This is a genomic window from Morganella sp. BCCO 40_0007, assembly GCF_032989665.1.
GTDB lineage: Bacteria > Pseudomonadota > Gammaproteobacteria > Enterobacterales > Enterobacteriaceae > Morganella > Morganella sibonii.
In genome coordinates, this window is sequence record NZ_JAVBIN010000005.1 from 173015 (window position 1) to 230046 (window position 57032).

The window sequence follows — 57032 nt, forward strand, 5'->3', positions numbered from 1 at the left end:
GTTCTGATGCGTTCATTCTGATTTTGAGTTAAAAAGGAAATTATCATGCGTTTCAGTACTAATTTAATGTTCAGTCAGCGTGTGACCGATATGAACAATGTCACTGCCCGCTGGATGGAAGCAGGCAGTAAACTGGCATCCGGTAAAAGAGTCAGTAAACCTTCGGATGATCCTCAGGCATCGGCACAGGCAGTACGGGTCAGTCAGTCAGAAACCCGCAACCAGCAGTATGCGTCCACCCGCAGTTATGCCAAAACCGGGATGACATTGCAGATGAGTATTCTGTCGCAGATGAATGAAGTCTCCACGCAGATAGATACGACGGTGATTCAGGCATCCAACCAGGGATCACTCAGTGACAGTGACCGGGCATCATTGGCTGAGCAGTTACAGGGGCTGAAAGATCAGCTGGTATCTCTGGGGAATACGACGGACGGTAACGGACGTTATATTTTTGGCGGTTATGAATCAGGCACCCCTCCGTTTGAGGTGGATGCAACGACCGGTGATGTGCTTTACAAAGGCGGCGATAAATCCATTACCCAGAACGTGGGCAGTGACCGCGAAATGATCAGTTATTTTGCCGGTTCGGAAGTGTTTGCCACCACCACTAACGCGAAAGGCGAAAAAGTCGCTGATATGTTCACCGCGATTAACAAAGGTCTGGATGCCCTGAAGATCCCTCAGCAAAATGCCTCACAGGCCGACCTGGACAAAGCAAAAGCCGGCATGGAAGAAGCAAATCGCGGGGTGAAAGCCGGGATGGAAAAAATCTCCAATATTGAAGCAAAACAGGGTTTACAATTGCAGGAAATCGACAGTCTGGATTACCTGTCCCAAACCCGCCGGATCCAGAATGAAGGCCGTCTGAGCGGCCTGGTCGACACCGACTGGACCAGCACGGTATCGGATTACCAAAAAGAAATGGCGCTGTTCCAGGCCTCACAGGATATCTTTAAAGATCTCAACAGCATGTCACTGTTCGGTCGTTAAACTATCCGTATGCAGTACTGAATTCCTTTGGCCGTCCCTGCGACGGCCTTTTTTTGTGCCGGATACTGTTCAGCGCACCGGTGCTATCACCCAGTGATCCGGGAATTCCGCTTCCGGTTTCAGCTCTTCGGTCAGAAAATCCATAAATGCACGGATACGCGGTGAATGGCGGGCATCTGCCGGACAGGCAAGATAATAGATATGTGAGACATTGGCGTAATCCTCCAGCACCCGTACCAGTTTTCCGCTTTCCACCGCTTTATGTGCGATAAAATCATGCATCATCGCCGGGCCGTTACCATCGACAGCCATATAATAAGCCGCCATCACATCCTCAAAAAAGGCCAGATCGCCGGTGGTTTCGACATGTACCACTTCATTATTGATCACCAGCGGCCACGGCAGCGGACGGGTATGTTCCGGCAGATGCATCTGGAGGCAATTATGGTGCACCAAATCATCCGGGGTATTCAGCGGCGGCGCATGTTTAAGATAGTCCGGTGAGGCCAGTATCCAGAACCGGGCATAATCCATTTTAGTTGCCACCCAGTCCGGCAGGCGGTTAATCCAGCTGGTGACCACCACATCACACTCTGTGGTTTCCTGGCTCAGGATACGGAAACGCAGATGAAAATCGACTTCTATCTGCGGGTAACGGTGACGGAATTTCGGCATCAGCGGAAACACTTTGCGGTAAGCATAGTCATTCGGCAGGCTGACGCGGATTTTTCCGGCCGGAATGGTGCGCATATCCAGCAGCGTTTCTTCGGCAGTGTACATAGCCTGCAATGCGGTTTTGCAGTAACCGAGATACTGTTCACCGGCTTCTGTCAGGCGGATGTGTCGTGTCGAGCGCAGAAACAGTGTGCTGCCGAGCTTCTGCTCAAGCCGTAATATGGTTTTACTGACAGCAGCCGGCGAAATATTCATGGCTTTGGCAGCGCCGGTAAAGCTTTTCAGTTCAGCAGCACAGCAAAACAGTTCCAGTGTTCCCAGCATCAGGTCATCAAAATGGCGCGGCATTATTAACCTCAGGTTGGTAATGAAGTGATATCAGGGTAGTTTATTTCACGCAACGAAGAAATATAATAATTTACATCAATTGCAAGTATTAAATCATAATCACAGGCTATCTATGAAACCACAACAGCGAACTGCCATCATCACTGATGCAGAAAGTTGTCTGGGGAAAGCATTAGTCAGAACACTGCTTGATGACCACTACAATGTGATCGGGATATTCCGCAGTGAAGAAAATAAACAAAATTTTTTACAGGAATTGGATAATAAAACCGCATTTCTGCCTGTTACCGGTGAAAGCCACTGCATCGATTTTGCCGGACAACTAATACAGCAGGGTATTATTAACTTCGGAAATATCGATATTATTATTCATAATTCCGGTGCTTTTCTCAGCAAAACTTATGAAAAGACGACGCCGGATGATTTCATGCATTTAATAAACAGTAATATTTATAGTTTATTTAATCTGAGTCAATTGGCGATTAAAAACATGTTGAAAAATCACGGTGGTAAAATTATCGTGGTAACCTCCTGCATTGCCCTGCAACCGTCACAAAAAATACCTGCCGCACTGAGTGTGCTGGCAAAAGAAGGTGTGCACGGACTGGTCAGAGCACTGGCGCTGGAGTATGCGAAAAAAAATATCCGCGTAAATGCAGTGGCACCCGGGTATATCGCCGGAGCGGCAAATACAGAACTCAATCAGGATTTTATTAATTTAGTATCACCGGCGGATAAAGTCGGAACCATTAATGATATTATTGAAAGTATTCGTTTTCTGCTGAAGTCTGACTATATTAACGGCACTATCATGCCGGTTGATGGCGGATATTCAGCAGGTAACTGGTAACCGTGTTATTTCTCAAGTCGTTTTCCGGATTATACACAGCAATATTCATTTGTACGCCATTACCGGAGCCGGTAATCACTTTCTCGGTGATTACCGGTTTTTTTATTAACAGGGGAAGTAACGGATATTTATGCGGTTATAACGCCGGATATGAGTCAGAAGCAGTTACTGTGAAGCAAACAGATTAAAAATAAGTGATAGCTGCCCGAATGCCTGATGGATCACGCGCTCGGTAAATCCCGGCAGAACGGAAATAATCAGTCCCATCATACTGATACCGACAGTCAGTGTCAGCGGAAAACCCACCACAAAAACAGACAGCTGCGGTGTCATCCGGTTCAGAATACCTAATGCCAGGTTAAGAATCAGGAACAGCGTGATAAACGGCAGCGCCAGCATTAATCCGTTGAGAAAGATATGGTTAGCGGATTGTACCAGCATGCGGAACCCCTCGCGGTTGAGCGGGGTGACCTGCACCGGTATGAGGTCAAACGAACTTATCACGATGTGAATCAGCCACAGATGCCCGTCAAACGCGAGAAACAGCAGCAGGGTGATAAGGTTGAGTATCCGTGCCATAATCGGCATATTCGGTCCGCCGCTCGGATCGAAAAAGGTGGCGAAAGATAATCCCATCTGAAGACCGATCACTTCCCCGGCGTGACGGACAGCGGCAAATGCCATCTGCATTGTCAGCCCCATCGCCACACCGATAACCACCTGCTGTAAAATCACCCATAGACCGGGAGCGGAAAACAGCGGGATATTCACCACCGGCAATTGCGGGGAGACAATCAGGACAGTAAAGAATGCCAGCATCACCCGCACTTTACTGATCGATTGTTTTTCATTGAAAAACGGTGCCGTTCCCAGCAGCGCCAGTACCCGGATAAACGGATAAAATCCCTGACTGAGCCACAGTGTCAGTGTTTCACTGGTGATACTTAACATAGGTCAGCCGATAATAAACGGCAGATTGGTTAACAATGTGCGCATGTAGTCAGTGAGCAGATTAAGCATCCACGGGCCGGCAATCACAATCACACTGATAACAGACAGAATTTTCGGAATGAATGACAGGGTCATTTCATTCACCTGTGTGGCTGCCTGTAACAGGCTGATCAGCAGACCGGCGGCCAGCGCGGCCAGCAGCAGCGGAGCTGCCAGCATCAGGGCGATTTTCATGGCTTCGGTGCCCATCGCCATTACGGATTCCGGTGTCATACTCTCTCCTGACTCATATTATCTCCTGACTAAAAAAAGCTTTGTGATAACGAACCGAGCAGTAACTGCCAGCCATCCACCAGCACAAAAAGCATCAGCTTAAAGGGCAGGGAAACCGTGGCGGGCGGTACCATCATCATCCCGAGCGCCATCAGTACACTGGCCACCACGAGGTCAATAATCAGGAACGGAATAAACAGGGTAAAACCAATCTGAAAGGCAGTTTTCAGTTCACTGGTAATAAAGGCCGGGATCAGGATGCGCATCGGCACATCTTTGGCTTCCTGAATCTCACCGGTTTTGGCGATACGGGCGAACAGCGCCAGGTCGTTTTCGCGCGTCTGGCCGAGCATAAAGGTGCGCAGTGGTGCAGTGCCCCGGTCCAGCGCCGTTTCCAGACTGATTTTGTCTTCACTGAACGGACGGTAAGCATCTTCGTAGACTTTATCGAAGACCGGCGACATCACAAAAAAGGTCAGGAACAGCGCCAGACCCAGCAGAACCTGGTTGGGGGGCGCGGAGGGCGTTCCCAGGGCGTTGCGTAATAATCCCAGCACAATAATGATGCGGGTAAAACTGGTTGTCATCAGCAGCAGGGCAGGAATAAAGCCCAGCAGTGTCAGAAACAGCAGGGTCTGAACCGGCAGAGACCAGCTCTGGCCGCCGTCCGGCAGCACATGGCTGACGATACCCGGCAATGAAGCGTGAGCCTGCGGAACCAGCAGAAACAGGGCGAGAGCGGGAATGGCGCGTTTGAGCAATGACATCATGAAAAATCTCAGCGTGGTTCGTCAGCCGGTGCCGCATTTTTAACGGCGGCACGTTTGGTTTTCAGCAGCGCCTGAAAGGCGGAAGGGGCATCGGACACCGCAGCCGGGTCGGCCGGGCAGCGGTGCAGCAGATTAACCGACTGCGCGGTAACACCCAGTACCAGCCACTCTCCCTGAATTTCCGCCACCACCAGGCGCTCTTTATTACCCAGAGAGCAGGTGCTTCTGACTGTCAGCAGCGGGTTTTTCCCGGCCAGTTTCGCCGTAAAACCGAATTTACGGATAAACCAGGTCAGACCGAGGATCAGCAGGATAATGCCGCTGAGGGCACCGGACACCTGAACCAGGCTGTCCGTGCTGTTAATCGCCTGAGAACCAACGGCAGGCGGCGTCAGGGAAACAGAAGAAAAAACGGCACTGTCTGCCGTTTTCTCTGCGGCCGGTAAAACGGGGTTTCCGGAAGCGGTCGGTGTCATATCAGCGGCTCAGACGGCGCATACGTTCTGACGGGGTGATAATATCGGTGATACGGATACCGTAATTATCGGAAACCACCACCACTTCACCCTGGGCAATCAGATAGCCGTTGATCAGAATATCCAGCGGCTCACCGGCCAGCCCGTCCAGTGCCACCACAGAGCCCTGGGATAAACTCAGCAGCTTCTTGATGGTCATTTTTGTCCGGCCCAGTTCAACAGAGAGACGGACAGGGATATCCATAATCAGATTGATATCAGACAGCTGATTCAGCGGATTCTGGCTGTCGAGATTATCAAACGCCTGGCTGCTCCCGGTTTCTGCTTTTTTTTGTTGTTCCATTGCCTCTGCCCACAGAGACTCGCCATCGTGTTCCGGGTTCATATCAGGAGTGTTGTTCGCCTCACTCATTGGTTTTTTCCTCGTCCAGAGTGTTTAATACAGGATTAATCAAATGTTCCACACGCAACGCATACTGCCCGTCCCGGGTGCCATACTGGCTGGTCAGGACAGGTACGCCATCCACACTGACGATCAGGCGATCCGGTTTCTCCACCGGGATCACATCCCCTTTTTGCAGTTGCAGTAATTTTGAAATCCGCAACGGGATTTCAGCAAAGTTCGCCACCAGCTCCAGCTCGGAATGTTTCACCTGCGTGACCAGGCTGGAGACCCAGGCTTCATTTTCCTGATGACCGTGTTCCATAGGCGGATTAATCAGCCGCTCACGGATAGGTTCAATCATTGCTATCGGAATACAGATACTCAGTTCACCCACGGTATTGCCGATCTCCACCAGGAAAGAGGTGGTGACCACGATATCGTTGGGGGAGGTGGTGATATTGGTGAATTTCACCTGCATTTCAGAACGCACATATTCCACATCCAGTTCAGCAATCGGCTTCCAGGCATCGCGGTAGGCATTCAGTGCCAGCTTCAGCATGCGGTGGATAATACGCTGTTCTGTGTTGGTGAATTCTTTGCCTTCAGAACGGACCGGGAAACGGCCGTCACCGCCGAACAGGTTATCCACGGCGATATAGACCAGTGCCGGTTCAAAGGTGAACAGCGCCGTTCCGCGCAGCGGCGGCATATGCACCAGGTTCAGGTTAGTCGGCACCGGCAGGTTGCGGGCAAATTCATGATAAGGTTCAATTTTGATACCACCGACGGTGATATCAGGGCTGCGGCGCAGCATATTGAACAATCCCATCCGGAACTGACGGGCAAAGCGCTCGTTAATAATTTCCAGGGATTGCATACGCTCGCGGATCACGCGGCGCTGGGTATTCGGGTCATAAGGGCGGACTTTGTCCTTACCCTTATTCTGTGCTGTATCGGCAGGCTGCGGCTCTGACGGCGAGTCACCATTGAGCAGCGCGTCTATCTCTGCCTGAGATAAAATATTATCGCTCATCAGTTTTACCGGAGAATAAAGGTGGTGAATAACACATCCGAAATTTCCTGATCCGGCTGTCCCTGTACCAATGTCGGGGCTAAAGTGGTTTTAACTGCCGTCATCAGCCGGAGCTTGCCGTCGTGGGTGCCGAGGACCTGAGGTGACTGCTGAGAGAGCAGCAGTAACAGGCGGCTGCGGACTTCCGGCAGATATTCATGAAGCTGTTTGCGGGAACGCTCATTGGCCAGGCGCAGTGTCATATCAATATACAGCACACGATCACGGCCGTTATCCGCACCGGGAAGGTTCACGGTAAACGGTTCAATGCCCATAAAGATAGGCTCAGGCATATTGGCCCGTTTTTCGTCTGCGGTACCGGCTGTGGTGCTGTCCTGCTGAGAAGACCACCAGCTGTAACCCCCGAAACCTGCTCCTGCGAGGGCAATCAGGGCGAAAATAACCAGTAACCCGGTATTGGAACCTTTTGAGGCATTGCGTGAAGACGACATGTTAACTGAATTCCTATTTCTTGATAGCAAAACCCGTCAGGGGTTTCATACTCTGTAAGCCCGTCCATTATGGCGTGCTTCTGAAGGACTAAAGGGGGGAAAAACGAAGCAAAAAGGCGGTAACTCGGGGCTTTAGTCCCTGTACCGCCGTTATGCACAGAAATCAGGCGAAGGTATCGATCCCGCCGCGGGCGCGGGCATCATGAAGTGCCGCAGGACGGGAAATGGTATCTGTACTGATATTCACACCACTGATACCACCGGCAGATATCACGGCATCAGCACTGTTACTGCTGTGACGATCGTCACCGCCGCTTTGCTGATCACCGTGATATTCCTGTCCGACGGAACTCTGTGCCAGGTGAATGCCGCTCTCCTGAAGGGCATTACGCAGAACCGGCATCATGGATTCCATGGCAGCCCGGACGTGGCTGTGCGGAGAAACAAAGTGCATGACCGCCTGATTATCCTCAATTTTAAGATGGATATTCAGTGAACCCAGTTCTTCCGGATGCAGACGCAACTGTGCCTGCTGCAATCCCTGACGGGAGAAATAGAGCATATTCTGGCTGACCTGCTGCTGCCATAACTCGCTGCCGAGTTGCGCGGTCAGCTGCATGGCGGGCTGAGCCACCGGTGCATTTGTCTGAGCTGCGGTGCTTTGTGCCGCTGTTGGCATCAGTGCCGGGCTCTGCACGGCAGTATGACTGCCCGGCGCGGTTACCGTCTGAAAGGCGCTGCTTTCTGTTTTGATGCTGAATGCGCTTTTGCTGTTATCGGCACTGTTATCAGCGGCGGAAGCCAGAGATAACGGTACGGAGGTATCCGCGGATTTCTTATTCAGCGGCAGGAAATCATCCGGCAGGGCTTTCTGATCCGGTTTTTGGGCATCGGTCAGTGAAAAACGCGGCTGATCCACGCGTGGTTTGGATTTGTCATCAACAAACAGGGTGCGGGAATCATTATTTTCATCCGTGAGCAGGGGCTTATCACTGGTCTTGGTCAGCACCTCTTCCGGCAGTTCTGTGGTTTTGGCGCTGTTTTTTCCGCTGTCATCAATATGCAGCTTTGTATCGGCAGCCGCTTTATCCGCAGTGCGGCTTTCCCGTCCGGTCAGCCGTTCTTTCAGCAGTGCAAGCAGGGCACTGTCCGTTTCACCTTCTGTCTGCGGTAATGCAGGCGTATCATCCCCGGTGGTCAGCAGTTTTGCATCCAGCGCCGGTGAGGCCGTATCTCCGGCAAGGCGGCGGGAGAAATTCAGCTGTGCCATCGTATCCGCACCGGTCTGTTTTTCCTGCGCAGCGGCCGTTTTACTGTCAGCCGTCTGTTTATGCGCGGCAGTATCGTTGCGGGTCTGTTTCACTGCATGTACTGCCTGTGCCGGTTTTTCCGGGCGCGGCTGTTGTGCATCCATCACTGCCTGAAACGGCAGGGCGGTTGCCTGTGCATCTTCCGCACGCGGTGATTCCTGTTTATTCAGTGCATTGTCAGCTGAACTGACTGCTTTGGTACCGGCGTTGACATCCATTAACGGGTTCTCCATAAAGTCGCACGCTGGGCAAATTCATCCATCTGCTTTTGCTCCAGCCGGTTTTGTCGTTGATTTTTTGCATGATCCGCCCGGCGGATCAGCGTATCGAAAGCATTGACGCGCTGCTGTTTTTCCTGCCAGTGACGGTTGGCATCACTGACCCGCTGCTCCCACAATGTCAGCTGGCTCTGCTGCTGCTCAATGGTCAGTTCGAGTGTGACCAGAAACTGCTGATAGTTCTGCCATTTATCGGTGGCCATCCCGGTATACAGCGTCTGATTCAGTTTCTGCCGGTAATCTGCCTGATAATTCTCCAGCATGGTCAGCTGCTGACTCATCTGCGTGTGTGTCTGACGAACCTGCGCCAGCACTTTAGCCGCCTCTTCGGCGGCGTCTTCGGCCAGATTTAACAGTGTGGTGAGTGCATGCGTATTTGACATTGACGACCTCGTTATGCGTCCGGTATCACCTGACTGAGCTGCTCACAGGCGGCCGGGTAATCACAGCGCTCATCGATATCCTGTTGCAGAAACTTCGCCATATACGGGAACAGCTGAATGGCCTCATCCAGCATCGGATCACTGCCTGCCGCGTAAGCACCGACATTAATCAGGTCGCGGTTGCGCTGGTAAGCCGAGGTCAGTTGTTTAAAGCGCTGAATTTTCCGGTAATGACTTTTCTCAATCAGCTCGGTCATGGCACGGCTGATGGAGGCTTCAATATCGATAGCAGGGTAGTGTCCGGATTCAGCCAGGGATCGTGAAAGCACGATATGGCCGTCAAGAATGGCCCGCGCGGAGTCAGCAATCGGGTCCTGCTGGTCATCCCCTTCGGTCAGAACAGTGTAAAACGCCGTCACCGAACCGCCGTTTTTGCCGTTACCTGCCCGCTCGACCAGTGCCGGTAATTTTGCGAACACGGACGGAGGATAGCCTTTTGTGGCAGGCGGTTCTCCGATGGCGAGCGCAATTTCACGCTGTGCCATGCTGTAACGGGTCAGTGAATCCATAATTAACAGCACGTTGCGACCCAGATCACGATAATATTCCGCGATCCGCGTGGCATAAGACGCCCCCTGCATCCGCAGCAGCGGGGAAACGTCCGCCGGGGCTGCGACCACCACGGCACGCTTTAATCCGTCCGCGCCGAGGATATTTTCAATAAAATCTTTAACTTCACGGCCACGCTCACCAATCAGACCGACCACAATAATGTCGGCCTGTGTGAAACGTGCCATCATGCCGAGCAGCACACTTTTCCCGACACCGGAACCGGCAAACAGTCCCATCCGCTGACCGCGCCCGACGGTCAGCAGGGCGTTGATAGCGCGGACACCGACATCCAGCACATCCTTAATCGGTGAACGTTCCAGCGGGTTAATCGGCGGCGTGGTAAGCGGAGCGCGGATTTTGGCGTCGAGCGGCCCTTTGCCGTCCAGCGGGTTGCCGGAGGCATCGAGAATACGGCCAAGGAGCTCATCACCCAGCGGCAGCTGACGGCTGGTCTGCCCGCCGCTTCCGGTGGATTGTGCATAGACACGCGCACCCGGCGCGATACCGTCCAGTTCAGCCAGCGGCATCAGCAGCATACGCGGTCCGTTAAAACCGACGACTTCGCAGATGACTTCTTCGGTATTTCCGTTGATCACACGCTCGATAAAGCAGGTGGCACCGAGCGGCATTTTAATGCCCTCGGCTTCCATCACCAGCCCGGTAATCTTGGTCAGACGCCCGTAATGGCGGGTCATCGCCACACCGGACATCCGTGATTCAAAGCCTTCCAGCGCGCCTATCCAGCGGCCAATCCGCGCGGTCATGATAACGTCTCCGGCGCGTATAACCGGCACAGCTCCTGCCAGCGGGTGGCGACACTCATATCAATTTCGCCGTCATCCGCCACCACACGGCATCCGCCCGCATGCAGTTGCGGATCAGGTACCAGACGCCAGCCGTTCAGACTGAGCTGGGTGCCGAGATGCTGCTCCAGCATCTCAATGTGTACCGGGTTGACCCGCAGTTCCGGCTGACCGGCAAACAGCGGTTTCTGCTGAAGCAGGCGGCTGATCTCTTCCAGCAGCGCCGTGCCGTCACAGACCGCAGGCTGTCCGAGCACCTGGCGGGCGGCGGTCAGGGCAATCTGTAACAGTTTTGGTGTCACCACGCTGTCAAAGCTGTCGAGTGAGTAACTGAACTCAGATAACAGCTTCTGCCAGGCTTCAGTAACCGGCTTCTGCTCTGCCAGTACCTGCTGACGTCCCTGTTCAGCCCCTTCCTGCAAACCCTGAGCAAACCCGGCATCATAACCGGCTTTTTCTCCCTGTTCATGACCAGACTGAAAACCGCTGCGCTGAGCCTCTTCTTTCAGGTTATCCAGCAGATTGATCTGCTCGAGCACTTCTTTCGGCTCGAGGCAGGGAACTTTGGGTTTTTCCGGCTCCGGTTCATCGGACAGGGCAGGGAGTACAGAGGAATTGAGATCCCACTGGTTCAGCTCCCGCGGCTGCCAGCGTTTCCAGGGCAGACCGGCGTTTTCCTTATCAGACATAGACATCGTCACCACCACCAATCACAATTTCGCCGGTTTCCATCAGACGGCGGACAATCAGCAGAATTGATTTCTGTTCATTCTCAACCTGTGACATCCGCACCGGAGAACGGGATTCCAGATCATCACGCACAATTTCAGCCGCACGGGTCGACATATTGCGCAGGAAGTGATCACGCAGCTCTTCGTTGCAGCCTTTCAGTGCAATGACCAGCGAGTCGTTGGAAACATCCTGGAGGATGCGCTGGATACTGCGGTTGTCCACTTCGATAAGATTCTCGAACAGGAACATTTCGTCGATAATACGCTGTGCCAGTTCGCCGTCGTAATCGCGCATTGCACCGATAACACCTTCTTCCTGCTGGCTCTTCATCAGGTTGATGATCTCGGCTGCGGTTCTCACGCCACCCATTTTGCTGCGCTTGAGGTTCTGGCCGTCCAGCAGGTTGTTGAGAACCTCGGTCAGTTCCGCCAGTGCTGCCGGCTGCACACCACCAAAGGTGGCGATACGCAGCATGATGTCGTTGCGCTGGCGTTCGTCGAACAGCTCCAGTACGTCGGCGGCCAGGTTGCGTTTTAAATGCACCAGGATGGTGGCGATAATCTGCGGATGCTCGTCGCGGATGATATCGGCCACCGTCTGCGGTTCCATATAGTTGAGGCTTTCGATCCCGGACGCACTTTCGTGTTTCTCGAAGATATCTTCCAGCAGACTGGCGGCGCGGTCTTCACCCAGCGCTTTGACCAGCACGGAACGCAGATAGTCATTGGTATTGATATTCAGCGCCGCGTACTGAATCGCCGCTTCCTCAAATTCCGTCAGGACTTCCGCCAGTTCGGCGTTGGAAACCTGACGCATATTGGAAACTGCCATACTCAGTTGCTGGACTTCTTTATTGTTCAGGTGTTTAAAGACCTCGGCGGCCTGATCTTCACCGAGCGTCATCAGCATGACGGCGCTCTTTTCTGTTCCGCTTAAATTCATTGTGCTTTTCCTAACCACTGACTGATAACCATTGCCACAACCTGCGGATCTTTATCCGCCATCTCACGGATACGCTGGCTCTGAATTTCGGCGCTGACACGCTGACGGGTCAGGCGGCGGCGGGTTTTCTCGTCCATGTCGTCACTGATAACATCATCAGCCACGAGCGGGGTTTTCATCTGAGTCGCCTTAAACATACGGGCTTCCGCTTCCGCCTGCTGTGCTTTGCGGTAGCGCTGCCACTGTGGTCTGATACCTTTGCGCCACAGCAGCCAGCCCACCAGTAACAGCAGCAGAATTTTGCCGTACTCCAGTGCCTGCGCAATGATGACCGGGCTTGTGAAGACAGACGGCTCTTCAGTCAGCTGACCTTCATCGGTAAAGCGGGAGTTGGTGATGCTCAGACTGTCACCGCGGCCGGAGGAATAGCCCATCGCTTCACGGGTCAGTGATTCAATTTCTTTGAGCATCTCCGGCGGCAGCGGCTGCATTTCCTCACTGCCGTCTTCTTTCTTCTGCGGCAGCCAGTTAATAATCACCGCGACAGAGAGACGGTCAACCACACCGATCTGGCGCTGGGTGTGGCTGATTTTGCGATCCACTTCGTAGTTTGTGGTCTCATCACTCTGTGAATTAATGTTGCTGTTACTTTTATTATCGGCAGGGGATGCATTTTTGTTATCTTTTGTATCCGCTTTTGCTGTTTCAACAGGGGCGGAAGGCGCACTGACCGGCTGATTGGATAATGCACCCGGTACGCCGCCCGGGCCGCCGTTGCTGTTCTGCTGACTCTGGCTGCTCTGACGTGAGCGGACAGCGGCGGAATCCGGCTGCTGGTTTGGTTTGTATTCTTCAGCGGTCTGCTCGACTTTGGAGTAATCCACCTGAGCGGTAACCTGTGCCTGTACGTTGGCACGACCGACCAGTGGTGCGAGCAAATCTTCAATACGCTGTTTGAGGCGTGCTTCAGTTTCCTGCGTCATACGCATCTGCGACGTGCTGACAGACTGCTGGCTGTTATCATTGTTTGTCAGCAGGCGTCCGGCCTGGTCAACAATAATAACGTTGGATGATGTTAATCCGGACACACTGCCGGAGACCATATGCACAATTGCACTGATCTGGCCTTCATCCAGTGCGCGGCCCGGCAGTAATCCGACGGTAACGGACGCTGTCGGTGATTTTTGTTCACGGACAAACAGGGTCGGCTTCGGAATAGCCAGGTGCACCCGCGCGGTCTGTACCGGGCTGAGTGATTCAATCGTGCGTGACAGTTCCCCTTCAAGGGCGCGCTGGTAGTTCACCTGCTCACTGAACTGGCTGATACCGAACTGTTCTTTATCCAGCAATTCAAAACCGGTATTACCGCCTTTCGGCAGACCGGCCTGTGCCAGTTTCAGGCGCAGCTCATGCACTTTATCGGCAGGAACCAGAATGGCACTGCCGTTATCCGCGAGCTGATAAGGCATATTCATCTGTGTCAGCTGGCCGACGATATCACCGCCGTCTTTGGCACTCAGGTTACTGAGCAGAACGCGGTAATCCGGGCTGCGCATCCAGAGGAACAGCGCAACAATAATGGCGATTGCGGCAGCGCCGGCGACCATCAGCGGAACCTTCGGATCAGCCTTAATACGGTCAATAATCAGGGCGAATCCCTTTTTGGTATCTCCGGTGTCTTGTGGTGCGGCACTCATAAACATTCCCTGCCTTGCAGATTTGACGGGTGAAAATAGTTTTGGCGAAACAACGTAATTTCCCTCTTTGTAACGTCACTTTTTTACGCTGCTATTATTCCCTGCAAATCACAAATCTAATGACAGAATCAGCCCGTGATTTTGGTGTTATTTACGGGCTTCAAGTTAAAAAGGGTGTGTTAGGGTATGCAGGCAATAGAATGTGACAGATGTCTTTTTCAGCCGGAAATGATTTCCGCTGTACACATTCATCCCTGTTAACGGAAGAAAAAACATGACAATTCAGGCAATTGAGGGAGTCGTCTCCCAGCTGAATGTAACAGCAGCGCAGGCAGCAAGCCAGACGAAACCGGTCGTTGATGCACCGGGGTTTGGTGATCATCTGATCTCAGCGGTTAATGAGATCAATACCACCCGTGTGAATTCAGCGAAAAAGGTGGAAGATTTCACGCTGGGTAAAGCGGATATCTCCCTTAACGATGTTATGGTGGATATGCAGAAAGCAAGCCTGAGCCTGCAAATGGGTATTCAGGTACGTAATAAACTGGTGGCGGCTTACCAGGAAATCATGTCAATGCCGGTGTGATGGTGTTAACACATTGATATGAAAGGTTAAATGGATTTATTGTGTCTGTGGTTGTCTTGGCAGTGAAGTCGGTATCTTCCCACGCCGGGGCACACAGCTCACCGCTTCTTTCTGAAACGCTGAAGTGGTCGCAAGTTATCTGCATAAATCCCCCTTACATTGCCGCCGGGATAACAGCTATGGCGGCGATAATTACGAATACTAAGTATTCAACCCGGTGCGACAAGGTTTGGTTTTCATGTTGTTTACCTGCTGATATCCCGGGGGCGGGATAGGGTGGTATAGTGATTGGAACAAAACTAATTAAGGATGATAATTGTGATTACCATGTTTGCCATGTTCTATACTTTTAGTTCCCCGCTCATTGCAGGAATTCTGCCGGTACTGTTTGCATTCGCTGTTGCTGCATAATGTGTATTACGGTGATTGCCGCGTCAGCCTGGTCATGATGATCTGACTGAAGGAAAGCGCCGGTTGGTGAGCAGGAAGAGGGAGTGACAAAACATCAGTATCCGCGATATTTCGGTTCTTTCTTACCACAAATAAAGCACGTATCGCTTAGTATCATGGCTTTAAAACTAAACGGTGGTATCTATGAAAAAGTTATTAATAGTATCAGTTGCAGCCATGCTTGCCTTTGGCGCCTATGCTGAAGAAGGAAAAGGATATTCATCAGAGCAACTGCATAAAATGATTGAATCCGGAAAATATCCGGCTGTTACTGAATACAAAGAAACAGGCGGTGGTGATGTTGCGGATATACAATCATGTAAGGACAGGATACTGAGCCGTGCTGCTAATTTTTCAGAATATCCAATCACCGTTGAGCGGGATATTGAAAATGAAGTTTACGAATCAACAGTATGGATGAACTTAAAGGCGCAAAAAGTTATTTGTGAGATTAAAGATGGCAAGGCTAAAGGGACGCAGTTTGATGCATCCTATAAGTAAGCCGGGAAAACGCCGGTAAGAGTAAATCAGCCCCGGAAGGGGCTTATTTTTGCCGGATTAAGCCACAAATATCCCGCCGCTATCGTGATAAATTTCAGTGCCGGCAACGTACCGGTAACAGAGTGTCACAAGGCCCGGCAGTCACATGCAGTAACCTTTTCCCGGCCACCCTGTATTGATGTCACAAAAACTCCCCTGACTTATTTAATTTCACTGCCGGTATGTTTAAATAGATGAATCTGAAATATATATTGGTGAAAAAATGAAAAAATGAAAAAATGAAAAAATGAAAAAATGAAAAAATGAAAAAATGAAAAAATGAAAAAATGAAAAAAATACTTCCCGTTCTTATCTCTGTTTCATTACTGGCAGGGTGTAAAGTCGATGTTGAAACAAAGGTAAATACGGATGATCTGGTGTCGCATGAGCATAAACTGGTCACCGGTAATATCAATGTGGAAGTACCGGCCTGTAATGATTTCGAAGATTCACGGAAAGAATCAAAAAGTCTGATCAGAATTAAAGAAAAAATGCCTGCGGTATTCTCCGGTGCGGAATACAAAGAGTGTTATAAAGAGCGGTTTAATTCCTATGCCAGTTTTACCGTTCCTGTCGGGGTCGGGTTTATCGCGGAAGATATGAAAGCGGTAAATGCTGAGATTTATATTTTATCAAATGATGAACTCTATGCCGGTATTATGATTACCCCGGAAGCGATTAAGCGCCTGAAATCCGCTAAAGAATCTACCCCCGGCGATCTTAAGCTGCAAATGACACTGGTACTGGAAAAAGGTCAGTTACCGATCCCGAATATTGCGGCGATGAGTGTGTTTATGACCGGTACGGAAGCGAATAATAAACCGCTGATTGCGGGCCGTGTCGGTATTGAAGCTAAAGAGGTCCGTTTTAGGTTATCTGACGTTTCTAATGCGTTAATTGAGAGCGGTAACATCGCACCAGTACTCTATAAAGCCGAAATGCTGGAGAAATTAGTGGCGAATCTGAAAAAAGACTAACCGCTGCGCTCAACCGGCAGAAACAATAAGCCCGGCGGGGCTTATTGTTTTATCAGTCCGGTGTCGTAGCGTTCTTTTCCGGTAATATGTGAATGAGTCATGGTGGTATCCGATGTCAGCCGGAGAATCGTCTCTGACAGCGATTTATGATACGGATGGTCGTACAGTGATTCTTTATCTGAATACGCATATGATTTGAAATGCAGTTCATCACCTACCCAGTGCACCTGATTATACAGGTGATTCCAGTTCTGATTACTGTCAAGTTTCAGAATGAAATCACCCTTGTTGTCTTTTGCCACTTCAATCTGAACAACATTATTATACAGCCACTTTCCTTCAAAACGGCGGAGTTCCGGGTGCGGCGGGATCACCGGTGCAGGTATAAAATCGTCAGGCTGATAGGCGATTTTCGGCGGCGGATTAACCTCACCGGTATAAAGGCTGCAAAGAGGCGCCACCTCAGAGACTTTCAGATACCGTAATGACACACTGAAATCATCATTAATTTTTTGTTCCAGCGTCATGGTTTTTTGCGTAATACCGGTAATTTTCAGACTGAGCAGGGCAGTGCCGGAAGTCAGCACAATCGCATTATTTTTTTTATCTACGGCGTAGGATGCTGTTTCAGGGGGTTCTTTCGTATCCGGTTTGGCACAATTAAAGGAATACAGGGACGATGTGCCGTCAGCATTATACTGCACAACATTAGCTATTCCGTTTTTAAGCGGCACCATAGACCAAATGCCTTCAATATCCTGATTTTCAGCGGAATAAGCAGTCAGTGAGAATAAAAGAAGTGAAGCAGATAATAATTTTTTCACCATTACATCCTGTCATAAAAATAGTAATATCCGGCGCCGGATAACCAGGCAGCCGGAATAAATATTAAATAACGGCTACGCAATTTCATCAATAATAGCATTGTCCGGGATAACGTGATTTAAGTATCATTACATATCAGAAAAAATAAACAGGACTGCCGGATTACAGAGATATCCTATATTGCTTCCTGATACCGGATGCATAATTATAACGCAACAATATGAAAGGTTGTATTACTCGTTTTTCAGGAGAATTCAATGCGTAAAATTCTGTCTGTATCTGCTGTCGTGTTAGTTTCTGCATTATTATCAGGCCAGGCGTTTGCTGCAAAAACAGATACCTATAATTGTGAAGGGCAAAAAATTAAAGTTTCTTTCCCTGATCCTAAAACCGCAGTGATGGTATACAGCGATGAAATTATTGTTCTGAAAGAGGCTGTGGCTGCCAGTGGTGCCCGCTATGTCGGGGAGACTTTCCAGCTTTGGGCAAACGGGAAAAATGAACTGAACCTGGCCACTATCTCAGAAGATGATACAGTGAACGGGCGTATTGCCGAAGATAAAGGCCGTACCTGTAAATTAGTGAAATAACAAAGCACATTTTTTGTTATCGCAGATAAATAAAGAGAGCGGGTCACTTCAGATCCCGCTCTTTTTGATCGGCTTATTTATGATTTTTGCGGTAATAAGTCCATTCTTCAACCCGCTCACCGCCCGGTAAATTACAGTAACCGGTCCAGCCTGATTCTGCTTTTACGATTTCTGTTTTACCGCCGGATTTCTGGCAATAGACGGATGCCGGATTTGCCATACCAATATTTGCACCTTTTGCCGGAACCGGATCTTTATTCAGTACAGAGATTAACTGATAACGGATATTGGGTGCGTCCGCAGGCGGATTCGGTACATTGGTGGTTTTGACAGACACACGGTACTGATATCCCGGTTCATAAGTAAAACCGTCAATATTCTGATAGAAGAATTCCCAGTCCGCATCCGGTGATTCTTTTACTTTCATGCATTTCATCGGCGCGACACCAACACAGTCTGCCAGTTCAGCATCAATATAGAGCGTTTTGGTATTATCTGCTGCTGTCTCTGTCAGGGTATTCTGACTGCATCCTGCCATTAATAAGAAGAGTGGGGCAATAACATAGGCTGATTTCATCAGTTGTCCTTAATGTGTGTTAAAATAGTGTACTTTCACTTTATTTTCGACAGTGCAAAAACAAGATTAGTTCCGTATAGCTGATTTTTTTATCCATATAAAGAGTGTGAATGAAAGAATATAAGTCATTGATAAAAATTATAATGATGCTGGCCGGTTTTTATTTCAGAACCGCGTTGTATACGGTAACCGGAATTATGCTGGCAAAATGGATAAATAACGATCAGCGGGTACCACCTGTTTCCGCTGAATATTGGAATACGCTTTATCTGGCAGGTACATTCTTTCTGGTTGTGTTGTCGCTGATATTCCTCGCTGACCTTATCCGTTTTTACCGTAATATGCTGCGGGAGCCGGTAATCGCCAGACTACGGCATCAGCGTTATCCGGCAGTCGCTGCACTGGCGGGCGGGGGAAGTATTTTTCTCCTGATTGTCAATTATTGGTATCCGTTCTTCGTATAAACACAGAATATTACAGGGTATAACCTGTAACCGGATTACAGTTCAGGTATCTTTGTACAAATTCAGCCGGTTTCACTCTGGCCATTGAGAAGTAAAGAGAGAGGATCTACACTATCAGCTGTACGTATTTCTCCTGAAGATGGTCTTTACAGGTGAGGCTTATATGACAGCAATTGATATTTTCTGGGTCGGTATCGGCGGCGGCAGCGGATCATTACTGCGCTGGTGGGTCGGTAAACTGACCGGTGAGCGTTATCACGGTCATTTCCCGCTGGGCACCTTTATTATTAATATCTCCGGTGCTTTTATTATCGGTTTTTTAAGCACATTATTCGTCATTGACTGGCATGACCGCTTTGGTTCATTCCTGCATGCGGCTGTTCTGACCGGTATTCTCGGTGGTTATACCACATTCAGCAGTATGCAGCTGGATGCGGCAAAACTGGTGAATTCAAAACAGCGGATGCTGGCTTTCGTGTATTTATTGCTCTCGGTTGTGGCGGGTCTGGCAGCCGCGGCACTGGGTGTCTGGCTGGCGGCATGAGGACAGCAATATGAATATGGTGATTCTTATTTTTATTGGCGGCGCATTCGGCGCAATCTGCCGCGAGTTACTGATGCTGGGTGTGCCGTCTCTGAGTGACGGGTTTCCGCTTGATATTCTGGCGGCCAATATTATTGCCTCATTTCTGCTGGGAATAACGGCAGCATTGTTACAGCGCAACCGGATTAATCAGTATGTAAATGCGCTGGTGGCAACCGGTATTATGGGCGGGCTATCCACGTTCAGCAGTTTTGTGTACGGAACCTTTGAAATAATGTCATCCCCGGCGCTGTTGGGCACCGGAATAACCTATCTGCTGGTCAGTATTATCGGTGGTTTTGCTGCGGTAATGGCGGGTTTATTTTTGGGGAACTGTGCGAAACCCGGTGTAAAAAATACCAACGGATAGCAAAAAGTTCCTGCCGGACAGGGAACAACTGTCCGGCAAGAACTGATCAGGCCATTTTTTCATTATTTTAAGACACCGCACTGATCAAAAAATTTTATTCTGCTGGTTTAACATTAATGTAATAATCCGGGTCACTGAATTGCCCGTAACTTTTATTAATCACCCGTTGTTGGTCAAGCTTTTTTATTTCTTTACTCAGAAAGTTGAGGTGATCCTGCAAATAGATTTTTGTTACCCGTTCGTTTTCAATAATAGCCTGCAGTATTTCCACCAGTTCACCGGTAACAGGTTGTTCTTTTTCCAGTTCATGAGATAACTGAGTCAGGTGTTCAACCGCGCAAACATAATCAGTTTCACGGGAAATCAAATCATCCCATTCACTGTTTTTGGCCAGGGTAACGAGTTGTTCACTCAGTGCCAGTACATGTTGGTATATATCGTGTAAATTGATGGTTGTTTGAATACTCACCTGATTATCTTTCATCCACATTTGCCCCGATTTGTTGCCATGTTGCCGCGAGATCGGAGAGCAGTTGATAGACCTCTTTTACGTAGGCCACGTTATTTTCGATATTTGCGTTGAGTAACCGCATAATCATATAGTCATACAAAGAGGACAAATTATGTGCCAGCTCACCGCCGGCATCATAATCCAGAGCCTGTTTCAGACCATTATCAATAATATTAATAGCTTTTGATAATTCATTACCTTTGGCGGCAATATCATTCTGCTCCATAAAGATTTCGCTGCGACGAAGGGCGCTGAGCGCCCCGTTAAACAAAATCCGGATCAACTGATAAGGCGAGGCATTGGTAATTTCACTTTCAAGATTAACTTGCTGATAAGCCTGATTTGCCTTGCGCTGATACATATTATTTTTAACCTAACATTCTGCCGAGTGCTTGTGTGGTGCCACTCAGGGAGTTTATCATTTTATCCAGATTCTGGAATTGACGGCGATACAAATCCATGGTGTTTTCGATTTGTTTGGTGGTTTGCTCGATACGTTTATCGATACCTTTTTTCTTTTTCTCCAGACCGTCGGTGGCGTTATGAATCGTACCTTCACGGCCGTCTAATGTTTTTTTCAGATAGTTAAAATTCTCTGTGGCAAAGCCGGTTTTCTTTCCGTCACCGGCAAAGAACTCTTTTACACTGGAACCATTTTCTTTCAGTGCCTTATCCAGTACTTTGTCATCAATCTCCAGGGTACCATCTACTTTTTGCTTAATACCCATTTTACTCATGGTGTTAATTTCACCCTTACCGTTGGGTGTTCTGATCTGCGCACGGATAGTATTTTGAATGCCGCGCAGAGTAGAATCGCCTATCAGCGGACCATTACTTTTATCGGCTGCCTCTCCGCTTTCAGTTTGGGTATATTTAGTCAGTTCCTTGCAAAGTTTCTGATACTCATTGTAAGCGTCCACCCACTCTTTGATTTTTTTCTTTGCAGGTTCACTGTCTGCGCCGACAGATAAGTGTTCTTCTTCTTTGTTTTTACTTACTTTTTTTAATGTAATGATTAAGCCGGGAAATTTATCCTTGATGGTGTTTGTCTGTTCTTCAAAATCAAAACCATTGATAGTAAATTTCGAATTTTTCGGTGCGACTTTTTCATCCATTTTAGTATTGGATTTATCTATCGCACCATTGGAGTCATAATTGATCGCTAAAATGTCATTTAATTGGTCATCATTCGTTACATTGACAGAAATCCGGCTGTCAGTACCTTCTGTTTTTGATGACATCGAAAGCGTGTATTTACCGTCAGCAGTTTTAATGACGGCAGCTGTTACACCTTTATCTGCTTTATTAATAGCATCTGCGATTTCAATCAGCGATGTATGATCTTTATCCAGCTTGATAGTGAAGGTTTTTTTCGGATCGCTACCGTCACCCTGGGAAATGGTGATAGTCCGTTCTGCATTACCGTTTCCAAGATTATTTTTATTGCTGTCCTGGCCTTTGGTCGCAATAGTTTGCGATTTTGCTAATTGATCCACCCGGATATCATAAACACCCGGTACAGCTTTACCGTCAGTGGTGACATCAAAACTGTCATATTCACCGCTGACTTTGGTGGTGCTGATATCTTCGTATTTTTTCAGGCCTTCAGACGCGGATTTTAATTTTTCCAGCGCCGCCTGTAATTTGCCGAAAGCACTTATCTGAGCTTCGCATTCAGTTTTTTGGGCAGTCAATGGCTCAAGACGGCGCATTTCCGCTTTTTCCAGCATGTCCAATTGCGCATTGAGATCCATTCCCGCACCGATGCCTAATGATGATATTCCTGCCATGTCCTTCTCCATTGAATTTAATTGGTCTTACCTAGTTATCGGTTGGCAGTGACAGAATTTTAGCGTTAACGACAAAAAATGATGGGCGGAGTTACGCAGAGAAAGCAGGGCTATTGTCATCATTAAGATAAGGAAGCAAAGCAAACATTGCAGATTAGCAATCTGGTTCAACTATGTACAAAAAATAACTCACAGATAAAATTGCCATATATTGATAATAATGCGGCTTTTTGTCTGTAAATAAAGTGAATAATCGCCCGTTAACAGTATTACCCCGCTGCGGCGGCAGAAAATAATTCACATTATTTCATACAAAAAAAGGAAATATCATTATGGCACAAGTTATTAATACCAATGTTCTGTCACTGGTTACCCAGAATAATTTAAATCGTTCACAGGGTGCGTTAGGGACTGCTATTGAGCGCCTTTCTTCCGGCTCCCGTATTAACAGTGCGAAAGATGATGCGGCAGGCCAGGCGATTGCCAACCGATTTACTGCTAACGTCAAAGGTCTGACTCAGGCTTCCCGTAATGCCAGCGATGGTATTTCTCTGGCGCAGGTAACGGAGGGCGCAGTCAATGAAATTAATGACAATATCCAGCGTATCCGTGAACTGACTGTACAGGCACAAAACGGCACAAACTCTGAAAGTGATATCAGCTCTATTAAAGAAGAAGTTGATCAGCGCATGAAAGAGATTGACCGTATCTCTGAACAAACACAGTTTAATGGCATTAAAGTGCTGTCCGCCGATAATAAAATGACGTTCCAGGTCGGTACCAACGACGGTGAAACGATTGATATTGATTTGAAAAAGGTGGATCGTGAAGCTCTGGGTCTGGATAAACTGGATATTTCAGCGTCCAGATTCGGGCCAACATTGTCAGCAGGTGACTTTGTCCCCGATCTTAAAGGTACAGGTACTGAGGCGGAAGCACAAAAAGTTGCAGAAGATGCACTGAAGAATATCCAGTTTAACGGTAAAGATGTTCAAGGTGCCAAAGTTTCTTATCAGGTTAAAGCGGATGGTTCGGTTGATAAATCCAAAGTCTATATTCAGGGTAAAGTGGATGGTAAAGATATCACATTAAAAGCAGATATTACTGCGACGGCAGCATCTGGTGCTGCGGGTGCGACCAAAGCAGAGCTGAAAATTGAAAATGTGGCGGAGTTAGATGCGGCTGACAAAAAAGCGCTTGATGACAAAAGTCCGCTGGATACACTGGATAAAGCATTATCCAAAGTAGATACACAGCGCAGCCAGCTGGGTGCATTCCAGAACCGTCTGCAATCCACGATCAATAACCTGAACAACTCCGTTAACAACCTGAGCTCAGCACGCAGCCGTATTCAGGATGCAGATTTTGCGACGGAAGTCTCTAATATGAGTCGTGGTCAGATTTTACAGCAGGCAGGTACGGCGGTACTGGCGCAGGCAAATGCAATACCTAACAATGTGATGAGCCTTCTGCGTGGTTAATAATATAAGCTTATAAATCAAGTAATTCCTCTGTTTTATTATTTGGCCGGAACATCCGTTCCGGTCTTTTTTGTTTTTTCAGAAAAGAATTCAGCGACGATTTTATAAAATTATTTACTAAAAAACCTAAAGTGGCCTCTCAGGGTGCCGATAGTGTTATTGCTGGCGAAAATCAGAAAGCCAAACAGATAAACGCTGTTTATTATTTTCAATAACAAGGACATATATCATGGCACAGGTTATCAATACTAACATTCTGTCTCTGACTACTCAGAACAACTTAAACCGTTCACAAGGCGTACTGGGTACAGCCATCGAGCGCCTGTCTTCAGGTTCACGTATCAACAGCGCAAAAGATGATGCTGCAGGCCAGGCAATCGCTAACCGTTTCACCTCTAACGTGAAAGGTCTGACTCAGGCTTCCCGTAACGCTAACGACGGCATCTCTATTGCACAGACCGCTGAAGGTGCCGTTAACGAAATCAACGATAACATCCAGCGTATCCGTGAACTGACTGTACAGGCGAAAAACGGCACTAACTCACAAAGCGATATCGGTTCTATCCAGGAAGAAGTGAACGAGCGCCTGTCAGAAATCAAACGTATTTCTGAACAAACTCAGTTCAACGGCATCAAAGTGCTAGAGCAGGGCACTAAAATGAACTTCCAGGTTGGTGCAAATGATGGTGAAACCATCGAACTGGATATGCAGAAAATTGACCTGGATAAACTGGGTCTGAAAGATTTCACATTAGAGCAGTTTACAACTGTTAAAGATGCTGCAATTGCTACCGGTGCCCTGAAAGATGAAGCCGCATTCCAAAATGGCGCAGCAGCTGGTGATACTACAGTCAAAGTGGTGAAAGCAGATGGTTCAGCTTCTACAGCAGCAATCTTTAAAGACGCTAAATCTGATACGTATTATGCGAAAGATGGCGACAAATACTACAAAGTAGATATTTCCTTTGATACTCAAGAGAAAACACCTGGTACGCCTGCAGATGGTCTGAAAACTGAAGCTACTCTGAAGATGACCACTGATGTTGTTAATGCTAAAACTGAGACAGAAGTAAAAACTCTGAATGATGCAACCACCAAAAAACTGGATGAAGCACTGAAAACCGTTGACTCATACCGTTCAAAACTGGGTGCATTCCAGAACCGTATGCAGTCTACCATTAACAACCTGAACAACTCTGTTAACAACCTGAGCGCAGCACGCAGCCGTATCCAGGATGCTGACTTCGCAACAGAAGTGTCTAACATGAGCCGTGGTCAGATCCTGCAGCAGGCGGGTACCGCTGTTCTGGCACAGGCAAACCAGGTTCCTCAGGGTGTTCTGAGCCTGTTACGTTAATTTACGTAGTTGCTTTAAGGTATTTAAAAGGTCAGAATATTCTGACCTTTTTTTATAGATGTTACCCATAACAGAACAAATAATATTCTAACTATTTGTTTTTTTATTCTATTAATGAACGCCTATTTTTCTTTTTGTCATATAAAATAACCGGAATTTTGCAAAATATATGATAAAAATGAAAGAGAGTATTGCTATTTGTTAATGAGGTGATTTAGGATAAGGCAAATAAGGCGTGATTTACCTCACTACTCACCGGATTGAAATCTTTTTCGGGCACGATAATAAAAGCCTTTCATGAATCTCGAAGGGTGTTTCAGGTTGTGAGTGATTTGTATACCGCCGAAGGTGTTATCAACAAAAATAGCCTGTGGGAGCGTTATTATCCCCTTATCCGGCACGAAGCCCTGAAATTGCAGGTAAGATTACCGGCAAGCGTTGATATTGACGACTTAATTCAGGCCGGGGGTATCGGCTTGCTGCATGCAGTTGAACGTTTTGACGCCATGCAGGGGGCGACCTTTGCAACCTATGCGGTACAACGGGTTCGCGGGGCAATGCTGGATGAATTGCGGGGGAGAGACTGGGCTCCCCGCAGTGTGCGCCGTCAGGCGCGGGAAATAACCAAAGCCGTGCGTGCGCTCGAGCAGTCTCTGGGGCGCGCAGCCACTGAACAGGAAATCGCTGATTCGTTACAGATGGATATCGCGGAATACCGTCAGGTGTTAACCGATACCAACAACAGCCAGCTGTTTTCTTACGATGAGTGGCACGAAATCCACGGTGAGAGCTGCGAACCCGTCCGTGATGATGATGACGGGGGCAACCCGCTCGGTTTGTTGGTAGACGAGAGTTTGCGTCACCAGGTGGTTGAGGCGATAAAACAACTGCCTGAACGTGAAAAACTGGTTCTGACTCTTTACTATCAGGAAGAGCTGAACCTTAAGGAGATAGGCGCAGTGCTGGAAGTGGGGGAATCCCGCGTCAGCCAGTTACACAGCCAGGCAATCAAAAGGCTGCGGGCGCGCTTAAAATCCATGAAGTAACTTTGACTTTATCTTTGATTTATTTTATTAGACTAGACTACACAAGGCGCCAGAATATGTCTGTTTCAAAACAAAAGAAACGGCCCGTAAGCCGTTACATTAAAGATTTCAAACACAGTCAGACTCACTGCAGTCATTGCCACAAAACCCTCGATCGCATCTCTCTGGTTTTCAACGGTCAGCTGATCAATAAAGAAGCTATTTCTGAAATGACAGATATGATCGATGACACCACCTGGATGGGCTTACAGGACAAATTTGTGGCACTCTGCCGTTTTTGCAGCGAGATCTACTGCAACAGTGCAACCGATTATTTCGATATCATGGCATTCAAACAGTATCTGTTTGAAGAAACAGAAATGAGCCACAGCACCGTACGCGAATATGTTGTCCGTCTGCGCCGTCTCGATGAGCTGCTGTCCTCCAAAGCTTTCCCAGCGACCACGGAATTTTCCACTGAAATTATCCAGGCACAGCTGAGTGAAGATTTATCGGACTCAGCACTGAGCAACTACAATATTGCACTGCGCAAGTACGAACAGTATCTTGACTGGCAGGGCAAGCACTGATTTTTCTGTCAGACCACTTTTTATCATTTACTGATAAAACAAAGGGAACTTTCGTTCCCTTTTTCCGTTTTAAGACCCGGTGATTATCAGCCGATAGTCATCAGCCGATCGTCATCAGGCTGGCATTTCCGCCCGCCGCAGCCGTATTCACACTGACAGCACGTTCATGCAGTAACAGCATCAGCGGAATGTTTGTGTCACCGTGACTGAGGCCCGCAACCGGCACAATTTCTCCGCTGCGTGCGGCAACAGTATGGTTCAGCGCCTGTAAGTGGTCGCTGTCACCGTGGAAAATCACACCGTTAAAGACCACCGTCTCCGCTGACCAGTCTTCCGTCAGGGTGATTTGCGCACGGACACTGTCCGGCAGTGCGTTATACAGTGAACGGGTGTGTTCCGCCGCCGGCCAGAGCTGACGACAACCTGATGCCAGCGTGGCACCCAGTTGCAGCAGGGCATCCTGTTCTGAATCATTCAGGCCGAGAATGGTTCCGCGCGGCAGCAGGTAATAACTGTTGCGCTCCCCGGTCGGTCCCGGCAGCAGACGGCAGGTTCCGGCCTGTGACAATTCACCGTAACGGCTGACTGCGGTCAGCACATCGTGGCGGCGCTGTGCCTCCAGCCAGGCAAGGAATGTATTAAACGGCGCCAGCAACGGAGTCCGTGCTGTCACATCCGGCGGATTGCGATCGTCCTGTTCTGCCAGAAGTGTCACCACTGAATCATCAGGCTGTTCCGCCAGAAGGCGATGGAGATAAAGCGGCCCGCCGGCTTTCGGACCGGTGCCGGAAAGCCCCTCGCCACCGAACGGCTGAACCCCGACCACTGCGCCGACAATGTTGCGGTTAACATAAATATTACCGGCTTCAATCTGTTGTGTCAGTTGTGCAATGGTTTCGTCGATACGGGTGTGGATACCGAATGTCAGCCCGTAACCGGCGGCGTTAATTTTCTCCGCCAGTTCCGGCAGGGTATCGCGCGGGTAACGGATCACATGCAGCACCGGGCCGAAAATTTCCCGGGTCAGTTCAGACACATCATCCAGCTCAATCAGTGTCGGCGGGATAAAGGTGCCGTTCAGGAGTTCCGGCGCACCGGCATCCATACCGAAAGCTGACTGATACACCGGTCTGCCTTTGCCGCGCATCTGCTGAATATGCTGACGGATACCGTTATGGGCCTCTTCATCAATCACCGGGCCGATATCGGTAGCCAGCACATCCGGGTTGCCGAGGCGGCATTCTGCCATCGCGCCTTTCAGCATTTCAATGGTGCGGTCAGCCACATCCTCCTGAATACAGAGCAGGCGCAACGCCGAACAGCGTTGTCCCGCACTGTCAAAGGCCGAGCTGACCACATCTGTCACCACCTGTTCTGTCAGGGCGGAGGAATCCACCACCATCGCATTCAGACCACCGGTTTCGGCGATCAGCGGGATGACCCGGCCTTCGCTGCTCAGACGGGCAGCCAGATTGCGCTGTAAAATTTTTGCGACCGCCGTGGAGCCGGTAAACATCACGCCCTGAACACGCGGATCACACACCAGCTGGTTACCGACGGTTTCACCGTCTCCCGGCAGCAGTTGCAGGACATCACGTGGTACACCGGCATCATGCAGCAGTGAAACGGCGACCGATGCCACCAGCGGAGTTTGTTCCGCCGGTTTTGCCAGTACCGGATTTCCGGCGGCGAGGGCGGCGGCAACCTGGCCGGTAAAAATCGCCAGCGGGAAGTTCCACGGGCTGATACAGACTACAGGCCCCAGCGGACGATGCGTATCACCGGCAAAATGCGTTTTCACCTGTGCGGCATAATAATTCAGGAAATCAACGGCTTCACGGACTTCGGCAATAGCGTTGGCAAAGGTCTTACCGGCCTCACGCACCAGAATTCCGAGTAATGGCTGTAACTGTGCTTCCATCAGTTGTGCGGCACGGATAAGGATTTCTGCCCGATCCTGCGGCGGTGTGGCAAACCAGATCTCTGCTGCATCAGATGCGGCGGCAATTGCATGATTCACTTCATCTTCCGCCGCCGGACGAACCTGCCCGACGATATCGTGATGATCCGCCGGGTTTCTCACCGGTTGTGTGTCTGCCGGTGCGGCGGACGTGAATGTCCCGCCGGTAAGCGGTTCACAGAGCAGGTTATCACCGGCGTGACTGAGCAGGGCGCTCGACAGTGATGCCAGGCGGTGTTCGTTACTCAGATCTAAACCTGCGGCATTGACCCGTGAACTGCCGTACAGATTACGCGGCAGCGGAATTTTCGGATGCGGCAGACCGACCGCGCCTTCTTTGGCTGCCATCGCCTGAACAGCGGTAACCGGGTCTTCCACCAGCATTTCCAGCGGAATAGTGCCGTCGGCGATCCGGTTTACAAAGGAGGTATTTGCGCCGTTTTCCAGCAGGCGGCGTACCAGATAGGCCAGCAGTGTTTCATGGGTGCCGACAGGGGCATACACACGGCACGGCCGGTTCAGTTTGCCATCCGCCACTTTGCCGACCACCTGCTCGTACAGTGGTTCGCCCATGCCGTGCAGGCACTGGAATTCATACTGGCCGGGATAATAGTTATTGCCCGCCAGCTGATAAATGGCCGATAACGTATGGGCGTTGTGGGTGGCAAACTGCGGATAAATCAGATTCGGTACTGACAGCAGCTTACGGGCACAGGCGAGGTAGGAGATATCCGTATAAACCTTGCGGGTATAAACCGGATAACCTTCCAGTCCGTCCACCTGAGCACGTTTGACTTCGCTGTCCCAGTAAGCGCCTTTTACCAGCCTGATCATCAGGCGGCGGTGGCTGCGCGACGCCAGATCTATCAGGTAATCCACCACCACCGGGCAGCGTTTCTGGTAGGCCTGGATTACAAAACCGATACCGTTCCAGCCTGCAAGCTGCGGGTCAAAACAGAGTTTTTCCAGTAAATCGAGGGAGATTTCCAGGCGGTCAGCTTCTTCCGCATCAATATTAATGCCGATGTCGTACTGACGCGCCATCACCACCAGATCACGCAGGATCGGATAAAGTTCAGACATGACACGATCATACTGCGCACGGCTGTAGCGCGGGTGCAGGGCGGACAGTTTGATGGAGATCCCCGGCCCTTCATAAATACCGCGTCCGGCGGAAGCTTTGCCGATGGCGTGAATCGCCTGCTGATAAGAAACCAGATAAGCCTGCGCATCGGCCTCTGTCAGCGCCGCTTCCCCCAGCATATCGTAGGAATAACGGAAGCCTTTGGCTTCATTTTTGCGGGCATTTGCCAGTGCGCGGGCGATAGTTTCACCGGTGACAAACTGTTCACCCATCAGGCGCATCGCCATATCCACACCTTTACGCACCAGCGGCTCACCACTTTTGCCCAGGATGCGGTTCAGTGAGCGGCTCAGTCCCGCTTCATTATGGGTGGAAACCAGTTTACCGGTGAACAGCAGTCCCCATGTGGCCGCATTGACGAACATGGATTTGCTCTGGCCGAGGTGGGAATTCCAGTCACCGTGGCTGATTTTATCGCGGATCAGCACATCACGGGTGGCTTTATCCGGAATACGCAGCAGCGCTTCCGCCAGACACATCAGTGCGATCCCTTCCTGAGAGGAGAGGGAGAATTCCTGAAGCAGTCCCTGCACCAGCCCGGCGCGTCCGCTGCTGTTTTTCTGATTACGCAGTTTTTCTGCCAGCCCGTAAGCCAGCTTATGGGTTGCCTGCGCAGCCTCCGGGGAGAGTTGTGCCTGCGGCAGCAGCATGGCCACAGCTTCCGGTTCCGGAATGCGGTAGGCGGATGTGATGGCTGCACGGGTAACAGATTGCGGCAGAATATCGCCGGCAAATGCCAGAAACGGCTGGCGGCTGACCGGCGGCTCAGCCGGCGCGGTTTCATCTTCCGGTGCGGAAGAGACACCGGCAGCGGGCAGTGTGCCGTCCGGTAAAGAATCGAGCTGAGTCAGATAATCAAAAATAGCCTGTCTGATCAGCCAGTGTGGCGTACGATCGATTTTTTGTGCCGCAGCTTTGATCCGCTCACGGGTTTCCTCATCCAGTCTGACGCCCATTGTGGTACTCACCATGTTCACTCCTCATAAACGGCAACAGGTCATGCGTTGCACATTAATATCTATGAGGTTGCAACTTTGTGCAACATTGTTAAATAACGAGATGCATAAAGTGTGAATAATGTCGCTGTTTTATACTGATCGGAGAAAATGATTAATTAATAAACCGTACTGGTTAAAATAAAATCATTATATAACAATAGTATATTATCGATTTTAAGGCGTATAATAATCAGAACAAGTGATTAACTGCATCACTTTCTGATAATACATCCCGTGATAAAAATCACAAATTTTCACTTTAATATCGTTAATTAATTGTTGTTTTATTGTTGTTGTCGTTACTATCGGGCTGAACACAACTCATCACCGATTTAACAAATAATGATAATTAACGGGGCATTGTCTGTGCAGACCAGGGATGGCTGAGGCGGTGTGCAACACTGTGACACTGGTGCGCGCACATCCTGTACAGCGATTGGTACACGCAATGCTGATACATGACGGACTATAAATTCAGTACAGGAACTTAATTATGACAATGACGCTGACCACACCGCTGATTGTGACATTTATTGTCTATATCGCCGGGATGCTGTTCATCGGCTATATGGCCTACCGCTCCACCAATAACTTCGACGACTATATTCTCGGCGGCCGCCGGATGGGCAGTTTTGTGACGGCATTATCTGCCGGTGCCTCTGATATGAGCGGCTGGCTGCTGATGGGATTACCCGGAGTGGTTTTTTTCTCCGGTATTTCCGAATCCTGGATTGCCATCGGTCTGTGTATCGGCGCCTGGCTTAACTGGCGGATTGTTGCCGGACGCCTGCGTCTTCAGACGGAAGTCAATAATGCGCTGACGCTGCCGGATTATTTTACGCAGCGTTTTGAGGACAAAAGCCGTATTCTGCGGATTGTCTCTGCGGCCGTGATCCTGATTTTCTTTACCATTTACTGTGCGTCCGGCATCGTGGCCGGCGGGCTGCTGTTTGAAAGCACATTCGGCATCAGTTATGAAAAAGCCATGTGGCTCGGGGCAGGGGCAACCATTGCGTATACCTTCCTCGGCGGATTCCTTGCGGTGAGCTGGACAGATACCGTACAGGCCACCCTGATGATTTTCGCCCTGATTCTGACACCTGTTATGGTGATTACGTCCGTCGGCGGGTTTGATACCGCGCTGGCGATTATTGAGGCGAAAAGCCCGGCATATGTGGATATGTTCCGCGGGCTGGATATTGTCGCGATTATCTCTCTGCTGGGCTGGGGGCTGGGTTATTTCGGGCAGCCGCATATCCTGGCGCGCTTTATGGCGGCGGATTCTCATCACACCATCCGCAGTGCACGACGTATCAGTATGACCTGGATGGTACTCTGCCTCGCGGGGACAATCTGTGTCGGTTTCTTCGGTATTGCTTTCTTCCAGCAGAATCCGGAACTGGCGGGATCGGTTACTGAAAACCGCGAGCGGATTTTCATGAGCCTGACATCCATCTTATTTAATCCGTGGATTGCCGGTATTCTGCTCTCTGCTATTCTGGCAGCGGTCATGAGTACCCTGAGCTGTCAGTTACTGGTCAGTGCCAGCGCTCTGACGGAAGATATCTACAAGCCGTTTTTCCGCAAAAATGCCTCACAAAAAGAGATGGTGCTGGTCGGGCGTATTATGGTGCTGGTGATTGCGGCGATTGCTATCTACATTGCGATGGATAAAAACAACAAAGTGCTGGGGCTGGTCAGTAATGCATGGGCCGGGTTCGGTGCGGCATTCGGACCGGTGATCCTGTTCTCTGTTATCTGGAAGCGGATGACCCGTAACGGTGCGCTGGCGGGAATGTTCACCGGTGCGGTTACTGTCCTTATCTGGATTGAATATAAGTGGTTTAATTTATATGAAATTATTCCGGGCTTTATTCTGGCAGGTATTGCCATTGTGGTGGTCAGCCTGGCAGGCCGTGAGCCGGATAAATCTGTTCAGGGGCGTTTCTCTGAGGCAGAAGATCGTTACCTCGGACGGACGGAATAACATAGTCTTGAAAACAAAATCCCGGCGTTGCCGGGATTTTTTTATCTTCTGATTTTATGCTTCCTTAAGGCGGTGTTTTTTGACTTTCCGGTAACCCAAAGCCAGCAGGATAAACCACAGCGGTGTGGCAATCAGTGCCTGGCGGGTATCGGTTTCCAGTGTCAGAAGAACAATCACAAAAGCAAAGAAAGACAGACAAACCCACGGTATCCAGCTGCCGAACGGTACCTTATAGACGGATGCGGCATGCAGCTCCGGACGACGGCGGCGGAACATAATGTAGCTGTACAGGATCATGCTCCAGATAAACATAAACAGGATCGCTGATACCGTCGTTACCAGGGTAAAGACATGCATCACATCAGGAATAAAATAGAGCAGAATGACCCCGACAGACAAACAGATGCAGGTAAAAATCAGCCCTGTTGCCGGTACGGACTGTTTGGACAGACGGCAGAACTGTTTTGGTGCACTGCCTTGTTTGGCTAATCCGAACAACATCCGGCTGGTGGAAAACACACCGCTGTTTGCGGAGGATGCCGCGGCTGTCAGCACCACAAAGTTCACCAGACTGGCTGCCGCCGGTACCCCGATCATAATAAACAGTTCCACAAACGGGCTTTTATCCGCAGGGATTGAACGCCACGGTGTGACAGACATAATAATGATCAGTGCCAGTACATAGAATGCAATGATACGGAACGGAATCGCATTAATGGCTCGCGGCAGGGATTTTACCGGGTCGCGGGTTTCCGCTGCGGCCGTGCCCACCAGCTCGATACCGACAAAGGCAAAGATCGCTATCTGGAATCCGGCAAAGAACCCGATTATCCCTTTCGGGAACATACCGCCGTCAGACCAGATATTGGATAATGCTGCCTGATGCCCCTCCGGTGAGACAAAGTGTGTGCCGATCAGGATACCGCCGATGACAATCAGCCCCACAATCGCGACGATTTTTATCATGGAGAACCAGAATTCCATCTCGCCGAATAATTTAACGGTCGCCAGGTTGAGAGACAACAGCAGCAGAATACAGAGCAGTGAACTGACCCAGCGCGGAAAATCAGGTGCCCAGTGCATGATATATCCGGTAATGGCCACCACATCGGCAATCCCGGTGATAACCCAGCAGAACCAGTAAGTCCAGCCGACAAAAAAACCGGCCCACGGACCGATCAGATCACCGGCAAAATCACTGAACGATTTATAATTCAGGTTCGACAGCAGGATCTCGCCCATTGCCCGCATAACAAAGAACAGCACAAACCCGATTATCATATAAACAAATAATACAGAAGGGCCTGCCAGCGAAATAGTTTTACCGGAGCCCATAAATAACCCGGTGCCGATTGCCCCGCTGATTGAAATCAGCTGGATATGCCGGTTGGTTAAACTGCGTTTGAGTTCGCCGCGCGGCGGCGTGGCAGGCGTTTTTTCGTCCATAAACAAATCCGTTAAGCTAAAAAATAACCATTATTTTTATTCATTCAAAAATGGTGTTATCAGCGAATAGTGTGACACATTTCTCAGAATGAGTAACGCGGAATTTTCCGTTAAATTCATGGGGTTGATAGTAAATATAGGTTATCTGCTATTGTTTCGCATTAGTTTTTTTATGGGTGAAAATAATATTGTATCAGTGTGTATAACGAAAGAAAGCGGCATTTTTTTCATTAACATTAATAAGAAAACGGAAATCTGCGGTTGCGGGTCAGAATAGTATATTTTGGGGGCTTTCCGGTTATACTGGCGATATATCACAGGAGTATTTTTTATTGAGGGATCGTATTTATGGACAAAAAAACACAGGGAACGACGATGAATTACCAGGTTGTTCCTTACTGGCTCTATTCAGGAAGAGCCGCCTTTTTTATATTACTCGCTGTACTTACCGGTTTTTCGGGCATGAATGCTTTTCTGCTCTGGTTGTTATTTTACGGTATTGTCTGGCAGCTGGTGGTGTCCCTCCGTTTACATACTTTAAAAGAGAAGGGGCTGGTATCCCGCAGTCATGATATCAGCCATTGGATAGTGTATGTTTACAGTATACCGGTGAAAGAAGAGCGGGCGATTTTAAAAAATCCGTGTTTTGCACTTGAGCAAAATATGAAAGACTTTTTTTCCCGCCTGCTGATAGTGAAAGGGATTACACAGGCTGGCTTTATTGCTCTGCTGCTGGTTCAGTATCTCCGGACAGAGGCAGACGTATTCAGCCTGACCACGCTGGCCGGGGCATTATCCGCGCTTGTTATGGCTGTGACACTTTATAAAACCGGGCAGCTTATCCGTGCATTATCCGCCAATGCGTTTTACACGGAAAAATTACAGTCGGAAAGCGGTTCTCTCTGGTATCAGCTCTGTTTTGTTTCCCGCCATTCAGAGAAAACGGCCGGGCTGGATAAATTACTGGCGTTATAAACACCGCCCCGCAGCATATATTCTCTGCGGGGAATACTGCTGTGCCGCCCGGTTATTTTTTTGCAATGGCTTTATCGGCGTGCGGCTCGATGGTAATGGCGTGTTCGACAGTCATCGCACCATCTTCAATATCCAGCGTGATATTCCAGTCAGCATCAAAAGGCACCACCATTCTGGCAGGAAGCTCATGAAAAAAACCGCTGCCGCCATGGGTACGAAACGGCATTCCTTTCCGGAACTGATTAAAATTCATTTTGGTCATCATTAAAACATTGCATGAACGACCACAATCCACCACCACAGTATCACCTGCTGTCAGGTGCATTCTTTTATGTAAAAACGGCATGATAACACTCCTGTTTTTATTGCTCCGGCAGAATAATGATTACTGATAATTACGTATTATCACGCAATATAATCCGGCAGAAATAATATTAAGGGTAATAGGCATTAACCAGCATACGCGGCTGTAATGCAATCACTTTTTTCTGTTCTTCCGATAATGTATGTGTTTCCAGCCAGCGATCTTTATACCGCTCGAAATCCGGAGATTCACTCAGATACAACGCCAGAAGATAATCAAAATCACGGATATCACTCTGTTCAAATACAGAAATCACTTCCCGGTAACAGACATTATGAGGCAATTTAATACGCTCGGTTAACATGCACTCCATCAGTTTCAGTGACGGAATTCCGGTATTCTGATATACAATTTTCAGTTGAGTGATCGCCTTTTCATAGCGGTTATCCACAATCAGTAAATCGCTGTAGAGCTGACGCAGTGCAATATCATCAGGGTACTGGCGGATCAGTGTATCAAACTGATTAAGTGCTTTTTCTTTCCCCTCATCAGTCTGACTGCCCGAGTATTTAATGACGTATGACATGGCCTGCTCTTTCGGAGCGTGTTCATGAGTATAAGCATAAGATGTAAACGGAAGACTCAGCATCCAGGCTAAAAATATCCAATTCTTCATGGAAATACGGTTCCCTGTATATTTACCGTGTATTGACTGTAACATAAGAGTCACAGTGAAAATTTAGGATGTTTACGAAAAACAGGGAGAGTATCTGCGGGTATGGTTAAACAAAAACAAAATGAAAAAAAAGAATACGAAGAAAGAGAAGGTGACAATGTTTTTACAGATTAATCTGATAGAGGATGCCGTAACAGATTCATACAGAATAACAGGGGATGTTCAGGTAATATAATAACCTGATGCTCCCTGTTATATAGACCTAACCGGCAGGAATAATATTCTTTTTCTTTGTCAGTGTTTTCCGCGCTATACGCCACACGAAAGTATTACCGGATAATATAACATTCAGACGAAATTTATTTTTCCCTGGCTTTTTGATTAAAGTAAAATCAGATTTGTGGTATCTGAAGTCTTTGATATAAGACTTTAAATCAGAATAAAGACCGGTGGCCAGCATGTTCCACATAAACTGAATCTGTAGGCTCAATACTTTAGCACGGACTTTGCTGAAAACGGATGACTTATCCGGTTTATTATAAGTTTCAGCAATGTAAGAAAGGATTTTTTTCCATGCATCGAGATCACTGATATAATCTTCTTTCTTCCATTTTTTATTCATCAGTGACTCGCTGTGATAAATATAATTATACAAATATTCTTTTATATAAGAGAATGAGCCTTTATTCAGGCATTCAAGGATAAATAAAACATCTTCTCCCACAACCATGGATGAATCAAAAATTACATTATTCCTATCCAAAAACTCTTTTTTCAGCATTAAACAGCAAATATCAAAATAATCAAAGTTAAGAAAGTCAGTAATAACGGAATCTGTGTTATCATAGCATACTGATTGTGTCGTATGATTGTCGGAATGTATTTTTCTGAATAAACAGTAAGCGAAGTCCCGGTTATCCTGTGTGATTTTATTGACCAGAGTGCTGATAAAACCCGGTTCATATGTGTCATCACTGTCCAGAAAGCAGATATAATATCCGGAGGCTGCTTTAATACCTTCATTGCGTGCGGAAGAAACACCACCGTTTTGTTTCCTGATATATCGGATGTGCTCATGTCTGTCCATATAAGCCCGGCAGACGGAGGCTGTGTTATCTGACGAACCATCATCAATAATGATTATTTCAACCGCCGGGTAGGTCTGTCTTATCACACTGTCCAGTGAGCGGCCGATAAATTTTTCAGCATTGTATGCCGGTATGATGACCGAGACTAAAGCGTTACTGCTCATATAATCGACTCTTAGTATATTACTGATTATTCAGTCACAAATGTTTTTATATGTCTGATGTTGATGTAAAAATAACTCCCGTAACGAAATAAACCATTTCCGCTCTGTCCTGTCAATCGTTAATGGCGGGTGACAGTATACCTGAAGTGACAGGCCGGCATGCAGTATCCGGTCTGTCCGGTGGTTTATGACTGACCGGGATATTGCTGCTTACTTATTCTTGTCAAAATAAGAAGAGAACGGAATTGCAGAGCCATCAGTTGAAAGTATCCGATCATGCTGCTTATCCTGTTCGACAATTGACGGGTCTAATGAATAGCCAAATAGTTCAGATAAAATATATTTGTTCATCAACCCGCTGAGCCATCCATCTTTATTGCGGTATTTTTCAACAAATTCACAGTTATAAGAAGGATTCTCTGACTTATATAAAAATGGAATCAGGAATTGTTCCGCACCTTTGGAAAAGCCATGGCCTTTGCCGACAATTTCTCCGTGATCAGAAGTATAGATAAAGATATAATCATCTGTAACTGATGTCACTTCATCATAAAGCCGGCCAATGACATTATCGGTATGACGGATGGTCAGATCATAGTCGCCGGTGTCATTCAGTTGTTGTTTTTCTGTGTCTGTATAGTTTGTATAGGGCATGTGATTACCCCATAAATGCAGAATAATAAACTTATATTCATCCGGTTCAGATAAGGCCTGCTTTAATAACCCGGGTAGTTTCATGTCATTGTTCTCTTCCACAATGACAGTATTATTTCTTTGGGCAAGATAGCCATATTTTGAACCGTTAACGCCTGCCAGGGACTGAGCACCCAGCCAGTAGGTTTTATATCCCTGATCCTGTGCTATTTCTATAACCGATTTTTGGCGGAATAAATTTTCTTCGCTTTCCGGTGTGTAAAATGAAAGCGATAATGAAATGGAGTTTCGTGTTATCGGAGAAGATGAATGTACTTTCTCTGTAACACAGGCATTGTCACCCCGAAAAATGCGTTCCATCTCAGGTGTCGTTTCTTTGGAATACCCGTAGATATGATACCTGGACGGAGATGATGATTCCCCGATGATAAAAATGATGATCTTATTCTGAGGTTTTCCGGCAGACACCAGTACCTGGTTTAGTTTCCGGTCAGGATAATTCTCCGCATACTTATCATGGCTGAGGGAAACGGCAGAAAGATACATAATATTTCCGGTGACAACAGGAAACTTATCCCGGAGGTATATACCCAATTCATAAGGGTCCTCCCTGAAATTTACGTATAGATTGCGATACTCCGGGATGACCTCTCTGAGCAGAGAAATCGTCAGAAAGCTGAAAACGACCAGCGGGGATAATTTAAACCAGCGGGGAAGGCTGAGTTTTTTTCTCCGGAAGCAGATAAAAATTAATACACTTATGCACAGGGCCGGAGATATGATGGAGTATAAGTAGTGCTCCAGCATCAGTGTTGCTTCAGAATTGTTGGTTTCCAGTGCTGAATCGAGTACACCTGCAGAAATTCGTTCATGGAATTCGGTGAAATAACCGACTTCCAGTGAAAACACCAGGGTAATAATAAATCCTGCAGTGGCAGGCAGCCAGTGCTTACTATTCAGAAGAATAATGGTACATAAAATCAAAAATAGTGTGGCTAAATGCGGAACCGATGAATCACGCTGATACAAAAATGTATTGGTGAGATAACTTAGCAGCATGATAGTAACGAATAACAGAAGGTATTTATATTTTTTCAGCATCAGGTCAATGGCCAATATTAAGAATAGTATTAAATTTTTTTATCAGCACTAAATGCTAAAGGATATCCCGCAGGAATACAATGTTTGTAAAAACAGCATGCTTCATCTTTCGTTAATAAAAATTTTCGTCAGAAATTTATATTGTCAATATCCTTAAAGGAGGCAGTTAATATTTTTTTATATCGGCCTGCTGGCTTAGGCTGGTTTACAGATGCCGTGCCGCCGGGGTTCGCTGCAGGTCCCTGCAATATGTTGCAGTACAGCCTGCAAAAAGGGGAAATTCAGATTGTTTTCCCGGAAATTATCGCCGATCCTTTCTGTTACTACGCGCTGACACCGGCCGGAATCCAAAAATCCGCCGCACACCACACGTTTGAATCCTGGCTTTTCAGCCAGGGAAATACAGCCCGCTGAAGGAGGTATTATGTGGAACATACACCCGACACGCAGCCGTTATATATTGCTGGCTCAGTATCTGTCGCCCCTGGATGCCCGGATTGAGGCCGGTTTACTGCAATCGGAAGGGATTGAGGTGATGCTGCTGGATGAAAATATTGTCTGGAATAATCAGATGTATGCACAGGCGGTCGGCGGTGTAAAACTGCTGGTTAATCAGGATGAATTAACCCGTGCGCAGGATATTCTGGCGGATTATCATCACGGAGATTTCGGGATTGATGAGGACGGGGAACCGGTTGATACAGGTCCGGAGCCGACAGCGGAAAACAGCAAAGAAGATTATGTCAATATGGGGTTTGTATTCCTTATCTTTCTGACGCTCGGGCTGGCAATTCCGTTTAAGGCGCTGCACCATCATCTGAAAAAGAAAACAAAGTAAATGCCGGATGAGGGGAATATCCGCCATCCGGCAGAAACATCAGTGATCGACAAACACAAACTTCAGCACAAACAGCAGAGCAACCAGAATCACACACGGATTCAGCTCTTTCAGACGTCCGGTGCCCAGCTTCATCACACAGTAAGAGATAAAACCGAGCGCAATACCGTCGGTGATTGAGAAACTGAACGGCATCATAATTGCGGTGATAAAGGCGGGAACCGCATCTGTCAGGTCATCCCAGTTTACCCGTGCCAGGCTGGATGTCATTAATACCCCGACATAAATCAGCGCACCGGCAACCGCATAGGCAGGTACCATACCGGCCAGCGGGGAGAGGAAAATCACCAGCAGGAACAGCAGCCCGACCACTACGGCTGTCAGCCCCGTCCGTCCGCCGACAGAAACCCCTGAGGTACTTTCAATATAGGCGGTGACCGACGAAGTGCCGATAAAACCGCCGAGCACTGAACTGACACTGTCCACATACAACGCTTTTTGCATATTCGGGAACTTGCCGTCCTTGTCTGCCAGTCCGGCTTTGTCGGTTACCCCGATAAGAGTACCGGATGAGTCAAACAGGTTAACCAGCATAAACGAGAAAATAATACCCGACAGACCGATATTAAAGGCACCGGCCACATCCACCTTGCCCAGCACACTGGTGACATCCGGCGGCATGGAGAAAATACCGTTGTAGGTGACATCCCCCAGCAGCCAGCCAATCAGTGTGGTGACCACGATAGAGATCAGCACCGCTGCGTGAATGCGGCGTGATGCCAGAATAGTGATAATAAAAAAGCCCAGAGCACCGAGCCAGACGGAGTGGGAGGTCAGATCGCCCATGGAAACCAGTGTGTCCGGGTTCGGAACGACCAGGCCGATATTCTTCAGTCCCATCATCGCGATAAACAGCCCGATACCACTGGTGATCCCCACCCGCAGACCAAGCGGGATATTGGCAATCATCCAGTAACGGATGCGGAACAGAGTCAGCAGCAGCATGCCGAGCGCACCCCAGAAAATAGCGCCCATCCCGATTTGCCAGGAGTAACCCATGGCAGAAACCACGCCGAAAGCAAAAAAGGCGTTCAGGCCCATAGCCGGTGCCAGTGCAACCGGCAGATTTGCCAGACAGCCCATCAGAATACAGCCGAATGCAGCAATCAGACAGGTGGTCACGAAGACTGCCTGTGTGTCCATCCCGGCGGCGCCGAGAATTTGCGGGTTAACAAAAATGATATACACCATGGTAAGAAAGGTGGTTATACCGGCGATAACTTCAGTTCTTGCAGTCGTACCGTGTGCCTGTAAACGGAATAAACGTCCCAGTACACCCGTTTCCCGGATGTTTTCCGGTGTGTGATTATCCATTTTATGCTCCTGTCTCCCGGGGAAAAGATAACTGGTCTGATAAATGCATAATCAATGCCAGCATCGTAATGACTTTCCGTGAGAAACCGTAATCATCCGGTTATGCCGCAATAATTTGTAACAGTTGCGGCGGGGATCACCTTTATTCCGGCACGTCTCACAGGACAGAGAGAACACCGTGAATCCGCATTATCAATGTGAGAGAAAAACAGGGGACAGTGATGAACAGTGAGAAAAATAAGCACACCTGCACGCGCAGCCGTGAAGAAATGACAACACTCCTTGCTGTGGCACGCAGTGAGGCACCTGCGGATTATCGTATTGATAATGTCCGGATACTGGATCTGATTAACGGCGGGGAATTTCCGGGGCCGGTAGTGATAAGCGGGCGGGTGATTGCCGGTGTCGGCCCGGTGTATAAAGATGCCCCCGCACATCAGGTGGTTGACGGTAAAAATGCGGTGGTTGTGCCAGGATTTATCGACTCTCACCTGCACATTGAATCCGGCATGATGACCCCGGTTACGTTTGAAAGCGCCACACTGCCGCTGGGGGTTACGTCGATAGTGTGTGATCCGCATGAAATTGTGAATGTGATGGGGAAGGAGGGGATAGAGTGGTTTCTGCGCTGCGCGGAGCAGGCACAGCAGAATCAGTTTGTTCAGGTCAGCTCCTGTGTGCCTGCATTGCCGGGCAGTGATGTGAACGGCGCGGATTTTCCGCTGACGGAGATGCTGCAATATAAAGATCATCCGCATGTGCTGGGGCTGGCGGAGATGATGAATTTCCCGGCGGTGATTGCCGGTGAGGCAGAAACGCTGGATAAACTGGATGCATTCCGCGATATGACACTGGATGGCCACTGTCCGGTGGTCACCGGAAAAGATCTTAACGGTTATATTGCCGGAGGGATAGAAAACTGCCATGAATCTCACCGCTATGAGGAAGGATTAGAAAAACTGGCACTGGGAATGACACTGATGATCCGTGAAGGCTCCGCGGCACGAAACCTGGATGCACTGGCACCGCTGATCACGGCGATGAGCAGCCCGCAGTGTCTGTTATGCACAGATGACCGCAACCCGTGGGAAATCATTCATGAAGGGCATATTAATGCGCTGGTGTATCGTCTGATCAATCAGCATCAGATTCCGGTGCATGTGGCTTACCGGGTCGCCAGCTGGTCTGCCGCACGGCATTTCGGGCTGAAAAATCTGGGGCTGGTGGCTCCGGGGAAACAGGCGGATCTGGTGCTGCTGAGAGATGAGAAAACGGTCGATATTCAGGCCGTTATGTGCGGCGGCCGCTGGGTGGATAAAGCGGCACTGTTGCGTGAGCGGGAGGCAAAACAGGCGGCATCACGTCCGCCGATGCAGAATACGGTCCGCCGTCAGGCGGTGACCGCTCAATCTCTGACCTTTGTACCGGAAGCGGGCCGTGAGTATCGAGCCATCAGTGTGATCCCGAATGAACTAATCACCTGCGAGCAGCGTGTCAGTTGGGATGGTCGCCGCTACGATTGTGATAACATCTGCTCGCTTGCGGTGATTGAACGTTATGGCCGTCAGATACCGCCGGCAACCGCATTGCTGCATAACTTCGGCCTGATACGAGGGGCACTGGCATCAACGGTCAGTCACGACAGCCACAATATTGTGGTGGCCGGTATTGATCCGATGGATATGGCGCTGGCGGTGAATCAGCTGATTGCCGGGGGCGGCGGGATGTGCGTGGTGGCTGACGGACGGGTGCTGAGCCATGCGACACTGCCGATCGCCGGGCTGATGAGTGATAAAACGGCGGATGAGATTGCCGCTGAAATCGAATCCCTGAAAGCAGCCTGCCGCGACTGCGGAGTGATGCTGGACGAGCCGTTTATTCAGATGACATTTCTGTCACTGCCGGTGATCCCGACGCTGAAACTTACCAGCCTCGGGTTATATGATGTGAATAAATTTATTTTTACACACAGTGAGTTAACCGCATAAACAAAAAAGGACAGAGACGGTCTGTCTCTGTCCTTATGAACTACAGCACGCGGCTGAGAAATGCGGCGGTACGCGGATTTTGCGGGTGATTAAAGATCTGCTCCGGTGTGCCGGACTCCTGAATAACCCCCTGGTCGATAAAAAAGACGCGGTTTGCCACTTCGCGGGCAAAGTTCATCTCATGGGTCACAATCACCATGGTCATGCCTTCATGTGCCAGATTTTTCATCACATTCAGTACTTCGCCGACCAGCTCGGGATCGAGGGCAGAGGTGGGTTCATCAAACAGCAGTACGGTCGGGTCCATTGCGAGGGCACGGGCGATGGCCACCCGCTGCTGTTGTCCGCCGGACAAACTCTCCGGCCAGGCATCAATTTTGTCCGGCAGACCGACTTTTTCCAGTAATTGTTCTGCTTTCAGCAGGGCATCAGCTTTTTTCAGTCCGGACACCATCAGCGGTGCCATCGTGATATTATCCAGCACGGTCATATGCGGAAACAGATTAAAGCGCTGAAATACCATGCCGGCATGTGCACGCATCCGGTTCAGGTCGGTTTTCGGGTCACACACATCGGTGCCGTTAACCACGATTTCACCGGAGTCCGCCCGCTCCAGGGCATTCAGGCAGCGCAGAAAGGTACTCTTCCCGGAGCCGGACGGCCCTATCACACAAACAACTTCCTGCGGGCGGATATCACAGCTGATACCGCGCAGTACATGCGTGTCGCCGAACTTTTTCTGTAAATTTTTAACGTGAATCACTTCTGCTCAACCTTCTTTCGGTGTATTGAACCAGCTGTGCCAGCAGGAATGTCAGCATCCAGTAAATAACGGAGATGACCAGGTACGGTTCCCAGTAAGTTGCATATGCACCGGACACTGTCCGCGCCGCATAGGCCAGGTCGGCAAGGCCGATAGCGGAGGCCAGGGAGGAATCTTTGACAATGGCGATGGCATTGTTTCCCAGCGGCGGCAGAATACGGCGGAAAGCCTGTGGCAGGATCACCTTGCGCATGGTTTTTCCCCAGCTCATGCCCAGTGCACGGGAGGCTTCTGTCTGTCCGCGATCAACGGACTGTATCCCGGCCCGGAAAATCTCGGAAACATACGCCCCGGCATTGAGTGTGATAGCAACAATACAGGAGAGAAATGCACCATAGTCTGAACGCAGCATTCTGGCGGTATCTGAAGAGATAATCCCGCCGGTGACCATCAGTCCGTCACGCGGATTAATAAACAGCGGCACCAGTGCAAAGTGTACTACCATGATCTGTACAAACAGCGGCGTACCGCGGAATGCACTGACATAAAACCGTACCGGATACTGTACAAAGAACAACAACAGCCATTTCGCCGGACCGCGCTCTGCACGGGCTGTCCGGCCGAGACCGAGTGTCAGTCCCCACAGGGTCCCTAAGATGACGCAGATAATAGTACATTTAATCGTCATCAGTGCCCCTTCCATAAACAACGGGGCGTATTCTTCTATAATTTCCCAGCGGAAAGCTGACATAACATCCATCCTGAAAAAACAGTTCAAACCCGCCGCAGGAGCGGGTTTCTCATCAGATAAATAATAAATTACTGCGCGGGCAGGGAAGGTACGTCGTTATCGAACCATTTCTGATAGATCTTGGCATAAGTTCCGTCAGCAATGATTTTTGCCAGACCCCGGTTAATTTTTTCCTGTAATTCGGTATTACCTTTGGCGACGGCAATCCCGAAATACTGTTTTTCAAAATGATTGTCGTAAATCAGTTTAAATTTCTTATCCGGATGGGTTTTGATATAAAACTTCACTACCCCGACATCGCCGACAGCTGCATCAACACCGTCTTCATATAATTCCTGTAACAGCAGCGGGGTATTATCGAACCGTTTGATGGCAGTGCTGTTTTTACCTAGCACATCAGAAACCACAATATCTCCGGTGCTGGAGTTCACCACACCGACGTTATATTTGCTCAGTTCAGATAATGCGCTTATCGGTGAATTTTCATTCACCACAATCGCCTGTTCTGCCGGGAAATACGGGGCGGAGAAATCCACCATCTGCTTCCGTTTGTCAGTAATGGTGATACCGGAGATTAAAATATCGCGATCCCCGGCGGACAGTGTGGCGAAAATACCTTCCCACGGCGTGTTGATTAATTTGACATCAAAATCTTCGGCAGCGGCGACCGCTTTAATAATATCGATATCAAACCCTTCGAGTTGTTTTTCACTGTTCTCAAATTCAAACGGACGATAGGTGCCGCCGGCACCAACCACATAAGTTTCTTTGGCCTGACTTACCCCGGTGAATGCTAATAGTGATAAACAGCCTGCAAAGACCAATTTCTTAAACATAACAACCTCATTTTTATGCGTGATTTTTAATTAAAAATACATAAATATTCATTTAATGGCAATAACTATTTAAAAATAAGCAAAGAGGCAGCAGATGATCAGCCTGCGGGACAGCGCAGGCAGAGTCTTATACGGGAAATTAAGAAAAACAGAGCGGATGTGGCGGAACGTGCGGCGGGACGTGACAATTTATACAGATTAATACCGCCTTAATATCCGGCAGGCAGATCCGGATCAGAATACACCGGCTGATGTCAGTGGTGTGATGCGGTGCGGGTGAACCGCATCATCCCCCAATAACTGTTGTGTGTTTTTTCTGTCAGTTGCCAGCCGGATTGTTCCAGTGCGGGACGAAGTGCATGATTGATAATCCGGTGCGCCATGACCAGCACAGCACCGTGTTCCTGTGCATAACCAGCCAGGATGTTGGCAGCGTTTTGCGCCCGTTCACGCACCTGTGCCACGGAGGGAACGGATTTTCCGCCACCCGCCAGCCACAACAGGCGGAATGCCGTCACCCACAACATCGGCGGCAGTTTTACCGGCATCAGCAGTGCAGGTGAGAACAGCGGAAGTACGGCTTCATGCAGTTCGTCAATAATGGCGCAGGGGGTGATCCCGAGTGCTGCCAGTGATGCCGTGGTACGGAACAGCGGGCTGGCCACCGGGAAATAGCGGGATAACTCCTCTGCGGATAAGGATAACGGCGGGGAGGATGGCGGAATAATGCCCCCCGTATCATATTCTGCCAGCCAGGCATGCAGATCACGCAGTGCCAGCGGCGTTTTCTTATCCGGTACCGGTTCCCCGTGACGGATCAGCAGGATTTCCTGAATCATGTTATTCCCTTAAATAATAAAAACAGCGGATTACCCGAATCAATAATATAAATACAAGGTGCTGAAATGCAAAAAATGATTGCTGTTGGTGATGAATATTACTGGTCACAGCCGGTGCTGGCAGAACAACTGCGGGTACTCGGTTTACAGCCGGGAGATACGGTGATGGTACATGCTTCTCTGCGTGCAGCCGGGCCATGTCTCAACGGCGCGGATGACCTTATTGATGCACTTTTACAGTGTACCGGTGAGAACGGCACACTGCTGTGTTATGTCAACTGGCTGGAAAATTATGAAGACAGCACCGGGGATGACGGATGTGTCCCGGCGGTACTGAAACCGCTGATTACGCCGTTTGATGTGCGGACCTCCCGGGCAAATCCGGATCATGGTGTGTTTGCCGAATGTTTCCGTACCCGGCCGGGCGCGCTGCGCAGTGCGAATCCGGGGGCCTCTGTCGCGGCAATCGGTGCAAAAGCGACATATTTTACGGAAAATCATCCGCTGTGTTACGGGTATGGTGAGGATTCACCGTTTGCACGGCTGGTGGCTGAGGATGGTAAGGTTTTGATGCCGGGGGCGCCGGCGGATACCATGAGTCTGCTGCATCATGCGGAAAGCATTGCACCGCTGAGGAATAAACGCATCCGCCGCAAAGAATTACCGCTGCGCCGGGCTGACGGCAGTACGGACTGGGTGATGAGTGAGGAGTTTGATACGGCGGACCCGGTGTGTGACTGTTTTCCGGAAGGCTATTTTGCACAGATTGTCGCGGATTTTTGTCAGCAGAATAACAACGTGCGGCAGGGAAATGTTGGTAGTGCGGCGGCATTGCTGGTCAGTGCGCGGGAGATGCGGGATTTTGCGGTCAGCTGGATGATGGCGTATCAGCATAATGCGGGGTAACCGGTGAACCGGTGCGGCGGATCACCACACCGGTTTTCTGTTATCAGGTATAAAAATATTTCAGCACATGGAAGAAGACCGGGGCGGCAAAGCAAAGGGAGTCCAGTCTGTCCATCATGCCGCCGTGACCCTCAATCATCGCACCGAAATCTTTGATCCCGCTGTCCCGCTTGATAGCGGACATACACAATCCGCCCGCAAAACCGGCCAGGCAAATCATCAGTGAGAGCAGGAAGGCGGCCCACGGACTGAACGGAGTGGCCCACCACAGCGCCATCCCGACCAGGCTGGCACTGACGATCCCGCCGATAAAGCCCTCAATGGTTTTATTCGGGCTCAGTTTCGGCACAATCGGGTGCTTGCCGAACAGCTTACCGAATACGTATTGCAGCACATCGGAAATCTGAACCACGATCATCAGAAACAGCAGCAGATTGATATTATCCGTAAAACCCGGGATCGGCAGAACCAGCAGTGCAGGGGCATAACTGAGGCAGTAAACTGCAATCATCACACTCCACTGGATTTTTGCCATCCGCTCCAGGAAATGGCGGGTATCGCCGGACAGCACCATCCGGGTCGGGATAAACAGGAAGGCATATACCGGGATAAAGACCGCCAGCAGGTTATACCACTGGATACCGACCAGTACATACTGTACCGGCAGGATGATAAAGAAGCACCAGAACAGTGCGCCGTGGTCGGCGCGGTGTGTCGGGGTCAGCGTGATAAGCTCACGCAGTGCCAGCAGGGACATGAAGGCAAACAGCACCACCGAACCGATTGGTCCGATACTGATAGCGACAGCCGCAATGATACACATCAGCCACCAGGCACGGATGCGGGCATTGAGGTTGCTGATAACGGAGGTATTTCCCTTAATCTGTTTCAGGATCAGACCGATAACCGTTGCCACCGCCAGGAACCCGAACAGTCCGCTGAAGATCCAGAATAATTCATTATCTTTCATGATGTATTGCCTCTAACGCCAGGCGGGTCCGCACTAAAAAGTCCGCTTTGCTCTCTTCTTCTCCGGCCGGTTCAGCCGGGGCACCGAATGTGGCAGTGCAGATCACCGGCACAACCAGCCGCGAGCCTTTCGGCAGTACACGGTTGAGATTTTCCAGATACACCGGTACCAGTACGGCATCCGGATTATTACGTGATAAATGCCAGAGTCCGGCTTTGAAATCCTGAATTTTTTCACCGTCGCCGCGCGTGCCTTCCGGGAACAAAATCAGGGAATCCCCGCTGTTGAGGACGTTTTGCATCACGTCCAGCGGATTTTCAGCCGGGGTGGCATTCTGCTGCTCATTGTCAGCGGCCGGTTCAATTTTTTTACCGCGGGCGATCAGCACCGCGCCGAATATGCGTTTGGCAATATAACGGCGGAACCGGGTTTTATCCCAGTAATCCTGAGCGGCGACCGGGTGAACATGTTTGCGTGCCGCGTTGCTCAGGCAGGACCAAATCACCAGCCCGTCGAGATGACTGGAGTGGTTGGCGTAATAAATACAGGGTTTGCCTTCCGGCAGCGGAGCGTTCTGCTTTGCACGGATGCCGGTCAGAAACCGGCATACCGACACCAGCAGCGCCGAGACAATTTTTTGATCCGGCGAAAACGTTTTACGGGTCATCCTTTATTATCCTTATGTAAATCCGCTATCAGTATGCGGGTACGGCGCACAGCAGTCCAGAGTGCGCCAAGGGCGATCACCCACAGGATGATAAGAAACAGCCACTGAGCCTGATACAGCGGGATAAAACAGGCGGCAACGGTACCTGCTGTCAGTAGTGCCATCCGGTGCTGTTTTGCCATCGGACCGGAAAATTTCTGCGGTTGCTCGCAACTGCCGCCGAGTACGCGGACATAGGCAGTCATCATCGCCATCAGGGCGGCCGCCCAGCCCAGTTGCGGGGCATAGGCCACAAAACCGGCCAGCCCGTAACCGGTAATAACGAGAATAAGGCTGTCTGAGATACGATCCGGCAAATCATTAAAGACGGCACCGGCAGGGCTGCGCAGTCCGCCTTCCACCGCGACCATTCCGTCCAGCAGATTGCAGATAAGCCGCCCCTGTATCATCAGCGCCGTCAGCAGAAACAGGACGATACGCAGCACAGTGAGTTCACTGTTCAGTGCACCATATAAGGCGGCAGCGGCGAACAATGCACAGACAGAACCGGCAACAGAGATACCATTCGGTGTTGCGCCGCGCCGTTGCAGCAGGCGGGCGGCAGCGGTCGCCCAGCGGGTCTGCCGGGCCTTTATCGGACGTCTGTCCCTGATTTCTGATTCCATATTCTTTCCGTCATGTGAAAATTAATCTGTTGATAATATAAGGTTTCGTGGCTTATTAATAATAGTGATGCGGCAAAATCGTTAAATATTTTGTTATACAGCCGATTGTGCGGGTGGTGCGGATAACGGCATATCTTAGCTGAAAAGCGACTAAGGAAAGCGCCGCCCTTATGGCAGGATAACGGTGTAACCAGGCAGACTATTATTGAGGTGATTATGTCAGAACAATCCCGCCGTTCTTTGCAGAGAGAAACCCGGCTGACGCAAAGCGGCCGTAACCCGGCAGCGCAGCACGGATTTGTGAATACCCCGGTATACCGCGGCTCCACGGTTGTGTTTCCGTCGTATGATGCACTGATCAACCGCCGTGCGGAATTCCATTACGGCACGGACGGTACACCGACGATTGCGGCACTGGAAAATGCCTGGAGTGAGCTGACCGGTGCCGCAGGCACGGTTCTATCCCCGTCGGGACTCGGTGCCGTGACTCTGGCTCTGCTGACCACACTGAAGAGTGGCGACCATCTGCTGATGACCGATTCTGTCTATCACCCGACCCGGCAGTTATGCGGCGGTCTGCTGGCGAAGATGGGAGTCACCACCACCTATTATGACCCGCTGATCGGTGCGGGGATTGAATCCCTTATCCGTCCGGAAACAACCGTGATTTTCCTTGAATCCCCCGGCTCCCAGACCTTTGAGGTGCAGGATGTTCCGGCGATTACGGCGGTGGCAAAACGTCATCATATTACGACTGTTATTGATAATACCTGGGCGACTCCGCTCTTTTTCCGTGCTCATGAACACGGCTGCGATATCTCCCTTGAAGCCGGAACCAAATATCCCGGCGGCCATTCCGATGTGCTGATGGGGCTTATTTCCGCCAATGAACAGTGGTGGCCGGAACTGCGCAAAACCTACGATCAGATGGCGATGCTGCCGGGAGCTGAAGATTGTTTCCTGGTTCTGCGCGGGCTGCGCACGCTGCACATCCGGCTGAAGGAGGCGCAGAACCGGGCTCTGAAAGTCGCGGAGTGGTTACAGTCCCGTCCGGAAGTCAGCAAAGTGCTGCATCCGGCATTTCCGGGATGCCCGGGACATGAGATCTGGAAGCGGGATTTCACCGGGTCGTCCGGTCTGTTCTCTGTGGTGCTGGATGAAAAATATACCCCGGGTGATCTGGCCGGAATGCTCGACGGTCTGGATATTTTTGCTATGGGGTATTCCTGGGGTGGCTTTGAGAGCCTGATTATCCCGTTTGACTGCAGCCGTTACCGGACCGTTACCCGCTGGCCGCCGGGCGGGCTGACGCTGCGCCTGCAAATCGGTCTGGAAGACACCGATGACCTGATCGCGGATTTAACCGCCGGATTTGAACGGCTGAATGCAGTGCACTGAGATACAAAAGAATCAGCCCGGGGTGACCGGGCTGATTCTCAGAAAGGTGATATCAAATATTCGGCAGATAACCGGCGCTTTTGATGAACTCAATAGAGACCACCAGCAGGCCGAACAGGAAGATAAAGAGCAGTACACCATTACCGCCTGCAACACGGTAAGCACCGGCTTTCGGGTTCTGCCGTACTTTCCACGCTAATAATGATGGCAGGATCAGCGCCAGGAAGGAGAGCGCCATCGCGGCATACGCCAGTGCACCGGTGAAGCTTTTGTAATACAGGGCACAGATAAGCGGCAGAGCGAACGTCAGAATCCCGGTCTGAGTACGGCCGAATGCGGAGTTTTTGCGTCTGAACAGATCGGCCAGGTAGTCAAATAACCCCAGCGCCACGCCCAGGAACGAAGTGGCCAGTGCCAGATCCATAAACAGACTGACTGCGATATCCACATATTTATTGGCAACGGTTTCGCTGAGTGCGGTCAGTAACCCGTCAAGGCCGGATTTCTGCGCCAGAATACCGAAGAAGGTATCAGACGGGATCGCGCCGAGGGTCGCAACCTGCCACAGCAGATACGCCACCAGCGGAATGGCACTGCCGGTCAGGAAAATAAAGCGCAGCTTTTTGCTGTCGCCGTTCATGTAATTAACCAGGCTCGGCACACTGCCGTGGAAACCAAAAGAGGTAAACACCAGAGGGATAGCGGAAAGCACCAGACCGTTCTGGATCGGCATGCTGACAAGGTTAGTCATATTCACATGCGGCATCATGACGGCGAGCATGATGATCAGAAAGATAATTTTGCCGGTGAACAGGATACGGTTGATAAAATCAACGGAGTGAGTTCCGACACACACCACAAGGCCACCCACGAGGGTGAAGATGATAGTAGCCGTACCCGGTGTAACGGATAATTTCCACCAGTTTTGCAGGCTGGCGGAGATCATTTCCCCGGCGCCGCCGATATACGCGGTCGTCAGCGCATACATCAGCAATAACATGCTGAAACCGGTCAGGAGCTGACCCGGTAATCCGAGGTATTGACGGGCGACACTGCCTAAGCCGGTATCCGGTGAACTGTACTGATAAACTTCAACCATCAGTAATGCGGTATAACTCATGATAGCCCACAGGCCGATCAGAATAACCGCAATGACCGGAAAACCGATCCCCGCAGCCGCCAGGGGCATTGCCAGCATACCGGCACCGATCGTTGTTCCCGCAACAATCAGAACACTGCCGAGTGTACGATTTTTCACCAAAACCTCATGATATTTCAATCAATAATATGTGAGCAAAGCGTAATGAAAAACCGGAAAGGTGTCAAATTTAAATTACGTATATCGTAAAGATATCGTTACACTACGGGCGTAAAAAAACCGGATTGCTGATCCGGTCACATTATCATTCAGAGTTCGATTTCAATATCACTCAGCGGGTAACAACTGCAGGGCAGAATTTCACCGTCATTAATAAACGCCACCGGCCGCTGCCGGTAACCGACTTTTCCGCGCTTCAGGCGGACACGGCAGGCACCGCAATAGCCTTCGCGACACTGGTATTCCACCGGGACGGATTGTTCGAGTGTATTGAGCAGGTTGTTGTGTTCTTCACTGACATAATGCAGATGAATACCCTGCATGTTGCCATGCAGGGTGACTTTATAGCGGGACATCAGAGCTCGAAGTTACTCAGTTCGTCAGTATTAACTTCAGAGTCAATCTGACCGACCAGATAGGAGCTGACTTCCACTTCCTGTGGTGCCACCTGGACGTTATCCGATACCAGCCATGCGTTGATCCACGGAATCGGATTCGAACGGACGCTGAACGGCAGAGGCAGACCCACCGCCTGCATACGGATATTGGTGATATATTCCACATACTGACACAGGATATCTTTATTCAGACCGATCATGGAGCCGTTGCAGAACAGGTAATCTGCCCACTCTTTTTCCTGCTCCGCTGCGCGGACAAACAGGTCATAGCAATCCTGCTCACACTCTTTGGCGATTTCCGCCATTTCCGGGTCATCCTGGCCGCTGCGCAGCAGGTTAAGCATATGCTGGGTGCCGGTCAGGTGCAGGGCTTCATCACGGGCGATCAGTTTGATGATTTTGGCGTTACCTTCCATCAGTTCGCGCTCGGCAAAGGCAAAGGAGCAGGCGAAACTGACATAGAAACGAATCGCTTCCAGTGCGTTGACACTCATCAGGCACAGATAAAGCTGACGTTTCAGGGCGCGCAGGGTAACCGTAAAGGTTTTACCGTTTGCCGTGTGCGTACCTTCACCAAACATATGATATTCATTGGTCATCCGGATCAGGTCATCATAATAGCCGGAAATATCTTCCGCACGCTTGATGATCTCTTCGTTTGCCACGATATCATCGAACACCACCGCAGGGTCATTCACGATATTACGGATAATATGCGTGTAAGAACGGGAGTGAATGGTTTCCGAGAAAGACCAGGTTTCGACCCAGGTTTCCAGCTCCGGAATGGAGATCAGCGGCAGCAGTGCCACATTCGGGCTGCGGCCCTGGATGGAATCCAGCAGGGTCTGGTATTTCAGGTTACTGATGAAAATGTGTTTTTCGTGATCCGGCAGGGCATTGTAGTCAATGCGGTCGCGGGACACGTCCACTTCTTCCGGACGCCAGAAGAAGGAGAGCTGTTTTTCAATCAGTGATTCAAAAATCGGGTACTTCTGCTGATCATAACGGGCAACGTTTACCGGCTGCCCGAAGAACATCGGCTCTTTGAGCTGATCATTGTGTACCTGTGAAAATGTTGTATAAGCCATTCTGTTTACCTTAAATTTTACACGCGCCGCCTTCACAGCCATCATCGTCGGCGATAACCACTTCCTCAGGGAGATCTTCCTGGGTATCTTCCGCGCCATCGCGGGTATTGTGGTAATAAAGTGTTTTTACACCGTATTTATAAGCCAGCAGCAAATCTTTCAGTAACTGGTTCATCGGCACTTTGCCGCTCGGGAACCGGGTCGGGTCATAGTTGGTGTTGGACGAAATTGCCTGGTCGACAAATTTCTGCATAATTCCCACCAGCTGGAGATAGCCCTCGTTACCCGGCATCTGCCATAACAGCTCATAGGCAGATTTCAGGCGCTCATACTCCGGCACCACCTGACGCAGAATACCGTCTTTCGAGGCTTTCACGCTGATATAGCCACGTGGAGGCTCAATACCGTTGGTGGCATTGGAAATCTGCGATGATGTCTCTGACGGCATCAGGGCGGACAGGGTGGAGTTACGCAGACCGTGTTTTTTGATCTCTTCGCGCAAGCCTTCCCAGTCATAATGCAGTGGTTCGTTAGTCAGCTGATCCAGGGTTTTCTTGTACGTGTCGATCGGCAGAATACCCTGTGAATAGGTGGTTTCGTTAAACCACGGACATGCACCGTACTCTTTCGCCAGCTCATTGGAGGCTTTCAGCAGGTAATACTGAATAGCTTCAAAGGTGCGGTGAGTCAGGTTGTTTGCGCTGCCGTCAGAATAGCGCACGCCGTGTTTCGCCAGATAATAAGCGAAGTTAATCACACCGATACCCAGGGTACGGCGGCCCATTGAGCCTTTACGTGCCGCTTCAATCGGATAATCCTGGTAATCGAGCAGGGCATCAAGGGCGCGTACTGCCAGGATTGCCAGCTCTTCCAGCTCATCGAGGTTCTCAATAGCACCCAGGTTGAACGCAGACAGCGTACACAGTGCGATTTCCCCGTTCGGATCATTCATGTCGTTGAGCGGTTTGGTCGGCAGGGCGATTTCCAGACACAGGTTGGACTGGCGCACCGGCGCGATAAACGGGTCAAACGGGCTGTGGGTATTACAGTGATCCACGTTCTGGATATAGATACGGCCGGTAGACGCACGTTCCTGCATCATCAGGGAGAACAGTTCCACCGCTTTCAGCGTCTGTTTGCGGATTGACGGATCTTTCTCGTACTGCGCATAAAGACGCTCGAACGCATCCTGGTCGGCGAAGAACGCGTCATATAACCCCGGCACATCCGACGGACTGAACAGGGTGATATCCTGGCCTTTGATCAGGCGCTCATACATCAGTTTGTTGATCTGGACGCCGTAGTCGAGGTGGCGGACACGGTTGCCCTCAACACCACGGTTGTTTTTCAGCACCAGCAGGCTTTCCACTTCCAGATGCCATATCGGGTAGAACAGCGTTGCCGCACCACCGCGCACACCGCCCTGAGAGCAGGATTTTACCGCGGTCTGGAAATGTTTGTAGAACGGGATACAGCCGGTATGGAATGCTTCACCGCCGCGGATCGGGCTGCCGAGTGCACGGATACGGCCCGCATTGATACCGATACCGGCACGCTGGGACACGTATTTGACAATCGCACCGGAGGTCGCGTTGATGGAATCCAGGCTGTCGCCGCACTCGATCAGCACACAGGAGCTGAACTGGCGGGTCGGGGTGCGGACACCGGCCATGATCGGTGTCGGCAGGGAAATTTTAAAGGTTGACGTGGCGTCATAAAACCGGCGGATATAATCCAGACGGGTCTCTTTCGGGTAATGCGAGAACAGACAGGCCGCAACCAGGATATACAGGAACTGTGCACTTTCATACACTTCACCGGTAACGCGGTTCTGAACCAGATACTTTCCTTCCAGCTGTTTGACGGCGGCGTAGGAGAAATTCATGTCACGCCAGTGATCGATGAACTCATTCATCTGGTCAAACTCAGCTTCGGTATAATCGGTTAACAGATTTTCGTCATATTTACCGGCGGCAACCATTTTCTGCACATGCGCATATAACGCAGGCGGCTCAAACTGGCCGTAGGCTTTTTTACGCAGGTTAAAAATGGCCAGGCGGGCGGACAGATACTGATAATCCGGCGTTTCAGCGGAGATCAGGTCAGCAGCCGCCTTAATCATGGTTTCATGAATATCTGCGGTACGGATCCCGTCGTAGAACTGAATCTGGGAACGTAACTCGACCTGAGAGACAGAGACATTATTCAGGCCTTCAGCCGCCCAGGTAATGACGCGGTGGATTTTGTCTAAATCGATACGTTCTTTGTGACCATCACGTTTGGTAACAAGCAGATTCTGGTTCATCAGTTGATATACCCTGTTTTGAAAATGACACCTTATTGTGATTAACGCGCTGATAACGTGTATCCGCCCGATAAAAAACGATCCCCGGAACAAATATTCCGGGAAAGTCAATAGCGGGCGCTGAGCGATTTAAACACAAGATGTAGTGTGTCTGTAAAAGATGGGTAACAAGATAATGATAAATGCGCTCCGGATCAAGTGCATAAAATCAGGATCTTTTGTGGATAACTTGAGGATAGTCACCCGCTGACAGAGTGGTAAGCACCGAGATCACTGACAAAATGAAACTGTGCTTACCTTGTTACGCAAAGCGATAATTTTAGAAAAATGCGATTTGTTTGGCGTTTTATTAATCGGCGGAGCAATTAACTTGACACTATAAAATAAAACGCGTATGCAACATATAATTTACATCCACATTAGGTGCCAGCCAGAATTTATCGCTTAACGGATTGTAATGTAAGCCGGTCATATGCTGCTCACGCAGGCCGGTGTTATTCAGCCAGTCAATCAGTTCTGCCGGACGGATAAATTTTTTCGCGTCGTGTGTGCCGGGCGGAACCATCTTCAGGATATATTCTGCTGCGATAACTGCCATAAACCAGGCTTTTTTGTTGCGGTTAATGGTGGAGAACACCACATCGCCCCCCGGCTTCACCAGGCGGGCACAGGCCCGTACCACGGAGGCAGGGTCGGGTACGTGCTCCAGCATC

General features: G+C 49.6%; 59 protein-coding genes (2 of these 59 running past the window's edge). 21 read left to right on the forward strand and 38 right to left on the reverse strand.

The window, feature by feature from the left end:
- On the forward strand, positions 1 to 21 hold the 3' end of the coding sequence (flgK, locus tag R5268_RS07770; RefSeq protein WP_317419108.1) for a flagellar hook-associated protein FlgK. Its footprint begins 1620 nt before the window's first position; 21 of the gene's 1641 nt are visible here — the last part of the coding sequence; its start codon lies beyond the left edge, outside the window; it ends in the stop codon at positions 19 to 21.
- Positions 22 to 45: 24 nt separating this feature from the next.
- Entirely contained in the window at positions 46 to 993 is a 948-nt protein-coding gene (flgL, locus tag R5268_RS07775) for a flagellar hook-associated protein FlgL (protein WP_317419109.1), read from the forward strand.
- 69 nt (positions 994 to 1062) lie between these two features.
- On the opposite strand, the gene R5268_RS07780 is transcribed toward flgL, so the two are convergent.
- On the reverse strand, positions 1063 to 2016 hold the full coding sequence (locus tag R5268_RS07780; protein ID WP_317419110.1) for a LysR family transcriptional regulator: 954 nt from the start codon (positions 2014 to 2016) through the stop codon (positions 1063 to 1065).
- A 112-nt stretch (positions 2017 to 2128) separates the two neighbouring features.
- Between R5268_RS07780 and R5268_RS07785 the strand changes: the two genes are divergently transcribed.
- On the forward strand, positions 2129 to 2866 hold the full coding sequence (locus R5268_RS07785; protein ID WP_317419111.1) for an SDR family oxidoreductase: 738 nt from the start codon (positions 2129 to 2131) through the stop codon (positions 2864 to 2866).
- Between the two features lie 165 nt (positions 2867 to 3031).
- On the opposite strand, the gene fliR is transcribed toward R5268_RS07785, so the two are convergent.
- From fliR to fliF, 13 genes are all read right to left on the reverse strand, one after another.
- Complete coding sequence (gene fliR / locus R5268_RS07790) at positions 3032 to 3817, reverse strand: flagellar biosynthetic protein FliR (RefSeq protein ID WP_317419112.1); 786 nt, start codon at positions 3815 to 3817, stop codon at positions 3032 to 3034.
- Positions 3818 to 3820: 3 nt separating this feature from the next.
- Complete coding sequence (gene fliQ / locus R5268_RS07795; protein WP_046892418.1) at positions 3821 to 4090, reverse strand: flagellar biosynthesis protein FliQ; 270 nt, start codon at positions 4088 to 4090, stop codon at positions 3821 to 3823.
- A 29-nt stretch (positions 4091 to 4119) separates the two neighbouring features.
- Complete coding sequence (fliP, locus tag R5268_RS07800; protein WP_405470973.1) at positions 4120 to 4857, reverse strand: flagellar type III secretion system pore protein FliP; 738 nt, start codon at positions 4855 to 4857, stop codon at positions 4120 to 4122.
- A gap of 11 nt (positions 4858 to 4868) precedes the next feature.
- On the reverse strand, positions 4869 to 5336 hold the full coding sequence (fliO, locus tag R5268_RS07805) for a flagellar biosynthetic protein FliO (RefSeq protein ID WP_317419113.1): 468 nt from the start codon (positions 5334 to 5336) through the stop codon (positions 4869 to 4871).
- A 1-nt stretch (position 5337) separates the two neighbouring features.
- Positions 5338 to 5748 carry a flagellar motor switch protein FliN gene (fliN, locus tag R5268_RS07810; RefSeq protein WP_046892415.1) on the reverse strand — a complete coding sequence of 137 codons (411 nt, stop codon included), beginning with the start codon at positions 5746 to 5748 and terminating at the stop codon, positions 5338 to 5340.
- Positions 5741 to 6754, reverse strand: a complete 1014-nt coding sequence (fliM, locus tag R5268_RS07815) for a flagellar motor switch protein FliM (RefSeq protein ID WP_182105070.1) — start codon at positions 6752 to 6754, stop codon at positions 5741 to 5743. The genes fliN and fliM overlap by 8 nt, the downstream gene beginning before the upstream one ends.
- A gap of 5 nt (positions 6755 to 6759) precedes the next feature.
- Entirely contained in the window at positions 6760 to 7245 is a 486-nt protein-coding gene (fliL, locus tag R5268_RS07820; protein ID WP_046892413.1) for a flagellar basal body-associated protein FliL, read from the reverse strand.
- A gap of 163 nt (positions 7246 to 7408) precedes the next feature.
- Positions 7409 to 8788, reverse strand: a complete 1380-nt coding sequence (locus R5268_RS07825) for a flagellar hook-length control protein FliK (RefSeq protein ID WP_317419114.1) — start codon at positions 8786 to 8788, stop codon at positions 7409 to 7411.
- Positions 8773 to 9216 carry a flagellar export protein FliJ gene (gene fliJ / locus R5268_RS07830; RefSeq protein ID WP_317419115.1) on the reverse strand — a complete coding sequence of 148 codons (444 nt, stop codon included), beginning with the start codon at positions 9214 to 9216 and terminating at the stop codon, positions 8773 to 8775. Before fliJ ends, R5268_RS07825 begins: the two co-directional genes overlap by 16 nt.
- An 11-nt stretch (positions 9217 to 9227) precedes the next feature.
- Complete coding sequence (gene fliI, locus R5268_RS07835; protein WP_046892411.1) at positions 9228 to 10592, reverse strand: flagellar protein export ATPase FliI; 1365 nt, start codon at positions 10590 to 10592, stop codon at positions 9228 to 9230.
- Positions 10589 to 11320 carry a flagellar assembly protein FliH gene (gene fliH / locus R5268_RS07840; RefSeq protein ID WP_107679393.1) on the reverse strand — a complete coding sequence of 244 codons (732 nt, stop codon included), beginning with the start codon at positions 11318 to 11320 and terminating at the stop codon, positions 10589 to 10591. Before fliH ends, fliI begins: the two co-directional genes overlap by 4 nt.
- Positions 11313 to 12305: a flagellar motor switch protein FliG gene (gene fliG / locus R5268_RS07845; protein ID WP_052927391.1), complete on the reverse strand. Its 993-nt coding sequence runs from the start codon at positions 12303 to 12305 to the stop codon at positions 11313 to 11315. The genes fliH and fliG overlap by 8 nt, the downstream gene beginning before the upstream one ends.
- Positions 12302 to 14002, reverse strand: coding sequence for a flagellar basal-body MS-ring/collar protein FliF (gene fliF / locus R5268_RS07850; protein WP_317419116.1), 1701 nt, complete (start codon positions 14000 to 14002; stop codon positions 12302 to 12304). The genes fliG and fliF overlap by 4 nt, the downstream gene beginning before the upstream one ends.
- Before the next feature lie 274 nt (positions 14003 to 14276).
- Between fliF and fliE the strand changes: the two genes are divergently transcribed.
- The 3 genes from fliE to R5268_RS07865 all read left to right on the forward strand — a co-directional run bounded on the left by fliE (position 14277) and on the right by R5268_RS07865 (position 16555).
- Positions 14277 to 14588, forward strand: a complete 312-nt coding sequence (gene fliE, locus R5268_RS07855) for a flagellar hook-basal body complex protein FliE (protein WP_004236811.1) — start codon at positions 14277 to 14279, stop codon at positions 14586 to 14588.
- A 594-nt stretch (positions 14589 to 15182) separates the two neighbouring features.
- Positions 15183 to 15539, forward strand: coding sequence for a hypothetical protein (locus R5268_RS07860; protein ID WP_107679391.1), 357 nt, complete (start codon positions 15183 to 15185; stop codon positions 15537 to 15539).
- A 326-nt stretch (positions 15540 to 15865) separates the two neighbouring features.
- Complete coding sequence (locus R5268_RS07865; protein ID WP_046892406.1) at positions 15866 to 16555, forward strand: hypothetical protein; 690 nt, start codon at positions 15866 to 15868, stop codon at positions 16553 to 16555.
- Positions 16556 to 16596: 41 nt separating this feature from the next.
- On the opposite strand, the gene R5268_RS07870 is transcribed toward R5268_RS07865, so the two are convergent.
- Positions 16597 to 17382, reverse strand: coding sequence for a hypothetical protein (locus R5268_RS07870; RefSeq protein ID WP_317419117.1), 786 nt, complete (start codon positions 17380 to 17382; stop codon positions 16597 to 16599).
- Between the two features lie 255 nt (positions 17383 to 17637).
- Here R5268_RS07870 and R5268_RS07875 point away from each other — a divergent pair, with 255 nt between their 5' ends.
- Positions 17638 to 17970 carry an MliC family protein gene (locus R5268_RS07875; protein ID WP_317419118.1) on the forward strand — a complete coding sequence of 111 codons (333 nt, stop codon included), beginning with the start codon at positions 17638 to 17640 and terminating at the stop codon, positions 17968 to 17970.
- Positions 17971 to 18043: 73 nt separating this feature from the next.
- On the opposite strand, the gene R5268_RS07880 is transcribed toward R5268_RS07875, so the two are convergent.
- A complete protein-coding gene (locus R5268_RS07880) occupies positions 18044 to 18547 on the reverse strand; it encodes a DUF4377 domain-containing protein (protein ID WP_107679388.1) in 504 nt (167 codons plus the stop codon).
- A gap of 110 nt (positions 18548 to 18657) precedes the next feature.
- Between R5268_RS07880 and R5268_RS07885 the strand changes: the two genes are divergently transcribed.
- The 3 genes from R5268_RS07885 (at position 18658) to R5268_RS07895 (ending at position 19964) form a co-directional block, all read left to right on the forward strand.
- Entirely contained in the window at positions 18658 to 19011 is a 354-nt protein-coding gene (locus R5268_RS07885; protein ID WP_317419119.1) for a hypothetical protein, read from the forward strand.
- Positions 19012 to 19174: 163 nt separating this feature from the next.
- A complete protein-coding gene (gene crcB, locus R5268_RS07890; RefSeq protein WP_317419120.1) occupies positions 19175 to 19555 on the forward strand; it encodes a fluoride efflux transporter CrcB in 381 nt (126 codons plus the stop codon).
- A 10-nt stretch (positions 19556 to 19565) separates the two neighbouring features.
- A complete protein-coding gene (locus R5268_RS07895) occupies positions 19566 to 19964 on the forward strand; it encodes a CrcB family protein (protein WP_317419121.1) in 399 nt (132 codons plus the stop codon).
- Between the two features lie 94 nt (positions 19965 to 20058).
- Here R5268_RS07895 and fliT read toward each other — a convergent pair whose 3' ends face one another.
- The 3 genes from fliT to fliD are packed head-to-tail and all read right to left on the reverse strand — an operon-like array spanning position 20059 to position 22265.
- Entirely contained in the window at positions 20059 to 20448 is a 390-nt protein-coding gene (fliT, locus tag R5268_RS07900; RefSeq protein ID WP_317419122.1) for a flagellar protein FliT, read from the reverse strand.
- Positions 20438 to 20836 (reverse strand): flagellar export chaperone FliS, encoded by a 399-nt coding sequence (fliS, locus tag R5268_RS07905; RefSeq protein WP_317419123.1) that lies wholly within the window; start codon positions 20834 to 20836, stop codon positions 20438 to 20440. The genes fliT and fliS overlap by 11 nt, the downstream gene beginning before the upstream one ends.
- A gap of 7 nt (positions 20837 to 20843) precedes the next feature.
- Positions 20844 to 22265: a flagellar filament capping protein FliD gene (gene fliD / locus R5268_RS07910; RefSeq protein ID WP_317419124.1), complete on the reverse strand. Its 1422-nt coding sequence runs from the start codon at positions 22263 to 22265 to the stop codon at positions 20844 to 20846.
- 332 nt (positions 22266 to 22597) lie between these two features.
- Between fliD and R5268_RS07915 the strand changes: the two genes are divergently transcribed.
- The 4 genes from R5268_RS07915 (at position 22598) to fliZ (ending at position 26718) form a co-directional block, all read left to right on the forward strand.
- A complete protein-coding gene (locus R5268_RS07915; RefSeq protein WP_317419125.1) occupies positions 22598 to 23746 on the forward strand; it encodes a FliC/FljB family flagellin in 1149 nt (382 codons plus the stop codon).
- Between the two features lie 229 nt (positions 23747 to 23975).
- On the forward strand, positions 23976 to 25103 hold the full coding sequence (locus tag R5268_RS07920; RefSeq protein ID WP_317419126.1) for a FliC/FljB family flagellin: 1128 nt from the start codon (positions 23976 to 23978) through the stop codon (positions 25101 to 25103).
- Positions 25104 to 25426: 323 nt separating this feature from the next.
- Positions 25427 to 26149, forward strand: a complete 723-nt coding sequence (locus R5268_RS07925) for an RNA polymerase sigma factor FliA (RefSeq protein WP_046892681.1) — start codon at positions 25427 to 25429, stop codon at positions 26147 to 26149.
- A gap of 56 nt (positions 26150 to 26205) precedes the next feature.
- Positions 26206 to 26718 carry a flagella biosynthesis regulatory protein FliZ gene (gene fliZ, locus R5268_RS07930; RefSeq protein WP_004236794.1) on the forward strand — a complete coding sequence of 171 codons (513 nt, stop codon included), beginning with the start codon at positions 26206 to 26208 and terminating at the stop codon, positions 26716 to 26718.
- 100 nt (positions 26719 to 26818) lie between these two features.
- Here the strand turns inward: fliZ and putA are convergent, their stop codons facing one another.
- Entirely contained in the window at positions 26819 to 30793 is a 3975-nt protein-coding gene (putA, locus tag R5268_RS07935) for a trifunctional transcriptional regulator/proline dehydrogenase/L-glutamate gamma-semialdehyde dehydrogenase (RefSeq protein ID WP_317419127.1), read from the reverse strand.
- A 526-nt stretch (positions 30794 to 31319) separates the two neighbouring features.
- Between putA and putP the strand changes: the two genes are divergently transcribed.
- Entirely contained in the window at positions 31320 to 32807 is a 1488-nt protein-coding gene (gene putP, locus R5268_RS07940) for a sodium/proline symporter PutP (protein ID WP_181257615.1), read from the forward strand.
- 54 nt (positions 32808 to 32861) lie between these two features.
- Here putP and cycA read toward each other — a convergent pair whose 3' ends face one another.
- Positions 32862 to 34253: a D-serine/D-alanine/glycine transporter gene (cycA, locus tag R5268_RS07945; RefSeq protein ID WP_317419128.1), complete on the reverse strand. Its 1392-nt coding sequence runs from the start codon at positions 34251 to 34253 to the stop codon at positions 32862 to 32864.
- A gap of 348 nt (positions 34254 to 34601) precedes the next feature.
- On the opposite strand from cycA, the gene R5268_RS07950 reads away from it, so the two are divergent.
- Positions 34602 to 35228: a hypothetical protein gene (locus R5268_RS07950; protein WP_317419129.1), complete on the forward strand. Its 627-nt coding sequence runs from the start codon at positions 34602 to 34604 to the stop codon at positions 35226 to 35228.
- Positions 35229 to 35280: 52 nt separating this feature from the next.
- Here R5268_RS07950 and R5268_RS07955 read toward each other — a convergent pair whose 3' ends face one another.
- The 4 genes from R5268_RS07955 to R5268_RS07970 form a co-directional block, all read right to left on the reverse strand.
- A complete protein-coding gene (locus tag R5268_RS07955) occupies positions 35281 to 35574 on the reverse strand; it encodes a DUF1883 domain-containing protein (protein ID WP_046892391.1) in 294 nt (97 codons plus the stop codon).
- A gap of 88 nt (positions 35575 to 35662) precedes the next feature.
- Entirely contained in the window at positions 35663 to 36118 is a 456-nt protein-coding gene (locus tag R5268_RS07960) for a hypothetical protein (RefSeq protein WP_046892390.1), read from the reverse strand.
- Between the two features lie 352 nt (positions 36119 to 36470).
- Complete coding sequence (locus tag R5268_RS07965) at positions 36471 to 37460, reverse strand: glycosyltransferase family 2 protein (protein WP_317419130.1); 990 nt, start codon at positions 37458 to 37460, stop codon at positions 36471 to 36473.
- Between the two features lie 210 nt (positions 37461 to 37670).
- Positions 37671 to 39230 (reverse strand): phosphoethanolamine transferase, encoded by a 1560-nt coding sequence (locus tag R5268_RS07970; protein ID WP_317419131.1) that lies wholly within the window; start codon positions 39228 to 39230, stop codon positions 37671 to 37673.
- A 234-nt stretch (positions 39231 to 39464) separates the two neighbouring features.
- Between R5268_RS07970 and R5268_RS07975 the strand changes: the two genes are divergently transcribed.
- Complete coding sequence (locus tag R5268_RS07975) at positions 39465 to 39629, forward strand: hypothetical protein (protein ID WP_218455426.1); 165 nt, start codon at positions 39465 to 39467, stop codon at positions 39627 to 39629.
- A 10-nt stretch (positions 39630 to 39639) separates the two neighbouring features.
- The gene (locus tag R5268_RS07980) at positions 39640 to 40053 is read left to right on the forward strand and encodes a putative signal transducing protein (RefSeq protein ID WP_317419132.1); all 414 of its coding nucleotides are present in this window, start codon (positions 39640 to 39642) and stop codon (positions 40051 to 40053) included.
- Between the two features lie 39 nt (positions 40054 to 40092).
- On the opposite strand, the gene R5268_RS07985 is transcribed toward R5268_RS07980, so the two are convergent.
- Entirely contained in the window at positions 40093 to 41427 is a 1335-nt protein-coding gene (locus tag R5268_RS07985; RefSeq protein WP_046892387.1) for an NCS2 family permease, read from the reverse strand.
- Between the two features lie 221 nt (positions 41428 to 41648).
- Here R5268_RS07985 and adeD point away from each other — a divergent pair, with 221 nt between their 5' ends.
- The gene (gene adeD, locus R5268_RS07990) at positions 41649 to 43415 is read left to right on the forward strand and encodes an adenine deaminase (protein ID WP_317419133.1); all 1767 of its coding nucleotides are present in this window, start codon (positions 41649 to 41651) and stop codon (positions 43413 to 43415) included.
- A gap of 40 nt (positions 43416 to 43455) precedes the next feature.
- On the opposite strand, the gene R5268_RS07995 is transcribed toward adeD, so the two are convergent.
- The 4 genes from R5268_RS07995 to R5268_RS08010 form a co-directional block, all read right to left on the reverse strand.
- The gene (locus R5268_RS07995) at positions 43456 to 44178 is read right to left on the reverse strand and encodes an amino acid ABC transporter ATP-binding protein (RefSeq protein WP_218455428.1); all 723 of its coding nucleotides are present in this window, start codon (positions 44176 to 44178) and stop codon (positions 43456 to 43458) included.
- Complete coding sequence (locus R5268_RS08000; RefSeq protein ID WP_046892384.1) at positions 44165 to 44929, reverse strand: amino acid ABC transporter permease; 765 nt, start codon at positions 44927 to 44929, stop codon at positions 44165 to 44167. The genes R5268_RS07995 and R5268_RS08000 overlap by 14 nt, the downstream gene beginning before the upstream one ends.
- 68 nt (positions 44930 to 44997) lie before the next feature.
- Positions 44998 to 45765, reverse strand: a complete 768-nt coding sequence (locus R5268_RS08005; protein ID WP_046892383.1) for a basic amino acid ABC transporter substrate-binding protein — start codon at positions 45763 to 45765, stop codon at positions 44998 to 45000.
- Between the two features lie 254 nt (positions 45766 to 46019).
- Positions 46020 to 46604, reverse strand: coding sequence for a hypothetical protein (locus R5268_RS08010; RefSeq protein WP_317419134.1), 585 nt, complete (start codon positions 46602 to 46604; stop codon positions 46020 to 46022).
- Positions 46605 to 46670: 66 nt separating this feature from the next.
- Here R5268_RS08010 and aac(3) point away from each other — a divergent pair, with 66 nt between their 5' ends.
- Positions 46671 to 47510: an aminoglycoside 3-N-acetyltransferase gene (aac(3), locus tag R5268_RS08015; protein WP_218455430.1), complete on the forward strand. Its 840-nt coding sequence runs from the start codon at positions 46671 to 46673 to the stop codon at positions 47508 to 47510.
- Between the two features lie 43 nt (positions 47511 to 47553).
- Here aac(3) and R5268_RS08020 read toward each other — a convergent pair whose 3' ends face one another.
- Genes R5268_RS08020 through R5268_RS08030 form a run of 3 tightly spaced genes read right to left on the reverse strand, consistent with a single transcriptional unit; the run spans position 47554 to position 49812 of the window.
- Positions 47554 to 48480, reverse strand: coding sequence for a phosphatidate cytidylyltransferase (locus R5268_RS08020; RefSeq protein WP_218455431.1), 927 nt, complete (start codon positions 48478 to 48480; stop codon positions 47554 to 47556).
- Positions 48470 to 49147: a lysophospholipid acyltransferase family protein gene (locus R5268_RS08025; RefSeq protein ID WP_112550436.1), complete on the reverse strand. Its 678-nt coding sequence runs from the start codon at positions 49145 to 49147 to the stop codon at positions 48470 to 48472. Before R5268_RS08025 ends, R5268_RS08020 begins: the two co-directional genes overlap by 11 nt.
- Positions 49144 to 49812 carry a CDP-alcohol phosphatidyltransferase family protein gene (locus R5268_RS08030; RefSeq protein WP_218455432.1) on the reverse strand — a complete coding sequence of 223 codons (669 nt, stop codon included), beginning with the start codon at positions 49810 to 49812 and terminating at the stop codon, positions 49144 to 49146. Before R5268_RS08030 ends, R5268_RS08025 begins: the two co-directional genes overlap by 4 nt.
- 216 nt (positions 49813 to 50028) lie before the next feature.
- On the opposite strand from R5268_RS08030, the gene metC reads away from it, so the two are divergent.
- The gene (gene metC / locus R5268_RS08035) at positions 50029 to 51210 is read left to right on the forward strand and encodes a cystathionine beta-lyase (RefSeq protein ID WP_317419135.1); all 1182 of its coding nucleotides are present in this window, start codon (positions 50029 to 50031) and stop codon (positions 51208 to 51210) included.
- 52 nt (positions 51211 to 51262) lie between these two features.
- Here metC and tyrP read toward each other — a convergent pair whose 3' ends face one another.
- From tyrP to ubiG, 5 genes are all read right to left on the reverse strand, one after another.
- Complete coding sequence (gene tyrP / locus R5268_RS08040) at positions 51263 to 52408, reverse strand: tyrosine transporter TyrP (RefSeq protein WP_410795825.1); 1146 nt, start codon at positions 52406 to 52408, stop codon at positions 51263 to 51265.
- Positions 52409 to 52617: 209 nt separating this feature from the next.
- The gene (gene yfaE, locus R5268_RS08045) at positions 52618 to 52884 is read right to left on the reverse strand and encodes a class I ribonucleotide reductase maintenance protein YfaE (protein WP_046892376.1); all 267 of its coding nucleotides are present in this window, start codon (positions 52882 to 52884) and stop codon (positions 52618 to 52620) included.
- Positions 52884 to 54014 (reverse strand): class Ia ribonucleoside-diphosphate reductase subunit beta, encoded by a 1131-nt coding sequence (gene nrdB / locus R5268_RS08050; RefSeq protein WP_107679427.1) that lies wholly within the window; start codon positions 54012 to 54014, stop codon positions 52884 to 52886. The genes yfaE and nrdB overlap by 1 nt, the downstream gene beginning before the upstream one ends.
- Positions 54015 to 54024: 10 nt before the next feature.
- Entirely contained in the window at positions 54025 to 56319 is a 2295-nt protein-coding gene (nrdA, locus tag R5268_RS08055; protein WP_107679369.1) for a class 1a ribonucleoside-diphosphate reductase subunit alpha, read from the reverse strand.
- 376 nt (positions 56320 to 56695) lie between these two features.
- Positions 56696 to 57032, reverse strand: partial view of a bifunctional 2-polyprenyl-6-hydroxyphenol methylase/3-demethylubiquinol 3-O-methyltransferase UbiG gene (gene ubiG / locus R5268_RS08060; RefSeq protein WP_052927406.1) — the 3' end only. 389 nt of this gene lie beyond the right edge of the window; only the last 337 of its 726 coding nucleotides appear in the window; its start codon lies off the right edge, out of view — the gene reads right to left on this strand; it ends in the stop codon at positions 56696 to 56698.

What these genes read in the sequence shown, in the direction of transcription:
- flgL (WP_317419109.1), top strand. Translation starts at nt 46, where the DNA reads ATGCGTTTCAGTACTAATTTAATGTTCAGTCAGCGTGTGACCGATATG.
- R5268_RS07780 (WP_317419110.1), bottom strand. Translation starts at nt 2,016, where the DNA reads ATGCCGCGCCATTTTGATGACCTGATGCTGGGAACACTGGAACTGTTT.
- R5268_RS07785 (WP_317419111.1), top strand. Translation starts at nt 2,129, where the DNA reads ATGAAACCACAACAGCGAACTGCCATCATCACTGATGCAGAAAGTTGT.
- fliR (WP_317419112.1), bottom strand. Translation starts at nt 3,817, where the DNA reads ATGTTAAGTATCACCAGTGAAACACTGACACTGTGGCTCAGTCAGGGA.
- fliQ (WP_046892418.1), bottom strand. Translation starts at nt 4,090, where the DNA reads ATGACACCGGAATCCGTAATGGCGATGGGCACCGAAGCCATGAAAATC.
- fliP (WP_405470973.1), bottom strand. Translation starts at nt 4,857, where the DNA reads ATGTCATTGCTCAAACGCGCCATTCCCGCTCTCGCCCTGTTTCTGCTG.
- fliO (WP_317419113.1), bottom strand. Translation starts at nt 5,336, where the DNA reads ATGACACCGACCGCTTCCGGAAACCCCGTTTTACCGGCCGCAGAGAAA.
- fliN (WP_046892415.1), bottom strand. Translation starts at nt 5,748, where the DNA reads ATGAGTGAGGCGAACAACACTCCTGATATGAACCCGGAACACGATGGC.
- fliM (WP_182105070.1), bottom strand. Translation starts at nt 6,754, where the DNA reads ATGAGCGATAATATTTTATCTCAGGCAGAGATAGACGCGCTGCTCAAT.
- fliL (WP_046892413.1), bottom strand. Translation starts at nt 7,245, where the DNA reads ATGTCGTCTTCACGCAATGCCTCAAAAGGTTCCAATACCGGGTTACTG.
- R5268_RS07825 (WP_317419114.1), bottom strand. Translation starts at nt 8,788, where the DNA reads ATGGAGAACCCGTTAATGGATGTCAACGCCGGTACCAAAGCAGTCAGT.
- fliJ (WP_317419115.1), bottom strand. Translation starts at nt 9,216, where the DNA reads ATGTCAAATACGCATGCACTCACCACACTGTTAAATCTGGCCGAAGAC.
- fliI (WP_046892411.1), bottom strand. Translation starts at nt 10,592, where the DNA reads ATGACCGCGCGGATTGGCCGCTGGATAGGCGCGCTGGAAGGCTTTGAA.
- fliH (WP_107679393.1), bottom strand. Translation starts at nt 11,320, where the DNA reads ATGTCTGATAAGGAAAACGCCGGTCTGCCCTGGAAACGCTGGCAGCCG.
- fliG (WP_052927391.1), bottom strand. Translation starts at nt 12,305, where the DNA reads ATGAATTTAAGCGGAACAGAAAAGAGCGCCGTCATGCTGATGACGCTC.
- fliF (WP_317419116.1), bottom strand. Translation starts at nt 14,002, where the DNA reads ATGAGTGCCGCACCACAAGACACCGGAGATACCAAAAAGGGATTCGCC.
- fliE (WP_004236811.1), top strand. Translation starts at nt 14,277, where the DNA reads ATGACAATTCAGGCAATTGAGGGAGTCGTCTCCCAGCTGAATGTAACA.
- R5268_RS07860 (WP_107679391.1), top strand. Translation starts at nt 15,183, where the DNA reads ATGAAAAAGTTATTAATAGTATCAGTTGCAGCCATGCTTGCCTTTGGC.
- R5268_RS07865 (WP_046892406.1), top strand. Translation starts at nt 15,866, where the DNA reads ATGAAAAAAATACTTCCCGTTCTTATCTCTGTTTCATTACTGGCAGGG.
- R5268_RS07870 (WP_317419117.1), bottom strand. Translation starts at nt 17,382, where the DNA reads ATGGTGAAAAAATTATTATCTGCTTCACTTCTTTTATTCTCACTGACT.
- R5268_RS07875 (WP_317419118.1), top strand. Translation starts at nt 17,638, where the DNA reads ATGCGTAAAATTCTGTCTGTATCTGCTGTCGTGTTAGTTTCTGCATTA.
- R5268_RS07880 (WP_107679388.1), bottom strand. Translation starts at nt 18,547, where the DNA reads ATGAAATCAGCCTATGTTATTGCCCCACTCTTCTTATTAATGGCAGGA.
- R5268_RS07885 (WP_317419119.1), top strand. Translation starts at nt 18,658, where the DNA reads ATGAAAGAATATAAGTCATTGATAAAAATTATAATGATGCTGGCCGGT.
- crcB (WP_317419120.1), top strand. Translation starts at nt 19,175, where the DNA reads ATGACAGCAATTGATATTTTCTGGGTCGGTATCGGCGGCGGCAGCGGA.
- R5268_RS07895 (WP_317419121.1), top strand. Translation starts at nt 19,566, where the DNA reads ATGAATATGGTGATTCTTATTTTTATTGGCGGCGCATTCGGCGCAATC.
- fliT (WP_317419122.1), bottom strand. Translation starts at nt 20,448, where the DNA reads ATGAAAGATAATCAGGTGAGTATTCAAACAACCATCAATTTACACGAT.
- fliS (WP_317419123.1), bottom strand. Translation starts at nt 20,836, where the DNA reads ATGTATCAGCGCAAGGCAAATCAGGCTTATCAGCAAGTTAATCTTGAA.
- fliD (WP_317419124.1), bottom strand. Translation starts at nt 22,265, where the DNA reads ATGGCAGGAATATCATCATTAGGCATCGGTGCGGGAATGGATCTCAAT.
- R5268_RS07915 (WP_317419125.1), top strand. Translation starts at nt 22,598, where the DNA reads ATGGCACAAGTTATTAATACCAATGTTCTGTCACTGGTTACCCAGAAT.
- R5268_RS07920 (WP_317419126.1), top strand. Translation starts at nt 23,976, where the DNA reads ATGGCACAGGTTATCAATACTAACATTCTGTCTCTGACTACTCAGAAC.
- fliZ (WP_004236794.1), top strand. Translation starts at nt 26,206, where the DNA reads ATGTCTGTTTCAAAACAAAAGAAACGGCCCGTAAGCCGTTACATTAAA.
- putA (WP_317419127.1), bottom strand. Translation starts at nt 30,793, where the DNA reads ATGGTGAGTACCACAATGGGCGTCAGACTGGATGAGGAAACCCGTGAG.
- putP (WP_181257615.1), top strand. Translation starts at nt 31,320, where the DNA reads ATGACGCTGACCACACCGCTGATTGTGACATTTATTGTCTATATCGCC.
- cycA (WP_317419128.1), bottom strand. Translation starts at nt 34,253, where the DNA reads ATGGACGAAAAAACGCCTGCCACGCCGCCGCGCGGCGAACTCAAACGC.
- R5268_RS07950 (WP_317419129.1), top strand. Translation starts at nt 34,602, where the DNA reads ATGGACAAAAAAACACAGGGAACGACGATGAATTACCAGGTTGTTCCT.
- R5268_RS07955 (WP_046892391.1), bottom strand. Translation starts at nt 35,574, where the DNA reads ATGCCGTTTTTACATAAAAGAATGCACCTGACAGCAGGTGATACTGTG.
- R5268_RS07960 (WP_046892390.1), bottom strand. Translation starts at nt 36,118, where the DNA reads ATGTCATACGTCATTAAATACTCGGGCAGTCAGACTGATGAGGGGAAA.
- R5268_RS07965 (WP_317419130.1), bottom strand. Translation starts at nt 37,460, where the DNA reads ATGAGCAGTAACGCTTTAGTCTCGGTCATCATACCGGCATACAATGCT.
- R5268_RS07975 (WP_218455426.1), top strand. Translation starts at nt 39,465, where the DNA reads ATGTTGCAGTACAGCCTGCAAAAAGGGGAAATTCAGATTGTTTTCCCG.
- R5268_RS07980 (WP_317419132.1), top strand. Translation starts at nt 39,640, where the DNA reads ATGTGGAACATACACCCGACACGCAGCCGTTATATATTGCTGGCTCAG.
- R5268_RS07985 (WP_046892387.1), bottom strand. Translation starts at nt 41,427, where the DNA reads ATGGATAATCACACACCGGAAAACATCCGGGAAACGGGTGTACTGGGA.
- adeD (WP_317419133.1), top strand. Translation starts at nt 41,649, where the DNA reads ATGAACAGTGAGAAAAATAAGCACACCTGCACGCGCAGCCGTGAAGAA.
- R5268_RS08000 (WP_046892384.1), bottom strand. Translation starts at nt 44,929, where the DNA reads ATGTCAGCTTTCCGCTGGGAAATTATAGAAGAATACGCCCCGTTGTTT.
- R5268_RS08005 (WP_046892383.1), bottom strand. Translation starts at nt 45,765, where the DNA reads ATGTTTAAGAAATTGGTCTTTGCAGGCTGTTTATCACTATTAGCATTC.
- R5268_RS08010 (WP_317419134.1), bottom strand. Translation starts at nt 46,604, where the DNA reads ATGATTCAGGAAATCCTGCTGATCCGTCACGGGGAACCGGTACCGGAT.
- R5268_RS08020 (WP_218455431.1), bottom strand. Translation starts at nt 48,480, where the DNA reads ATGAAAGATAATGAATTATTCTGGATCTTCAGCGGACTGTTCGGGTTC.
- R5268_RS08025 (WP_112550436.1), bottom strand. Translation starts at nt 49,147, where the DNA reads ATGACCCGTAAAACGTTTTCGCCGGATCAAAAAATTGTCTCGGCGCTG.
- R5268_RS08030 (WP_218455432.1), bottom strand. Translation starts at nt 49,812, where the DNA reads ATGGAATCAGAAATCAGGGACAGACGTCCGATAAAGGCCCGGCAGACC.
- metC (WP_317419135.1), top strand. Translation starts at nt 50,029, where the DNA reads ATGTCAGAACAATCCCGCCGTTCTTTGCAGAGAGAAACCCGGCTGACG.
- tyrP (WP_410795825.1), bottom strand. Translation starts at nt 52,408, where the DNA reads ATGCTGGCAATGCCCCTGGCGGCTGCGGGGATCGGTTTTCCGGTCATT.
- yfaE (WP_046892376.1), bottom strand. Translation starts at nt 52,884, where the DNA reads ATGTCCCGCTATAAAGTCACCCTGCATGGCAACATGCAGGGTATTCAT.
- nrdB (WP_107679427.1), bottom strand. Translation starts at nt 54,014, where the DNA reads ATGGCTTATACAACATTTTCACAGGTACACAATGATCAGCTCAAAGAG.
- nrdA (WP_107679369.1), bottom strand. Translation starts at nt 56,319, where the DNA reads ATGAACCAGAATCTGCTTGTTACCAAACGTGATGGTCACAAAGAACGT.